This is a genomic window from Streptomyces sp. NPDC050422 (assembly GCF_044458665.1).
Lineage (GTDB): Bacteria > Actinomycetota > Actinomycetes > Streptomycetales > Streptomycetaceae > Streptomyces.
Genome location: NZ_JBITIE010000024.1, coordinates 55,947 through 111,640, shown reverse-complemented (window position 1 = coordinate 111,640; position 55,694 = coordinate 55,947). Strand labels below are relative to the sequence as shown.

52 protein-coding genes and 1 pseudogene (1 of these 53 only partly in view) are annotated in these 55,694 nt (G+C 71.0%); 21 read left to right on the top strand and 32 right to left on the bottom strand.

Annotation, left to right across the window (positions count from 1 at the left end; translation table 11 throughout):
• Positions 1–2,379 carry the 5' portion of a glycosyltransferase gene (locus ACIBJG_RS32535; protein WP_399313023.1) on the bottom strand. It extends 1,551 nt beyond the left edge of the window, so only the first 2,379 of its 3,930 coding nucleotides appear in the window; the start codon lies at positions 2,377–2,379; the stop codon falls past the left edge of the window.
• 369 nt (positions 2,380–2,748) lie between these two features.
• Positions 2,749–3,012 carry a WhiB family transcriptional regulator gene (locus ACIBJG_RS32530; protein ID WP_018103995.1) on the bottom strand — a complete coding sequence of 88 codons (264 nt, stop codon included), beginning with the start codon at positions 3,010–3,012 and terminating at the stop codon, positions 2,749–2,751.
• A 706-nt stretch (positions 3,013–3,718) separates the two neighbouring features.
• On the opposite strand from ACIBJG_RS32530, the gene ACIBJG_RS32525 reads away from it, so the two are divergent.
• The 3 genes from ACIBJG_RS32525 to ACIBJG_RS32515 all read left to right on the top strand — a co-directional run bounded on the left by ACIBJG_RS32525 (position 3,719) and on the right by ACIBJG_RS32515 (position 6,584).
• On the top strand, positions 3,719–4,210 hold the full coding sequence (locus ACIBJG_RS32525) for a cysteine dioxygenase (RefSeq protein ID WP_399313021.1): 492 nt from the start codon (positions 3,719–3,721) through the stop codon (positions 4,208–4,210).
• Positions 4,211–4,314: 104 nt separating this feature from the next.
• On the top strand, positions 4,315–5,271 hold the full coding sequence (cofD, locus tag ACIBJG_RS32520) for a 2-phospho-L-lactate transferase (RefSeq protein ID WP_399313019.1): 957 nt from the start codon (positions 4,315–4,317) through the stop codon (positions 5,269–5,271).
• A complete protein-coding gene (locus ACIBJG_RS32515) occupies positions 5,268–6,584 on the top strand; it encodes a coenzyme F420-0:L-glutamate ligase (protein WP_399313017.1) in 1,317 nt (438 codons plus the stop codon). The genes cofD and ACIBJG_RS32515 overlap by 4 nt, the downstream gene beginning before the upstream one ends.
• A gap of 251 nt (positions 6,585–6,835) precedes the next feature.
• Here ACIBJG_RS32515 and ACIBJG_RS32510 read toward each other — a convergent pair whose 3' ends face one another.
• From ACIBJG_RS32510 to ACIBJG_RS32500, 3 genes are all read right to left on the bottom strand, one after another.
• Positions 6,836–7,819, bottom strand: coding sequence for a DNA-3-methyladenine glycosylase family protein (locus ACIBJG_RS32510; protein ID WP_399313015.1), 984 nt, complete (start codon positions 7,817–7,819; stop codon positions 6,836–6,838).
• 89 nt (positions 7,820–7,908) lie between these two features.
• Complete coding sequence (locus ACIBJG_RS32505) at positions 7,909–9,000, bottom strand: sugar phosphate nucleotidyltransferase (protein WP_399313013.1); 1,092 nt, start codon at positions 8,998–9,000, stop codon at positions 7,909–7,911.
• A gap of 153 nt (positions 9,001–9,153) precedes the next feature.
• Positions 9,154–10,503 (bottom strand): peptidoglycan recognition protein, encoded by a 1,350-nt coding sequence (locus ACIBJG_RS32500; RefSeq protein ID WP_399313012.1) that lies wholly within the window; start codon positions 10,501–10,503, stop codon positions 9,154–9,156.
• Between the two features lie 138 nt (positions 10,504–10,641).
• On the opposite strand from ACIBJG_RS32500, the gene ACIBJG_RS32495 reads away from it, so the two are divergent.
• The 4 genes from ACIBJG_RS32495 (at position 10,642) to ACIBJG_RS32480 (ending at position 16,712) form a co-directional block, all read left to right on the top strand.
• Entirely contained in the window at positions 10,642–11,391 is a 750-nt protein-coding gene (locus ACIBJG_RS32495; protein ID WP_399313010.1) for a TIGR03089 family protein, read from the top strand.
• 225 nt (positions 11,392–11,616) lie between these two features.
• Entirely contained in the window at positions 11,617–12,948 is a 1,332-nt protein-coding gene (locus ACIBJG_RS32490; RefSeq protein ID WP_399313008.1) for an LCP family protein, read from the top strand.
• A gap of 223 nt (positions 12,949–13,171) precedes the next feature.
• Entirely contained in the window at positions 13,172–14,959 is a 1,788-nt protein-coding gene (locus ACIBJG_RS32485; RefSeq protein WP_399313007.1) for an LCP family protein, read from the top strand.
• A 49-nt stretch (positions 14,960–15,008) separates the two neighbouring features.
• Complete coding sequence (locus ACIBJG_RS32480) at positions 15,009–16,712, top strand: LCP family protein (protein WP_399313006.1); 1,704 nt, start codon at positions 15,009–15,011, stop codon at positions 16,710–16,712.
• 84 nt (positions 16,713–16,796) lie between these two features.
• On the opposite strand, the gene ACIBJG_RS32475 is transcribed toward ACIBJG_RS32480, so the two are convergent.
• Positions 16,797–17,828 (bottom strand): glycosyltransferase family 2 protein, encoded by a 1,032-nt coding sequence (locus ACIBJG_RS32475; protein WP_399313004.1) that lies wholly within the window; start codon positions 17,826–17,828, stop codon positions 16,797–16,799.
• 279 nt (positions 17,829–18,107) lie between these two features.
• Between ACIBJG_RS32475 and ACIBJG_RS32470 the strand changes: the two genes are divergently transcribed.
• Positions 18,108–19,472, top strand: coding sequence for an LCP family protein (locus ACIBJG_RS32470; protein WP_399313041.1), 1,365 nt, complete (start codon positions 18,108–18,110; stop codon positions 19,470–19,472).
• A gap of 21 nt (positions 19,473–19,493) precedes the next feature.
• Here the strand turns inward: ACIBJG_RS32470 and ACIBJG_RS32465 are convergent, their stop codons facing one another.
• On the bottom strand, positions 19,494–20,042 hold the full coding sequence (locus ACIBJG_RS32465; RefSeq protein ID WP_326661549.1) for an acyl-CoA thioesterase: 549 nt from the start codon (positions 20,040–20,042) through the stop codon (positions 19,494–19,496).
• A 140-nt stretch (positions 20,043–20,182) separates the two neighbouring features.
• On the opposite strand from ACIBJG_RS32465, the gene ACIBJG_RS32460 reads away from it, so the two are divergent.
• A complete protein-coding gene (locus ACIBJG_RS32460) occupies positions 20,183–21,484 on the top strand; it encodes an LCP family protein (RefSeq protein ID WP_399313002.1) in 1,302 nt (433 codons plus the stop codon).
• Positions 21,485–21,542: 58 nt separating this feature from the next.
• On the opposite strand, the pseudogene ACIBJG_RS32455 reads toward ACIBJG_RS32460, so the two are convergent.
• The 7 genes and pseudogenes from ACIBJG_RS32455 to ACIBJG_RS32425 form a co-directional block, all read right to left on the bottom strand.
• Positions 21,543–22,348 (bottom strand): annotated as a pseudogene (locus ACIBJG_RS32455) (class I SAM-dependent methyltransferase).
• Positions 22,349–22,406: 58 nt separating this feature from the next.
• On the bottom strand, positions 22,407–22,883 hold the full coding sequence (locus tag ACIBJG_RS32450; RefSeq protein WP_399313000.1) for a hypothetical protein: 477 nt from the start codon (positions 22,881–22,883) through the stop codon (positions 22,407–22,409).
• A 77-nt stretch (positions 22,884–22,960) separates the two neighbouring features.
• Positions 22,961–23,569, bottom strand: a complete 609-nt coding sequence (locus ACIBJG_RS32445) for a hypothetical protein (protein WP_399312999.1) — start codon at positions 23,567–23,569, stop codon at positions 22,961–22,963.
• A 125-nt stretch (positions 23,570–23,694) separates the two neighbouring features.
• Positions 23,695–24,366 carry an enoyl-CoA hydratase-related protein gene (locus ACIBJG_RS32440; protein ID WP_399312998.1) on the bottom strand — a complete coding sequence of 224 codons (672 nt, stop codon included), beginning with the start codon at positions 24,364–24,366 and terminating at the stop codon, positions 23,695–23,697.
• 193 nt (positions 24,367–24,559) lie between these two features.
• Complete coding sequence (locus ACIBJG_RS32435; protein WP_399312996.1) at positions 24,560–25,015, bottom strand: hypothetical protein; 456 nt, start codon at positions 25,013–25,015, stop codon at positions 24,560–24,562.
• Positions 25,016–25,022: 7 nt separating this feature from the next.
• A complete protein-coding gene (locus ACIBJG_RS32430) occupies positions 25,023–25,232 on the bottom strand; it encodes a DUF397 domain-containing protein (RefSeq protein WP_399312994.1) in 210 nt (69 codons plus the stop codon).
• Complete coding sequence (locus ACIBJG_RS32425; RefSeq protein ID WP_399312992.1) at positions 25,229–26,107, bottom strand: helix-turn-helix domain-containing protein; 879 nt, start codon at positions 26,105–26,107, stop codon at positions 25,229–25,231. Before ACIBJG_RS32425 ends, ACIBJG_RS32430 begins: the two co-directional genes overlap by 4 nt.
• Positions 26,108–26,271: 164 nt before the next feature.
• Here ACIBJG_RS32425 and ACIBJG_RS32420 point away from each other — a divergent pair, with 164 nt between their 5' ends.
• From ACIBJG_RS32420 to ACIBJG_RS32410, 3 genes are all read left to right on the top strand, one after another.
• Positions 26,272–26,697, top strand: a complete 426-nt coding sequence (locus ACIBJG_RS32420; protein ID WP_399312990.1) for an ATP-binding protein — start codon at positions 26,272–26,274, stop codon at positions 26,695–26,697.
• A 298-nt stretch (positions 26,698–26,995) separates the two neighbouring features.
• Positions 26,996–28,039 (top strand): helix-turn-helix domain-containing protein, encoded by a 1,044-nt coding sequence (locus ACIBJG_RS32415; RefSeq protein ID WP_399312989.1) that lies wholly within the window; start codon positions 26,996–26,998, stop codon positions 28,037–28,039.
• Positions 28,040–28,091: 52 nt separating this feature from the next.
• Entirely contained in the window at positions 28,092–28,679 is a 588-nt protein-coding gene (locus ACIBJG_RS32410; RefSeq protein WP_399312987.1) for a Uma2 family endonuclease, read from the top strand.
• 16 nt (positions 28,680–28,695) lie between these two features.
• Here ACIBJG_RS32410 and ACIBJG_RS32405 read toward each other — a convergent pair whose 3' ends face one another.
• Both ACIBJG_RS32405 and ACIBJG_RS32400 read right to left on the bottom strand, forming a co-directional pair.
• Positions 28,696–29,133, bottom strand: coding sequence for a hypothetical protein (locus tag ACIBJG_RS32405; protein WP_399312986.1), 438 nt, complete (start codon positions 29,131–29,133; stop codon positions 28,696–28,698).
• 202 nt (positions 29,134–29,335) lie between these two features.
• Positions 29,336–30,493 carry an acyl-CoA dehydrogenase gene (locus tag ACIBJG_RS32400; protein ID WP_399313039.1) on the bottom strand — a complete coding sequence of 386 codons (1,158 nt, stop codon included), beginning with the start codon at positions 30,491–30,493 and terminating at the stop codon, positions 29,336–29,338.
• A gap of 174 nt (positions 30,494–30,667) precedes the next feature.
• Here ACIBJG_RS32400 and ACIBJG_RS32395 point away from each other — a divergent pair, with 174 nt between their 5' ends.
• Positions 30,668–32,011: a UDP-glucose dehydrogenase family protein gene (locus tag ACIBJG_RS32395; protein ID WP_399312984.1), complete on the top strand. Its 1,344-nt coding sequence runs from the start codon at positions 30,668–30,670 to the stop codon at positions 32,009–32,011.
• A 10-nt stretch (positions 32,012–32,021) separates the two neighbouring features.
• On the opposite strand, the gene ACIBJG_RS32390 is transcribed toward ACIBJG_RS32395, so the two are convergent.
• Positions 32,022–32,534, bottom strand: coding sequence for a CGNR zinc finger domain-containing protein (locus ACIBJG_RS32390; protein WP_399312982.1), 513 nt, complete (start codon positions 32,532–32,534; stop codon positions 32,022–32,024).
• Between the two features lie 102 nt (positions 32,535–32,636).
• On the opposite strand from ACIBJG_RS32390, the gene ACIBJG_RS32385 reads away from it, so the two are divergent.
• Positions 32,637–32,996: a VOC family protein gene (locus ACIBJG_RS32385; RefSeq protein WP_399312980.1), complete on the top strand. Its 360-nt coding sequence runs from the start codon at positions 32,637–32,639 to the stop codon at positions 32,994–32,996.
• 18 nt (positions 32,997–33,014) lie between these two features.
• Here ACIBJG_RS32385 and ACIBJG_RS32380 read toward each other — a convergent pair whose 3' ends face one another.
• From ACIBJG_RS32380 to ACIBJG_RS32370, 3 genes are read right to left on the bottom strand one after another with little or no spacing between them, the layout of a single operon-like run.
• Entirely contained in the window at positions 33,015–34,211 is a 1,197-nt protein-coding gene (locus ACIBJG_RS32380; protein WP_399312978.1) for a dipeptidase, read from the bottom strand.
• Positions 34,212–34,216: 5 nt separating this feature from the next.
• Positions 34,217–34,753, bottom strand: coding sequence for a 5-(carboxyamino)imidazole ribonucleotide mutase (purE, locus tag ACIBJG_RS32375; protein ID WP_399312976.1), 537 nt, complete (start codon positions 34,751–34,753; stop codon positions 34,217–34,219).
• The gene (locus ACIBJG_RS32370) at positions 34,750–35,889 is read right to left on the bottom strand and encodes a 5-(carboxyamino)imidazole ribonucleotide synthase (protein WP_399312975.1); all 1,140 of its coding nucleotides are present in this window, start codon (positions 35,887–35,889) and stop codon (positions 34,750–34,752) included. Before ACIBJG_RS32370 ends, purE begins: the two co-directional genes overlap by 4 nt.
• A 202-nt stretch (positions 35,890–36,091) precedes the next feature.
• Between ACIBJG_RS32370 and ACIBJG_RS32365 the strand changes: the two genes are divergently transcribed.
• On the top strand, positions 36,092–36,715 hold the full coding sequence (locus ACIBJG_RS32365) for a GtrA family protein (protein WP_399312973.1): 624 nt from the start codon (positions 36,092–36,094) through the stop codon (positions 36,713–36,715).
• Positions 36,716–36,719: 4 nt separating this feature from the next.
• On the opposite strand, the gene ACIBJG_RS32360 is transcribed toward ACIBJG_RS32365, so the two are convergent.
• Both ACIBJG_RS32360 and ACIBJG_RS32355 read right to left on the bottom strand, forming a co-directional pair.
• Entirely contained in the window at positions 36,720–37,985 is a 1,266-nt protein-coding gene (locus tag ACIBJG_RS32360) for an ATP-binding protein (RefSeq protein ID WP_399312971.1), read from the bottom strand.
• A gap of 15 nt (positions 37,986–38,000) precedes the next feature.
• Positions 38,001–38,678, bottom strand: coding sequence for a response regulator transcription factor (locus ACIBJG_RS32355; protein ID WP_018524728.1), 678 nt, complete (start codon positions 38,676–38,678; stop codon positions 38,001–38,003).
• A 422-nt stretch (positions 38,679–39,100) separates the two neighbouring features.
• Here ACIBJG_RS32355 and ACIBJG_RS32350 point away from each other — a divergent pair, with 422 nt between their 5' ends.
• Positions 39,101–40,597 (top strand): peptide MFS transporter, encoded by a 1,497-nt coding sequence (locus tag ACIBJG_RS32350; protein WP_399312969.1) that lies wholly within the window; start codon positions 39,101–39,103, stop codon positions 40,595–40,597.
• 94 nt (positions 40,598–40,691) lie between these two features.
• Here the strand turns inward: ACIBJG_RS32350 and ACIBJG_RS32345 are convergent, their stop codons facing one another.
• From ACIBJG_RS32345 to ACIBJG_RS32320, 6 genes are all read right to left on the bottom strand, one after another.
• Positions 40,692–42,059 (bottom strand): hypothetical protein, encoded by a 1,368-nt coding sequence (locus ACIBJG_RS32345; protein WP_399313038.1) that lies wholly within the window; start codon positions 42,057–42,059, stop codon positions 40,692–40,694.
• A gap of 38 nt (positions 42,060–42,097) precedes the next feature.
• On the bottom strand, positions 42,098–43,216 hold the full coding sequence (locus ACIBJG_RS32340) for a hypothetical protein (protein WP_399312967.1): 1,119 nt from the start codon (positions 43,214–43,216) through the stop codon (positions 42,098–42,100).
• Entirely contained in the window at positions 43,213–44,259 is a 1,047-nt protein-coding gene (locus ACIBJG_RS32335) for a hypothetical protein (RefSeq protein WP_399312964.1), read from the bottom strand. The genes ACIBJG_RS32340 and ACIBJG_RS32335 overlap by 4 nt, the downstream gene beginning before the upstream one ends.
• A gap of 45 nt (positions 44,260–44,304) precedes the next feature.
• Complete coding sequence (locus ACIBJG_RS32330) at positions 44,305–44,985, bottom strand: LPXTG cell wall anchor domain-containing protein (protein WP_399312962.1); 681 nt, start codon at positions 44,983–44,985, stop codon at positions 44,305–44,307.
• A gap of 193 nt (positions 44,986–45,178) precedes the next feature.
• Positions 45,179–45,727, bottom strand: coding sequence for an ATP-binding protein (locus tag ACIBJG_RS32325; RefSeq protein ID WP_399312960.1), 549 nt, complete (start codon positions 45,725–45,727; stop codon positions 45,179–45,181).
• A gap of 227 nt (positions 45,728–45,954) precedes the next feature.
• On the bottom strand, positions 45,955–46,323 hold the full coding sequence (locus ACIBJG_RS32320; RefSeq protein ID WP_399312958.1) for an STAS domain-containing protein: 369 nt from the start codon (positions 46,321–46,323) through the stop codon (positions 45,955–45,957).
• A gap of 280 nt (positions 46,324–46,603) precedes the next feature.
• Between ACIBJG_RS32320 and ACIBJG_RS32315 the strand changes: the two genes are divergently transcribed.
• Positions 46,604–47,587: an RNA polymerase sigma factor SigF gene (locus ACIBJG_RS32315; RefSeq protein ID WP_399313036.1), complete on the top strand. Its 984-nt coding sequence runs from the start codon at positions 46,604–46,606 to the stop codon at positions 47,585–47,587.
• A 90-nt stretch (positions 47,588–47,677) separates the two neighbouring features.
• Here the strand turns inward: ACIBJG_RS32315 and hutI are convergent, their stop codons facing one another.
• Genes hutI through hutU form a run of 4 tightly spaced genes read right to left on the bottom strand, consistent with a single transcriptional unit; the run spans position 47,678 to position 53,227 of the window.
• A complete protein-coding gene (gene hutI / locus ACIBJG_RS32310) occupies positions 47,678–48,865 on the bottom strand; it encodes an imidazolonepropionase (RefSeq protein WP_399312956.1) in 1,188 nt (395 codons plus the stop codon).
• 53 nt (positions 48,866–48,918) lie between these two features.
• Positions 48,919–50,319, bottom strand: coding sequence for a formimidoylglutamate deiminase (locus ACIBJG_RS32305; protein ID WP_399312954.1), 1,401 nt, complete (start codon positions 50,317–50,319; stop codon positions 48,919–48,921).
• Positions 50,310–51,524 (bottom strand): allantoate amidohydrolase, encoded by a 1,215-nt coding sequence (locus tag ACIBJG_RS32300; protein WP_399313034.1) that lies wholly within the window; start codon positions 51,522–51,524, stop codon positions 50,310–50,312. The genes ACIBJG_RS32305 and ACIBJG_RS32300 overlap by 10 nt, the downstream gene beginning before the upstream one ends.
• 17 nt (positions 51,525–51,541) lie before the next feature.
• The gene (gene hutU / locus ACIBJG_RS32295) at positions 51,542–53,227 is read right to left on the bottom strand and encodes a urocanate hydratase (protein WP_399312952.1); all 1,686 of its coding nucleotides are present in this window, start codon (positions 53,225–53,227) and stop codon (positions 51,542–51,544) included.
• 232 nt (positions 53,228–53,459) lie between these two features.
• Here hutU and ACIBJG_RS32290 point away from each other — a divergent pair, with 232 nt between their 5' ends.
• From ACIBJG_RS32290 to ACIBJG_RS32275, 4 genes are all read left to right on the top strand, one after another.
• Positions 53,460–53,882, top strand: coding sequence for a hypothetical protein (locus ACIBJG_RS32290; protein ID WP_399312950.1), 423 nt, complete (start codon positions 53,460–53,462; stop codon positions 53,880–53,882).
• On the top strand, positions 53,879–54,652 hold the full coding sequence (locus ACIBJG_RS32285; protein WP_399312948.1) for a transcriptional regulator: 774 nt from the start codon (positions 53,879–53,881) through the stop codon (positions 54,650–54,652). Before ACIBJG_RS32290 ends, ACIBJG_RS32285 begins: the two co-directional genes overlap by 4 nt.
• A 38-nt stretch (positions 54,653–54,690) precedes the next feature.
• Positions 54,691–55,161 (top strand): roadblock/LC7 domain-containing protein, encoded by a 471-nt coding sequence (locus ACIBJG_RS32280; RefSeq protein ID WP_399312946.1) that lies wholly within the window; start codon positions 54,691–54,693, stop codon positions 55,159–55,161.
• An 86-nt stretch (positions 55,162–55,247) separates the two neighbouring features.
• A complete protein-coding gene (locus ACIBJG_RS32275; protein WP_399312944.1) occupies positions 55,248–55,622 on the top strand; it encodes a hypothetical protein in 375 nt (124 codons plus the stop codon).
• Positions 55,623–55,694: the final 72 nt, after the last annotated feature.

Genomic DNA, 55,694 nt, shown 5'->3' with positions numbered 1-55,694 from the left:
CGCGATCAGGACGGCGACCGGCTGGCGCCAGCCGAAGCTGAGCTCGGCGACGCGGATCCGGGCACCGTCCGCGCCGATCAGCGCGGCGGCGATGAGCGCGGCACCGTAGACGAGGGTGGCGGGCCCCGCCCAGGCGGAGCCGTTGGCCACCCCGGCGAAGGCCAGGGCCACCAGCGCGGCGACCCAGGCGGTCCGGGTGGCGAACTGCCGCTCCCCGCGCAGCAGCGCGGCCAGCGCCGCGAGCACGATGCCGAGGAGCAGGATGCCTCCGGCAGCCTTGGGGCCGCCGGGGCTGATGCCGAGGAGGTCCAGTGCGGAGGCCGAGCCCGAACCGGTCTCCAGGCCCGCTTCCTCCAGGAAGGACGTGGGGCTCGTCAGGAGCGAGAGCGACCACGGGGCGAGGACCAGCAGCGGGGTGCCGATCGCGGCGATGAAACGGAGGCCGTAGGCCGTGATGTCGTTGCGGCGCAGCGCCAGCACACCGATGCCCAGCACCACGGCGAGCGGCCAGACGATGGGGGTGAACGCCATCGCGAGGGTGAGCAGCAGGGTGTACGCCCAGGTGGCGCGCCAGCTGCCGCGGCTGTCGCCGCCGCCCCGCATGCCGTGTGCGGACACGGCCGTGCGGGCGATCAGCGGGAGCAGGACGGCGAGGACGGCGGTGCCGAGGCGGCCGGTCGCCAGGGCGCCGGTCGCGGCGGGCAGGAAGGCGTACGCGACGCTCGCCCAGGCCCGCAGCAGCCGGGAGGGGAGCAGCGGGCGGGTGACGAAGTACGCGGTGAGTCCGGCGAGCGGGACCGAGCAGACCAGCAGCAGGGTGAGCGCGAAGCCGGTGGAGCCGAGGAACAGCGCGGACAGGGCCGAGAGCACGGCCAGGTAGGGCGGTGCGGTCTGGGTGCCGCCGGTGCCGACGGTGTGCCAGCCGTCCGCGTAACGGCCCCACAGGTCGGAGACGTCGCCGGGGGCGGGCAGCAGGGCGCCGCCGGCCAGGGCGCCGCCGCCGAGGAGGCCGCGGCAGGCGACGAGGGAGACCAGGAGCAGGAGGCCGAAGAGCACCGGGCCCGGCTTGCGCCCGACGCGCTTCAGCTTGGCGAACTGGTCGATCTCCAGGAAGTCGGCGTCGTCGCCGCCCGGACCGGACTCGACGGCGCCGTGGCGCGAGCCGCCGGCGTCGGCCTCCGAGCTGCCGCCGAAGTTGCCGGCGACCTGTTCGACGGTCGCGCGGACGGTCGCGCCGGGTGCGGGGAAGAGACCGCGCATCTCGGCCGGGTCGACGACCCCCTTGCCGCGGCTGCGCCGGGCTCCGAGGATCCGGCCGGGGCGCAGCAGGGTGCCGAGGAGGCCGGTGACCTCGTCGAGTGCCTGGCCCGGCACCTTGCCGACGAGGTAGGCGAGCGTACGCAGCAGTGTGCCGAGCAGGAGCCGGAGCAGTACCCATGGCAGCCGTTTGCCGGGGGCGTTGACGAGCATCGTGTAGACGGCGCCGGCCTTGTCGACGCGGTGCGGGCTGGAGACGGAACGCCCGGCGCAGTCGATGGGGCGGCGTTCGCGGGCGGACGCCTCGGCGTGCCGCAGGACGGCGTCGGGGGCGACCAGCACGCGGTGTCCGGCCATGTGGGCGCGCCAGCACAGGTCGACGTCGTCCCGCATCAGGGGCAGTCGGCGGTCGAAGCCGCCGAGCTCCTCCCAGACGTCCCGGCGGATCAGCATGCCGGCGGTGGAGACGGACAGGACGGTGCGGACCTGGTCGTGCTGGCCCTGGTCCTGCTCGCGCCGGTCCAGTCCGGTCCAGCGGCGGCCGCTGTTGGCGATCGAGACGCCGACTTCGAGGAGCTGGCGGCGGTCGTACCAGCCGCGGAGCTTGGGTCCGACGATCGCGGCGTGCTGGTCGCCGTCGACGACGCGCAGCATCTCGGCGAGGGCGTCGGGTTCGGGGGCACAGTCGTCGTGGAGCAGCCAGAGCCACTGCACGGGTTCGCCGTGGGGCAGGTCCGGGAGGTCGTAGGCGTCGTCGCGCCAGGACCTGGTGACGGGGTCCCAGCCACTGGGGCGCTTCAGATACGGCAGGTCGTCCGGGGTGAGGACGCCCGCGGTGCGGCTCGCCTCGTCGACGGCGGTGCCGAAGCTCGTACGCCGTGCGAGATGCAGGACGCGGTCGGCGCCGAGCGCCTCGGTGACCAGTCGCGCGGAGTCGTCGGCGCTGCCGGTGTCGGCGGCGACGACGTTCTGTACGGGACGTTCCTGCCCGAGCAGTCCGGCGAGCGCGTCGGGCAGCCAGCGTGCGCCGTCGTGGGAGACGAGCACGGCGGTGACGACGTGCCGGGGGAACTCTGGGGCGGCGGCCGCGTACGGCGCCGTCGGTTGGCTGTGCACGGACATCGAGGTACGGGCCCTCCGGCCGGGTCCGGGGGACGTCCCCCCGGGGGCTGCATCGGTGTACACGCGCGCCCTGTCGGGTCGTTGGCGCGTCTCGGACGGGGCCCCACACTAACGGTACGGATAACCGCGGCGGCGCGGAGCGGTTGAACGAGGACCGCGACACAGCGGCACAGGCCGGTCGACGCCCGGTTTCGGCGCTCCCCCGGGGCGGGCCTCACCCCGGGGAGCCCGGGCACGGCAATGGCCCGCCGCCTGCGGGCAGGGTGCAGGCGGCGGGCCATGGGCTGCCGGTCCGGGGAGCGGCACGCGGCGGCTCGTTAGGGCCGGGGCGTTCTCGTCAGGGTCCGGGTCGGACCGCGGCCGGCCGGGTCAGACCGCGGCCTTCTTGAGCCGCCGTCGCTCCCGTTCGGAAAGGCCGCCCCAGATACCGAATCGCTCGTCCTTGGAGAGGGCGTACTCAAGGCATTCGGACCGGACTTCACAGGCGAGGCAGACCTTCTTGGCCTCGCGGGTGGATCCGCCCTTCTCGGGGAAGAAGGACTCGGGATCGGTCTGGGCGCACAGTGCGCGCTCCTGCCAGCCGAGTTCCTCGTCCGCGTCCTCGACCAGCAGTTGCTGGAACAGCTCGGTCATGTGCGCCCCTCGTCTGTCTCTTGCGTCCCCGTGATGCGGCCGTTATCGAATCGGCCGAACGACACGAGTGAAATTACAAGTGTGTAGCTACAGGCCAGTCAAGCTCAGATCTGCTATTGGGCCCGGTATTCACTCTGCGGAACCAAGCGTATGCGTAAAGTGTGCATATCACCAAAAACCTGACATATGCCACGGGCTTCATTGCTCCCTCACCTGCCACAGGGAAGAACTCCCGGGAGGGCGGACACGTTGCGATTCGATCACTGAAGCGATCAAGATCACAGTCGGGTCACAGGGCTGCGACCGCGTTTGCCACGACGGTTGTTGCGCCACATCTCCGGTGCGGGGGCTGCATAAACCTTTCTCCGCATGGAGTAACCGGATGAGGTGAAACATTACCCCCAAATCGGGCATCAGGTTGACAGTCGAGGGTTCACCGGCTCTCCTTGATGTCATGCCAGTGACCTCAGCGATGCACGCCACCCACATCCGTGGGTTCCGTAGCGCTGTTCAGGCTCGCTGTTGCTGTTCCAGCTGTCTCAGCTGTTGAAGCCCTCGCGCTCCAGCTCGACACGGCTCATCCCGGACCCCCGGACCTCCCCCACACGGCCTCCCGGCCTCAGCCGTCACCCGGTCCCACAGGTCCTGCGACACCCCTGCATCCGCACTGCACGACTTGCACCCCTGCCGAGGAACCACCGCACCCATGAACAGCGACAGCGACCTCCAGATCGCCGGCGACCTCCTTGAGGTCCAGCACCTCCTCCGCCCCGCCCGCGAGCACCCCGCCACGGTGGCGGAATTCGTCGGGCTCGCCCGTACCATCGCCGCCGACCGCTCCCAGTGGGCCCCGCTCGTCCGGTACGACACCACCACCCGCTGGTACCACCGGCTCCGCACCGGACCCGGCTACGAGGTCTGGCTGCTCAGCTGGGTCCCCGGCCAGGGCAGCGGCCTCCACGACCACGGCGCCTCCTCCGGCGTACTGACCGTGCTGGACGGCGAACTGACCGAGCGTACGGAGCGCGGGAAGCAGACGCTGGGCGCCGGCGCGCAGCGCGTCTTCGCCCCCGGCTACGTCCACGAGGTGGTCAACGACTCCCTCGAACCGGCCGTCAGCCTGCACGTCTACTACCCGGGCCTGACCGACATGCCGATGCACACCGCGCAGTGCGCCACGGCCGTCGCCACCGCCTGACGGCCCGCCACCTCCCCGACACCGACCGGGCTTCGTCTGACAGCCCCACCCGTCACCCACCACCACCCCGACACCGACCGGGCTTCGCCTGACAGACTGCTTGCATGCGCATTGTGGTTCTGGCCGGCGGTATCGGTGGTGCTCGTTTTCTGCGTGGCCTCAAGGAGGCCGCGCCCGACGCGGACATCACGGTGATCGGCAACACCGGTGACGACATCCATCTGTTCGGCCTCAAGGTCTGCCCCGACCTCGACACCGTGATGTACACCCTCGGCGGTGGCATCAACGAGGAGCAGGGCTGGGGCCGTACCGACGAGAGTTTCCACGTCAAGGAGGAACTCGCGGCGTACGGCGTCGGCCCCGAGTGGTTCGGGCTCGGCGACCGTGACTTCGCCACCCACATCGTCCGTACGCAGATGCTCGGTGCGGGCTATCCGCTGAGCGCCGTCACCGAGGCGCTCTGCGCCCGCTGGAAGCCTGGGGTCCGGCTGCTGCCGATGTCCGACGACCGCATCGAGACGCATGTCGCGGTCGACGTCGACGGCGAGAGCAGGGCCATCCACTTCCAGGAGTACTGGGTGAAGCTGCGCGCCTCCGTCCCGGCGCAGGCGATCGTGCCCGTCGGCGCGGAGCAGGCCAAGCCGGCTCCGGGCGTCCTGGAGGCCATCGCCGGTGCCGACGTCATCCTGTTCCCGCCGTCGAACCCCGTGGTGTCCGTCGGGACGATCCTCGCCGTGCCCGGCATCCGGGAAGCCATCGCCGAGGCCGGGGTGCCGGTCGTCGGCCTCTCCCCCATCGTCGGTGACGCACCGGTGCGCGGAATGGCCGACAAGGTCCTCGCCGCGGTGGGCGTCGAGTCGACGGCCGCCGCGGTCGCGCAGCACTACGGTTCCGGGCTGCTCGACGGCTGGCTCGTCGACACCGTGGACGCGGGCGCGGTGGACGAGGTGGAGTCCGCGGGCATCCGCTGCCGGTCCGTACCGCTGATGATGACCGATGTCGCGGCCACCGCCGAGATGGCGCGACAGGCGCTGGTCCTTGCCGAGGAGGTACGGGCATGAGCGCGGCCCCCGACGTCGCGCCCTCGTACCGGGTGTGGGCGCTGCCCGGGATGCCCGAGGTGCGGGCCGGGGACGACCTCGCGAAGCTGATCGCCGCCACCGAGCCCGGCCTGGTGGACGGTGACGTGCTGCTCGTCACCTCGAAGATCGTCTCCAAGGCGGAGGGCCGGATCGTCGAGGCCACCGACCGGGAGGCGGCGATCGACGCCGAGACGGTACGGGTGGTGGCGCGACGCGGCACGCTGCGGATCGTGGAGAACCGGCAGGGGCTGGTCATGGCCGCCGCCGGTGTCGACGCGTCGAACACCCCAGCCGGGACCGTCCTGCTGCTGCCCGAGGACCCGGACGCCTCGGCGCGGGCGATCAGGGAGGGACTGCGGGACACCCTCGGAGTCGAGGTCGGCGTCGTCGTCACGGACACCTTCGGGCGGCCGTGGCGCAACGGGCTGACCGATGTCGCGATCGGCGCGGCCGGGGTGCGGGTGCTGGACGATCTGCGGGGCGGCAGCGACGCGTACGGCAATCCGCTGAGCGCGACCGTGGTCGCGACCGCGGACGAGCTGGCCTCGGCCGGCGACCTGGTCAAGGGCAAGGCGGAGGGGCTGCCCGTCGCGGTCGTGCGGGGGCTCGGCCACGTTCTGGACCCCGAGGATGCCGCAGGGGCCCGCGCGATGGTGCGGGTCGCGGCCGACGACATGTTCCGGCTGGGGACGTCCGAGGCGGTACGGGAGGCGGTGACCCAGCGGCGTACGGTCCGCGAGTTCACCGACGAACCGGTGGACCCGGGGGCGGTACGGCGTGCCGTGGCCGCGGCGGTGACGGCCCCGGCGCCGCACCACACGACGCCGTGGCGGTTCGTGCTGCTGGAGTCGCCGGAGTCCCGGACCCGGCTGCTGGACGCGATGCGGGACGCGTGGATCGCGGACCTGCGGCGTGACGGCAAGAGCGAGGAGTCGATCGCGCGACGGGTGAAGCGGGGCGATGTGCTGCGCCGGGCGCCGTATCTGGTGGTGCCGTGCATGGTGATGGACGGCTCCCATACGTACGGGGACGCGCGGCGGGACGGGGCGGAGCGGGAGATGTTCGTGGTCGCCGCGGGCGCCGGGATCCAGAACTTCCTCGTGGCGCTGGCGGGCGAGCGGCTCGGCTCGGCGTGGGTGTCCTCGACGATGTTCTGCCGGGACGTCGTGCGGGAGGTGCTGGCGCTGCCCGCGACGTGGGATCCGTTGGGGGCGGTGGCCGTGGGGCGGGCGGCGGTGTCGCCTCCGGCGCGGGGGGAGCGGGGGGCGGAGGGGTTTGTCGCTGTGCGGTGAGGGTGGCTGGGGTGGTTCTTCCCCTGGCCCGCCCCTTCCCGTAACCGGAGGCTCTGCCCCCGGGCCCCCGGGCCACTGTGCCTCAAGCGCCGGCAGGGCTGGGTTTCGGGGCTCCGCCCCGGACCTCGCTCCTCAAACGCCGGAGGGGCTGGGATTGCCCGGCCCCGTGCGCGAAGGAACCGGACGGGCTTGAAGTGCCCGGCCCCGTGCGCGAGCGGACCGTAGGGACCTGCGTTGCCCGGCCCTCGTTGCTACAGCCGCGCGATGTTGCGCGGCTGCATCCGGGGTGCGCGGCGGGACGGGGTGTTGTCCGAGAGCATGATCAGGCGGGTCGCCCGGTGGCGTTGGCCCTCGTACGGGGTGAGGAGGGACAGCATCTCCTCGTCGTCCGCGTTCCGGTTGCCGGCCAGCGCGTGGCCGACGATGCCGGGCAGGTGGAGGTCGCCGACCGTGACCGCGTCCGCCGCGCCGTTCGCCCGTTGCAGGGTCTCCGCGGCTGTCCACGGGCCGATGCCGGGGATCGCCTGGAGGCGGGTCATGGCCTCGGGCAGGTCCATGGCGGCCGCCTCCTCCATGCGGCGGGCCACCCGGACCGCGCGCAGGATCGTCGCCGAGCGCTTGCTGTCCACGCCCGCGCGGTGCCACTCCCAGGACGGGATCAGCGACCAGGTGCGGGCGTCCGGCATGACGTAGAGGCCGTACTCCTGCGGTCCGGGCGCCGGCTCCCCGTACGTACGCACCAGGAGCCGCCAGGCGCGGTACGCCTCGTCCGTGGTGACCTTCTGCTCCAGGACCGACGGGATCAGCGACTCCAGCACCAGGCCGGTGCGCAGCAGCCGCAGGCCCGGGCGGCGGTGGTGGGTCACGGCGAGCAGGCGGTGGCGCGGGGTGAAGGCTTCTGGATCGTCCGATGTGCCGAGCAGGGTCGGCAGCTGGTCGAGCAGCCAGGACGCGCCCGGCCCCCAGGCCGCCGCCTCGATCCGGCCCTCGCGGGCGACGACATGGAGCGTGCCGGGGCCCGCGGGGGTGCGGCTGGCCCGGCGGACGGAGCCGTCGGCGGACATCCGGAACGTGGGGTCGGCGGGTCCGCGGCGCAGCGGGCCGAGGACGAGCCGCAGGTCGAGCGGGCCCGGCGGGGTCCAGGTGCGGGTCAGCGGCGCCGGTACGGGCGTTGCCGCCGCCTGGTGCGGGACGGCCGCGCGCGGGGCGCTGCGGGGAGCAAATCGTCCTGCCACGGATGAGGTCCTCGGTAGTCGGGGGTGCCTGTCGAGGGTACGGCGGATTCCGGCCACTCGGGGAGTCCACGGCGGAGTGGCCGGGCCGGTCATTCGTCCGAGGAGAACCGCACCGAAGCCGCGGGCAGGTGGGCCCCGCACCAGATGCGGACGCCGTCGAGCAGTTCGTTGTCGGCCCCGACCTTGGCCCCGTCGCCGACGACCGCGCCCACGAGGACCGTACGGCTGCCGATCCTGGCACCCGCTCCGACCAGGGAGTCCGTGATCACGGCGCCCGGTTCGACGATGGCGCCCGCGAGCACGGTGGAGCCGTCGATCCTGGCACCCGCGCCGATGACGGCGTCGGCGCCGATGACCGTACCGCCGGAGAGTTTGGCGTCGGGGGCGACGGAGGCGGTGGGCAGGACGAGGCGGTCGCCGCAGCGGCCGGGGACGGCCGGGGAGGGGGCGCGGCCGAGGACCAGGTCGGCGGAGCCGCGTATGAAGGCCTGCGGGGTGCCGAGATCCAGCCAGTACGTGGAGTCGACCATGCCCTGGAGGTGCGCGCCGTCGGCGAGGAGTCCGGGGAAGGTCTCGCGTTCGACGGAGACCGGGCGGCCTGCCGGGATGGTGTCGATGACCGACCTGCGGAAGATGTACGCGCCCGCGTTGATCTGGTCGGTGACGATCTCCTCGGGCGTCTGCGGCTTCTCCAGGAACGCGGTGACGCGGCCGGTGTCGTCCGTCGGTACGAGGCCGAAGGCGCGTGGGTCGTCGACCCGGGTGAGGTGGAGCGAGACATCCGCGCCGGAGTCGGCGTGCGTGGTGACCAGGGCCCGGATGTCGAGGCCGGTGAGGATGTCGCCGTTGAAGATGAGGACCGGTTCGTCCGGACCGGAGGTGAGCCGCTGGGCGACGTTGCGGATGGCGCCGCCGGTGCCGAGCGGTTCGCGCTCGGTGACGTACTCGATGTGGAGGCCGAGCGACGAACCGTCACCGAAGTACGGCTCGAAGACCTCCGCCAGGTACGACGTCGCGAGGACGATGTGCTCGACCCCGGCGGCCCGGGCACGCGCCAGCTGGTGCGTGAGGAAGGGGACGCCCGCTGCCGGAACCATGGGTTTCGGGGTGTGCACCGTGAGCGGGCGCAGCCGGGTTCCCTTGCCGCCGACCAGGAGGATCGCTTCTTTTGCCTCTGTCACAGCACTGTCTCTGCTTCCTGCTGGGGCCGGGCCTGGATCGGACAACCGCTTCTTCGGCTGGCCAGTGTATGCAGTCCGGTGGAGGGGTCCCTCGGTCAGCAGCCCGCAGCAGGTCTCCGGCGCGACCGGCGCCGGTTCACGGCTCCTTTCGCGTCAGCGGCCCTGCAGCTTGGCCGAACTGGTCCGGGCCGTGCCGAGCTTCTTGTAGAGACGCGCTCCGGGGCATTCGGTTGCGAATCCGTCCCGGTGACCCGAGATGACGTTAAGTTTGACCTTCTTGCCCTTCTTGTACTTGTTGCTGCCGCCCGAGGTCAGGGTCACCTTGCCCTTGGGGTTGGCGCCGAACAGGCCGAGCTTCCAGGCGGTGAGCTTGGAGACGGCGTTGACCGCGGCGGCCGGCGGGTTCGACGAGGTGAAGGTCCCGAGCACGGCGATGCCCATGGTGTTGGTGTTGAAGCCGAGTGTGTGCGCGCCCATGACGGCCTTCGTCACGCCTCCGGCGCGGCCCTCGTAGATGTTTCCGCACTTGTCGACGGCGAAGTTGTAGCCGATGTCGCGCCAGCCGCTGCTCTTGACGTGGTAGCGGTAGATGCCGCGCAGGACCGAGGGTGCCTGGGAGCACGTGTAGTTGTTGCCGGTGGCGCTGTGGTGGATGAAGGCGGCCTTGACGGACTTCGTGTACGCGAAGCCGCTTTCGCGGAGCTTCTCGTCGGCGCCCCAGCCCTTGCGGGTGATGATGCGCGGCCGGGGCCCGATGTAGGGCTTGGCAGCGGGTGCGAGGCCGGCGTCCTCCTCGGTCTCGGCCCTGTTCAGGGCTGGGAGCACGGCGGCGGAGAGCGAGGTGGTGCGGTCGGCGCCCGCCGCGCCGGTGGCCGGGTCCGCCGGGTCCGTTCCGGGGAGCTGCTGCGGGTCCTTGCCCGGGTCGACGAGTTCGAGGTGCAGCCCGGCGGGCAGCGGTACGGGGGCCTCGGCGCTCTCGCCCGGGCCGGGGGTCTCGGGGCGGACCCGGACCTCGACGCCGTCGGAGTCGCCGACCCAGAGGGGGGCGGTGGAGCCACGGGTGGCACCCGAGTCGCGCTCGGTGGTCCCGGCGTCGGCGGAGTGCTCGGCGTTGTGCGTCTCCAGGTCCTGCCAGTCGGACCAGCGGTCGGTGCCGGTGGCGCGGGTGCGGACCTGGGCGGTGCCGTGGAGTTCGGCGTCCACGTCGTTCCAGACGACGCCGACCATGGAGAACGGCTGGACGTCACGCTCGGGCAGTCCTTGTTCGGCGGCCGCGGCGGCGGGTGCGCCGGTGGCCCGTACGGAGGGGGAGGACACGGGGTTCAGGGCCAGGGACTGCGTCGAGCCGGGCACTCCGGCCGGTTCGGACGCCTCGGCGGGAACGGATCCCGCGGTGGCCGGGTGGGCGGGGGTGTCGGGGGCGGCGCCCGCGGGCGCGGCGAGCGGCAGTACGAGAGCTGCCGCGCAGGTGACACCGATGGAGGATGCAAGGAAGGCACGCATACACATGATCCTTGGCACAAGCGCGCCACTCCGGCGACCCGGAATTTTCCCGTCACTTGACGGCTCGTCTGCCGAACCGGTGTACCCGGCCCCTGCCGCACCCGGCCCCTCCCGGCATCGCCGCGTACCCTTCTGCGAATGAACGCCAGCGACCGCACCCCTGCCGACCTGCTGCGTTCCGCGCTCGCCGCGGACCCGGCCCGCCCCATGGTCACCTTCTACGACGACGCCACCGGAGAGCGCGTCGAACTGTCGGTGGCCACCTTCGCCAATTGGGTGGCCAAGACGGCGAACCTGCTGCAGGGCGACCTCGCCGCCGAGCCCGGTGACCGGCTCGCGCTGCTGCTGCCCGCGCACTGGCAGTCAGCGGTCTGGCTGCTGGCCTGCGCCTCGGTCGGTGTGGTCGCCGATGTGCAGGGAGAGCCCGCCACCGCCGACCTCGTCGTCTCCGGGCCGGACAGTCTGGACGCCGCACGGGCCTGCCGCGGTGAGCGGATCGCGCTGGCGCTGCGCCCGATGGGCGGCAGGTTCCCGCAGGCGCCCGAGGGCTTCGCGGACTACGCGGTCGAGGTGCCGGGCCAGGGCGACCGGTTCGCCCCGTTCGCGCCCGTCGACCCGGATGCCCCGGCTCTGACGGTGGGCGGTGTCGGGTTCACCGGTGCGGAGCTGGTCGCGCGGGCCCGCGAGGACGGTGCCGGGTGGGGCCTGGGCGCCGGATCGCGGCTGTTGTCGGGGCGTACGTACGACACCTGGGAGGGGCTCAGCGCCGGACTGTTCGCGCCGCTCGCCACCGGGGGGTCCGTGGTGCTGTGCCGGCATCTCGGGGAACTGGGCGAGGACGGGCTGGCCCAGCGGATCGAGAGCGAGCGGGTCACGCGGACCGTGTGACGGCCGACGGGGCGGCCGCTTCCACCGTCAACACTGCGGTATGACAAGCGGTCTGAGGGCCACCCGTCCGGCCCAGTGTGGGCCGAGCCCTCCCGTCGATGCGTCAACTCCGGTACATGATCTGCGGTACGGACCACTCAAGGCACAACCAAGCGTGAGGTTCAGCCGTCTACTTGTGCGACCGGCGGCCACGCGTGCTGCCGAACGTGAAGGATGGACGCAGACGTGACCGAAAGCGGCGGCACGCCGGCCGATCCCGACGACTCGGCCGGGGGCGAGGACCGGGCACCGGACGGCTCGCCCGGTGCGGAGCCCGGCGGGACGAGCGCCCCGGCGGACGCCCCGGGCGGTGAGACGCGCAGCGGGTCCGGCAGCGGACCGTCGCACGGAACGCCACCGGCAGGTTCCGGCGGACCGGATCCGGCCCTCGACATCATCGTCAAGCGCAAGCGTCACTGGCTGCGTTGGACCGCCCTCGGCGCCTCGTTCGTCGTGCTCGTCGCCGCGGGCGCCGGCTGGTGGCTGTACAAGAAGCTGGACGGCAACATCAGGACGGACACCTCCGCGGCCGCCGAACTCAAGGCGTACGAGAAGGAGCGGCCCTCCTCCGTCGTCCACGACGCGCAGAACATCCTGCTCATCGGCTCGGACAGCCGGGCCGGGGACAACAGCAAGTACGGCCGCGACGACGGCGGCAGTCAGCGGTCGGACACGACGATCCTGTTGCACCTGGCCGCGAACCGGAAGAGCGCCACGGCGATGTCGCTCCCGCGCGATCTGATGGTGAACATCCCGGAGTGCCACAAGCCGGACAAAACCGTGAGCAAGCCGCAGTTCGCGCAGTTCAACTGGGCCTTCGAGTTCGGCGGAACCGCCTGCACCATCCGCACGGTCGAGAAGATGACCGGCATCCGCATCGACCACCACATGGTCGTCGACTTCGACGGCTTCAAGAACATGGTCGACGCGGTGAACGGGGTCGAGATCTGCCTCAAGAAGCCGATCGACGACAGCGCCGCCCACCTCAAGCTCCCGGCGGGCCGCCAGAAGCTCAACGGTGAGCAGGCCCTCGGGTACGTACGGGCCCGCAAGTCGATCGGCAACGGCAGCGACACCGAGCGGATGGACCGCCAGCAGCAGTTCCTGGGCGCCCTGGTGAACAAGGTGCAGAGCAACGGGGTGCTGCTCAACCCCACCCGGCTCTACCCGGTGCTGGACGCGGCCACCAAGGCACTGACCACCGACCCGGGGCTGGACAGCCTGAAGGACCTCTACGACCTGGTGCGCGGCATGCGCAACGTACCGACGGACAAGGTGCAGTTCCTGACCGTGCCCCGGCAGTCGTACCACCTCGACGCGAACCGGGACGAACTGGTGCAGCCCGACGCGGACAAGCTCTTCAGGCAACTGCGCGACGACAAGCCCGTCGCCGTTGTGCCCGCGGACCAGCTGAAGAGTGACGACGGAAAGAGCGCTGACGCCGCGGAGGCCGCCGGCCCGACTCCCACACCCACCTACTCGGGGAACAATGCGGCAACCGACCTGTGTAAGCAGTAAAGCAATGGCCAAGCCGACATCAATGTTCGGCGTGCAATGGGAAGAATGCCCGGTTGTAAGGGCCGTGGAATATGTCACGCCCGTCGCTCGACAGCGAACGGGACGGATAGTGTGACGCGATCCGGTGCTTCCGGCCTTCCGGCCGCGCACTTCCGGAGCGAAAGACTGAGCGCCTTATCGGGGGAGGCGCCTCGCGTGGCACCGACGGAGGACTCAAACGACCGTGGATGCACAAGGCCGTGGGCGGGCGGAAGAAATCGATCCCGCAGACCAATGGGTTCTCAACCCGGACACCGGCGACTACGAACTGCGACTGAACAATTCCGGAGGGGATTCATCCGGAGGGGACTCAGGCAGGGCGTCGAGGGTTTCGGCTCCTCGGAGTTCCGGGCGCAGAGGTGCTGCCCGTGAGGACGACGGTGAGCGTCGCGGTGCGGCGGGCGAGGGATCGCGCCGTGGCCGTGAGGTGCCGCGACAGGGCGGCCGCCGTTCGGCCTCCGGCTCCGGCCCGCGTGGCCAGGAGGCCGCCGCTTCCGCCGAGAGCAGCACGGGCCGGCGCAAGCGCAAGGCTGCCAAGCCCCGGCGCAAGAAGGCGCTGCTCTGGACCGGCGGTGTGATGGCCTTCCTGCTCGTCGCGGTGTCGGCCGGCGGATACTGGCTGTACCAGCACTTCAACGGCAACCTGAGCTCCGTGGACATCGGCGACCGCGGCAACAAGGACGTCGTCACGGCCAACGCCCCCCTCAACATATTGGTCATCGGTACGGACAAGCGCACCGGCAAGGGCAACGAGGGCTACGGCGACTCGGGCAGCGTCGGCCACGCGGACACGAACATCCTGTTCCACGTATCCAAGGACCGCACCAACGCCACGGCGATGAGCATCCCCCGCGACCTCATCACCAACATCCCGGAGTGCAGGACCAAGCAGTCCGACGGCTCGGAGAAGGCCATCCCGGGCACGCAGAACGTCCGGTTCAACACCAGCCTCGGCCAGGACGACCGCGACCCGGGCTGCACGATGGACACCGTCAAGGAGCTCACCGGCCTGACCGTCGACCACTTCATGATGGTCGACTTCAACGCGGTGAAGGAACTGTCCACGGCGGTCGGCGGCGTCAAGATCTGCCTGGCCCACGCGGTCAAGGACGACAAGTCGCACCTCGACCTTCCGGCGGGCCCCAACACCGTCCAGGGCGAGCAGGCGCTGGCGTTCGTACGGACCCGGCACGCCTACGCCAACGGGAGCGACCTCGACCGGATCAAGGGCCAGCAGCAGTTCATCGGCTCGATGATCCGCGAGATGAAGTCGAACGACACGCTGACGAGCCCGACGAAGCTGTTCAAGCTGGCGGACGCGGCGACCAAGGCGCTGACGGTCGACTCGGCCATCGACTCGGTGCCGAAGCTGACCACGCTGGCCAAGGAACTCACCAAGATCGACACGAAGAACATCACGTTCGTCACCCTGCCGGTCATCGACAACCCGGCCGAGCCCAAGCCGATCACGGTGGTCGTGGACCCGGTCAAGGCGCCTCAACTGCTGTCGATGATGCAGGAGGACACCTCGCTGACCGAGGTGGCCGCGCAGAAGAAGGCCGCCAAGAGCAAGCAGGACGCGCTCCTCAAGGGGACGAAGGCGGCAGCGGCCGATGTGCGCGTCGACGTCTACAACGGCGGCGAACTCGCCGGCGCGGCGCAGCAGACCGTGACCTGGCTCCAGAACGACAAGGGCGTCCTGAAGTCCACGAACAAGGCCAACGCCCCGGCGAAGGCAGCCAAGACGACACTCGAGTACGCGCCGAACCAGGCGGACCAGGCCCGGGCGCTCGCCGAGATGATGGGGCTTCCCGCTACGGCGATGAAGCCGGGCACCAAGGATGCCGTGGGCCTGCAGGCGATGGTGCTGACGCTGGGGGCGGACTTCAAGGGCGCGGGCACCCCCATCACCGGGCCGGCGAAGATCGACATTCCGAAGTCCAGCGCCGACAAGGAAGTGTGCGCCAAGTGACATCGGGTCACTGCGCGATATCGCGAGTCTGAACAGCAGGGGGGTCCTGGTGGGACGGAGCAGTACGCCCGGGGAGGGGACGCGACCACGCGTCCGGCATTCCGGCCAACTCGGCCGGGACGACGTCCTCCACGAGGCCGGTGACGGGGACAGCGGCAAGGGCGCCCCGAAACCGGAGACCGGTGAGAGCGGGGGCGGCGGCCGTCGCGCCGCGAGCCACGGCGGACGCCGTGGCCGGCCCCGCCGCGCCCCCAAGCGGAAGAAGCGCCGCGTACTGCGCTGGATAGCGTTCTCCCTCGCGTTCCTCATACTCGGCACCGGCGCGGCCGGTTATCTCTGGTACGAGCACCTGAACAGCAACCTCCGCAAGGGCGAGCGGAGTGCGGGCAACAGCGCGGCGGAGAAGACCGCGCCGAACGCGGCGGGCCAGACCCCGCTGAACCTCCTGCTGATCGGCTCCGACAGCCGCAACAGCAAGGAGAACCTCAAGCTCGGCGGGTCGAAGGAGAGCGTGGGCGGGACGCCGCTGGCTGATGTGCAGATGCTGCTGCACGTGTCGGCCGACCGGAAGAACGCGTCGGTCGTGAGCATCCCCCGGGACACCCGCGTGGACATTCCGGACTGCGAGGACCCGGTCACGCACAAGAAGTACCCCGCCAGCAACGGCATCATCAACGAGACGCTGCGTGGCGGCGCCGGCTGCACCCTGGACACCTGGGAGAAGCTCACCGGCGTCTACATCGACCACTGGATGATGGTCGACTTCGCGGGTGTGGTGGACATGGCGGACGCCGTGGGCGGCGCCTGGGTGTGTGTGAAACAGGACGTCAACGACGTGCCCAAGCCCAATGTGCCCGGTGGCTCTCACCTGCGGCTGACGGCGGGCAAGCACAAGATCAAGGGCGAGGACGCCCTGAAGTGGCTGCGCACCCGGCACGCCTTCGAGAGCGACATCGGCCGGTCGAAGGCCCAGCACATGTATCTGAACTCCGTCATGCGTGAGCTGAAGAGCCAGAACGCCTTCACCGACACCGGACGGCTGATGAACCTCGCCGAGACCGCGACCGAGTCGCTCCAGGTCTCGGAGGAGATCGGCACGGTGAAGAAGCTGTTCGATCTCGGCATGCAGCTGAAGAACGTGCCGCTGGACAAGATGACCATGCTGACGATGCCGCGGATCGCCGACCCCCAGGATCCCGAGGCCCACGTCCTGCCGAAGCCGGGAGCCGCCGACAAGCTCTGGGCGCTGCTGCGCGACGACCAGTCGCTCGACCCCAAGGACCGCGCCAAGGCGGCGACGAAGGCGGCGGCCGGCCCGAAGGCCGGTGCTCCCGCCTCGCTCGGGGTGACCGTCGTCAACGGCACCGCCGCCGACGGCACCGCCGCCACCGAAGGCCGCGCCGGGTTCGTCCGTGACCTGCTGAAGGCCAAGGGCTTCACCGAGGCGGACACCTCGGTCGATCCCGGATCGGCGCTGACCACCGAGGTGACGTACCCGCGGAGCGCCGGCGCCCAGGGCAAGTCGGACGCGCTGTCGGTCGCCAAGGCGCTGGGGCTCGCGACCAGCGCCGTGAAGGAGACGCCGGACGGTGCCGGGCTGACGCTCACGGTCGGCTCGGACTGGCGGACCGGCTCCACGGTCCCGAAGGCCGCCGCCGAAGACGACAGCGACCCGCTGGAGGGCACCGAGGCCGTCAGCAGCGCCAAGACGGACGACTGCATGGACGTCTACTGGCCGTACCGCCAGATGTAGCGGACGCGCGGAGTACAGGAGAGGGGGCGCCCGGTGAGAACCGGGCACCCCCTCTCGTACGTCTGTGTGCGGTGTGCCGGGCGGTCAGCCCACCGGTGCGTCCGGCTCACGGACCGCCGGGCGGCGGCTGGCGATGACGCGCTTCGCCAGTGAGCGCGGGCTGGTGAGGTAGCCGTAGCCCCACGACATGTGCATGGTCGCCAGCGCCACCGGGATCTGCGCCCGCGCCTTCAACGGCAGTCCCTTGCCCGCCGGGAAGGACCCGGCGACGATCGCCGCGACGTAACCGGCCGGGACGAGAAGCGCCCACGGGGTGACGGCGGCGCCCACCACGAGACCGGCCGCGATCGCGACGACGGCGGTCGGCGGGGCCAGGTAGCGCAGGTTGATCGAGCCGGCGTGGTAGCGGGCGACGACGTGGCGCCAGCGGCCGTAGTTCTTGTACTGCTTGGCGAGCTCGCGGACGGATGGGCGCGGGCGGTACTGCACGCGCAGCTCGGGCGAGAACCAGATCAGGCCGCCGGACTCGCGGATGCGGTAGTTCAGCTCCCAGTCCTGGGCGCGGATGAACTCGATGTTGTAGCCGTCCGCCCTCTCCAGCGCCTCGCGGCGGAAGACCCCGAGATAGACGGTCTCGGCCGGTCCGGCCTGACCGCCCGTGTGGAAGGCCGCGTTACCGACGCCGATCTTCGACGTCATGGCCGCGGCGACGGCGTCCTCCCAGGCGTTCTCGCCCTCGGCGTGCATGATGCCGCCCACGTTCTGCGCGCCCGTCTCCTCCAGGAGCCGGACGGCGGTCGTGATGTAGTTCGGCGACAGCATGCCGTGACCGTCGACGCGTACGACCACGGGGTGGCGGGAGGCCTTGATCGCGGCGTTGAGCGCGGCGGGGGTGCGGCCGGTGGGATTCGGCACGGTCTGGACCCGGGAGTCCTCCGCGACCAGCTCGGCGGCGATCTCGTCCGTACGGTCCGTGGACGGGCCGAGCGCGATCACCACCTCCATCTCACCGGCGTACTCCTGTTCCAGGATGTGCCGGACGGAGTTCCGGAGATGCCGCTCCTCGTTGAGTACCGGCATGATCACGGAGACGGCGGGGTGCTGCGCGGCAGACATGTGATCCTCGGGGGGTCCTCGGGGCGCCGGGGGTCTCGCACCCCACCAGGCGGGCGTATTCGGCCGCCACGTTACCGCGAATGGGGGACAGCGGCGCGCGCCGCCGGCCTGCTGCCCGGGATGCAGATCGTATGTGCCTACTGTGCGAACGATCCCCCTTGCACCGCGGAGGTGTCCCCCGTGCCCACGCCGCACCGCTCCCCCCGTCCGCCGAGGCCCCGCGCCGCTCCCCCGCAGCGCAGACGGCCCAGGAAGCAGGACGAGAGACCGCGCTGGGGCATGCGGGCGGCGACCACCCTCTCCGTGCTGGTACTCGGCGCGGGCGGCATCGGCCACGCCGTGGTGACCGATCTGGAGTCCGGGATCGACCGGATCGACCCGTTCAAGGACATGAAGAACCGGCCCGCGGGCGGCGACGGCATGAATCTGCTGCTGGTCGGCACCGACGGCCGCGACAAGATCACCAAGGACGAGAAGAAGAAGTACCGGCTGGGCGGCGCACCCTGTCACTGCACCGACACGATCATGCTGGTGCACCTGTCCGCGGACAAGCAGCGCGCCAGCGTCGTCAGCCTGCCGCGCGACAGCTACGCGGAGATCCCCGAGCACCGGGACGCGACGACGGGCAAGGAGCACGCGGCCCACCCGGTGAAGCTGAACGCCGCGTATGCCGAAGGCGGGCCGAATCTGACCGTACGGACCGTCGAGCACATGACGGGCGTCAAGGTCGACCACTATCTGGAGGTCGACTTCACCAGCTTCATGACGACGGTCGACACCCTGGGCGGGGTGAAGATCTGCACCGCCCGGCCGATGAAGGACTCCTACACCGGTCTCGACCTCGCGGCCGGCACCCATGAGCTGAACGGCGGCCAGGCGCTCCAGTACGTACGCTCCCGGCACATCGACGGCGCCGCCGACCTGGGCCGGATGCAGCGCCAGCAGAAGTTCATGGCCTCGCTGATCAAGCAGGCGACGAGCAGCGGAGTACTGCTGAACCCGGTGAAGTTCCGCGAGGTCGCCTCGACGATGCTGAAGTCGGTACGGGCCGACAAGGGCTTCGGTACGGAGCAGATGCTGGAGCTCGGCCAGGCGATGCGGGGCTTCTCCGCCTCCTCCTCCGAGTTCACCTCGGTGCCGATGGGCGATGTCGCGTACCAGGTCAAGGGCATCGGCTCGACGGTCAAATGGGATCCGAAGAAGTCGAAGGAGCTGTTCCGGGCGCTACGCGAGGACAAGCCGCTCACCGCCGCGCGGCCCAAGCAGGCACCGGCGAAGAAGGTCGACGTCCCGCCGAAGCAGATCCGGGTCCAGGTCTACAACGGGACCCCGAAGGACGGCCTCGGCTCCACGGTCGACACCGCGCTGCACGCCACGGGCTTCGACACCACCCGCGCCCCGCTCACCGCGCCGCAGCGCGATCTCCAGCACACCCTGGTCACGTACGACCCGCGCTGGGACCGGTCGGCGAAGTCCCTGGCGGCGGCGCTGCCCGGGGCCGAGCTGATGGCCGTGAAGGGGCAGGGCGCCACGATGAAGGTGACCGCGGGCGCGGACTACCGCACGGTGGAGCGGGTCCGGGCCGAGGAGCCCGATCCGGGCAGGTTCGGCGCGGTGAAGGGCGACGAGGTGGTCTGCCCGTAGGGGGGCCGCGCGGACCGGGGCTCAGTCCTCGATGCCGTCGGCCGCGCGCTTCTCGCGCAGTTCCTTGATCGCGCGGCGCCGGGCGAGGCGGTGGGTGCGCCGGATCTGCGCCTCCTGGTAGCGCCGGTTGTCGCGCTCGGTCTCCGGGATCACGGGCGGTACGCGGCGCGGTCTGCCGTCCGCGTCGACCGCCGCGAAGACCAGGTACGCGCTGCCGACCTGCGAGGCGGGGGTCGACTCGTTCCAGCGCTCGGCCATGACGCGGACGCCGACCTCCATGGAGGAGCGGCCGGTCCAGTTCACCTGGGCGCGGACGTGAACAAGGTCACCGACGCGGACCGGCTCCAGGAAGACCATCTCGTCCATGGAGGCCGTCACGGCGGGCCCGCCCGAGTGCCGTCCGGCCACCGCGCCCGCCGCGTCGTCGACCAGTTTCATGATCACGCCGCCGTGCACCGTACCCAGCAGATTGGTGTCGCTGCCGGTCATGATGTGGCTGAGGGTGGTCCGGGAGGCTGCGGTGGGCTTGCCCGGAATGTCGCCCTCCGGGCGCAGGGCCTGATCTGTCATGCCCTCCACCTTATGCGGGGGCTCGGGGGCGTTCTGCGGGGGCCGGGAGCGCGTCGCAATGCATCAGCTTCGCAACAGCCCTGGTCCGATTTCCCTCACACCCTGTAATAGCAGTGGCCCGGACCTGCACACTGGGTCGCATGAACGATTGGCCCGAGGGTTGGACCGGCGACAACCGCAGCGGAAACGGCTACGGGCAGGGCAGCGCGAGCGGCCGGCCCGAGAGCCCCCGCTCGATGCCGCACGTCCAGCGCCGCCCCGCCCCGCCCCAGCAGCGCCCCGCGCCGCCGAGACAGCGGCAGATGCCTCAGCAGCCCGGCGGCTACGGCGACGCCCCCGAGTACGACAGTGGCTACAACACGGGCCATGTCTACGGCGGCGGCCAGGGCGGCCGCGGCGGTGGCGGTGGCGGTCACGGCGGCGGGCCCGGCGACGACGGATACGTCCAGGGCCGCCCGGCGGCAGCGCCCGACTGGCGCCGCCGGATCAAGATCGGCGTACTGAGCCTCGTGGTCGTGGTGCTCGCCGTCTCGGTCGGTACGTACTTCTGGGCCGACTCCAAGCTGAAGCGCGAGGTCGACCTCTCCAAGGTCATCGAGCGGCCGAAGGCGGGCGACGGCACGAACTACCTGATCGTCGGGTCGGACAGCCGCGAGGGCATGACGTCCGAGGACAAGAAGAGGCTCCACACCGGCTCCGCCGAGGGCAAGCGGACCGACTCGATGATGATCCTGCACGACGGCTCCAACGGCCCGACGCTGGTCTCCCTGCCCCGTGACTCGAACGTCGAGATCCCCTCGTTCGTCGGCTCCGAGTCCGGCAAGAAGTTCGAGGGCCAGGGCCGTACGACGAAGCTGAACGCCGCGTACGCCACGGACGGCCCCGAGCTCCTCGTCCGTACCGTCGAGTTCAACACCGGGTTGCACATCGACCACTACGTCGAGATCGGCTTCGGCGGCTTCGCCAAGATCGTGGACGCGATCGGCGGCGTGGAGCTCGACATCCCCAAGGCGTTCAAGGACAAGTACTCCGGCGCCGACTTCCAGGCCGGCAAGCAGTCGCTGGACGGCCAGCAGGCGCTCGCCTTCGTCCGCACCCGGCACGCCTTCACCTCCGACCTGGACCGTACGAAGAACCAGCAGAAGTTCCTCGCGGCGCTGGCGAGCCAGACGGCGACGCCGTCGACGATCCTCAACCCGTTCAAGCTTTACCCGACGCTGGGCGCCGGTCTCGACACCCTCATCGTGGACAAGGACATGTCGCTCTGGTCCCTGAGCCAGATGTTCTTCGCCATGAAGGGCGTCACGGGCGGCGACGGCGCGTCGCTGAACATCCCGATCTCCGGCTCCTCGGGCGGCAACCTGGTCTGGGACAAGGCCAAGGTCAAGCAGCTGGTCGAGCAGCTCAACAACGACGAGAAGGTCACGGTCACCGGCAGCTGACCGTCCGCATCGCACGGCGAAGGGCCCGGACGCTTCGTCCGGGCCCTTCGCCGTGCGCCTACACCTTCCCGTGAGCGAGCACCGCCACGTGCGGCAGCGCCAGCAGTCCGTCCTCGCCCTCGAACTCCCTGCACAGCACGTCGTACTCGCGCTTGGCCCCGGCCACACCCTCGGGCCCGCGGCTGTTGACGAGCTGTCCGATCGCGGCGACCCCGGCCGCGGGACCGGCCCACCAGTCCTCGGCATCCGCCCGGTGGTCCCACGACAGCGACTCGCTGTGTACGTCCCCGAGTCCGGCCGCCGTCAGCAGGGCGCCCAGCCCCTCCCGGGTGCGCGGGAAGTCGTGCTCCTCGTCGACCGTGGCCAGCCAGCCGGGCCGGGTCAGACCGGCGGCCCCGGCGGCCCGGCCGATCAGCGCCTGGCCGGGGCGCCCGGTACCTGCCAGATCGTGACGGCGATCCGGCCTCCGGAGCGGGTGATCCGGCGCAGTTCGACGAGGGCGTCCAGCGGCCGGCCGACGTGGTTCAGCACGAAGTTCGCCACGACGGCGTCGAACTCGCCGTCGGAGTAGGGCAGCTGGGGCAGCGAGCCGATGCGTACGTCGACCCCGGGCACCGCCCGCCGGGTGGCCGCGACCATGCCCGGTTCGGCGTCCACTGCCCGTACGACGGCACCGCGCCCGACGGCGGCCACCGCCACGCTGCCGCTGCCGCACCCCACGTCGAGCAGGCGCGTCCCGGCGGCGGTGGACGCCGCGTCCAGCAGGGCGGGCACCGTGTGCGCGCAGAGGCGGCCGAAGGTGCGGGCGTAGCTCTCGGCGCGCCCGTCCCAGATCCGCCGCTCACTCACGTCGAACGCGGTCATACGACACCTCCGGACGGGCCCTGCGGCTCCACCTCGTCCAGGTCCTCGTAGAGCGCGGTCATACGACACCTCCGGACGGGCCCTGCGGCTCCGCTTCGTCCAGGTCCTCGTAGAGCGCGTCCAGAATCCGCCCCGTCGGCTCGCCCTCCGGCGACAGTTCGGCCAGACACCAGCCGGGCAACTGCGCCTCGACCTGGGGCGGAAGATCGCCGTCCGCCGGATCGGCCAGCGTGTAGAGAAGACCGAACGCGGTCTCCTTCGCCACCTCCCGGGCTATCTCGCCCAGTTCCGCGGGCGACAGTCCGAGCCGCACCGCCCGCTCCACGGCCCCGCCCGCCAGGCCTTCCTTCCGGTAGGCCGCGATCCAGTCGGGGGCCGCCGAACTCCATGCGTCGATGTCCTGCCAGACCGTGCGCAGGAACCGGTACCGGGCCAGCTGAGGGATGTTCTCCTCGGCCTCCGACTCGGCCCAGCCCGATGCGTCGTCGGCTCCCAGCGCCTCGAACAGGCCGGTGAGCGTGTCGATGTCCGTCATGGAGAGGGAAGGTACGCCATCGGGCCAGGGAACCCCCGTCCGGGCCGGGCACCCGTCCATGCCGACCGTCACCCGGTTCAGCCGAGCATCGAGGCGGCGATCAGCCCGACAACGGCGACGGCGGCGGCACACACCAGGACGGTCGCGCCGCGTCCGCGCCTGCCCTTCCGAGAACCTTGCCGCGGCCGGCCCCGCGTCGGCGAGGGTGCCGGTGCCTCCTCTTCCCTCGCTCCGGCCGTCTCGGCCAACAGGCCCCGGCAGCAGGCCGCGAGACGGGCGATGTCGCCGTCGAGCGGGACGGTGGTCTCGGCGCGCGCCGGGGCGGTGGTGCCGCCGTCCAGGATGCGCCCGGCCCGGATCCTCACCCGGCCGGACCCGTGGGAGGCGAGGCTGATCCACCTGCCGGCGTCCTCGCCCCGGATCACCACGGTGCCGCCGCGTTCGCGGTAGACGGTGTGCTGCCGCCAGAGCAGTTTCGCCAGCGGTGCGGGGAGGTCGGCCACCGTCGCCGCCTGCCGTCTGTCGTCGCTCAGCGACATGGGACCGCCCGTCGGGTGTGCCGCGTATGCCTTCTCCGGGCGTCCGCGGGCACGTGAGCGGGTCTGTGAGCCGGCCGGGGTCTGCACCCCGGTATGTACGTGGTCAACTCGCCGGTCCTTTCGGGCCACGCCGGTCGGCGTGATCACCGCAGGATTGTAGAGGCAAGGCAACCATGCTGCCCTACACGGGAGTTGACTGACAGCCGGGGCCCGCGCCCTCGGGAGGGAAGCATCCGGGGGCGCGGGACGGCCCGCTTGGGGGCGACGCCGGCTCAGCCGAGCGGGTTGCTGGTGTCGCGCAGGGTGGCCAGGGCCGGCGCGTACATCCGGGCCTTGATCGTCCCGAGGGTGTCACCGGCCTTGTTCACCTGCGCCTGGGCGATCTCGATCGCGGTGGAGCGCACGGCGTCCTCGCTGACCGCCTGGTCGACGATGCCGGCGGCCGCGGCATCGGACCCGCCGTAGCGGTGGGCGGTGAGCATGGCCTTGTGCGCGGTCTGCGGGGCCAGCCGGGACTGGACGAGGGCGGCCATGCCGGGGGTGAAGGGAATGTTGATGTCCGCCTCGGGCAGGCACCAGTAGCCGCGGTCGGCACGCATGACGCGGAAGTCGTGGGCGAGGGAGAACATCGCACCGGCGGCGAAGGTGTGCCCCTGCAGCGCGGCCACCGTGACAATCGGCAGCGACAGCACCCGCGCGAACAGCTCGTGGACGGAGTTGACGTAGTCCTGGTGCTGGTCGGCGTGGGCGAACAGCCAGTCCAGGTCGAGCCCGTTGGAGTAGAACTTGCCGGTGGCGGCGGTGACCAGGGCGCGGGGGCCCTCCGCCTTCTCGACCTCGTCGAGCGCGGCACCGACGGCCGTGAGCCAGTCGGGGTGGAAGCGGTTCTCTCCGTCTCCGAGGTCGAGAACGAAGACGTTGTCGTGGCGGTCGAGCGAGGGCACGGGGACTCCTTCGAGCTGAACTGACGGGCTGGAGTCCGCCGCGTACGAGCACCCGGTCGACGCTGGTCGCACCCGCCCGTACTCCACCAGCGGGCTACCTGCCAGTAACTTATGAGGTCCGGCATGGAACAGGCAAGAGGGTCCGCCGTGATCATCCCCCGGGCCGCCTCCGGAAGCCCTTGCTGCGCCACGCTCACGTACGGAAGTTGCGGGCCAGCCAAGGACTGAGCATCGTGCGCGGGACGAGTTCCTTGTACGTCTCGTCACCGGGCAGCGGGACGACGAGCCACTGGCCGGGTGGGAAGAACCTGCCCTTCACGTACGCCATGCCGCTGTACACGGAACGGAGGAACGCGGGCACGGAGTCGCGGGGGACGTCCTCGAACTCCACCCCGTCGACAGTGATCTTCGCGTCGTCCTCGGGGAACACCTGGAGGGTGACGGCGGGCGCCCCGCCCAACTCGATGAACGCCTCGTGCGGCAGCGACCCGTCCGCGTCGACCACGGTGAAGGCGCCCGCGGAGGTGCGACGGGAGGTCTGGTCCGCCCCGATGTCATCGGTGACGGTCATCTCCAGGTCGTACGCGCCCGCCACCTCACGGACTGCGGTGACGGCGGTCTCGGTGCTCGGCAGATGAGGATGCCCCATGCGCCGCTCAGCCCTGCGCCGCGTACGCGACGAAGGCCGCCCAGGCGGCGGGGTCGCAGGCGAGGCGGGGGCCTTGGACGCGCTTGGAGTCGCGGATGTGGACGGTGTGGGGGGCGGCGGCGACCTCGACGCAGTCGTTGCCGTCGCCGCTGCTGCTGTAGCTGCTCCTGAACCACGCCAGCTCGGCAGCATCCCGGGCAGAGGGCTTGTCAATCATGACTCTCCCAGCAGTTGCTCGATGAAGGCCAGTGACTCCCTGGGCGAGAGGGCCTGGGCCCGGATCATCCCATAGCGCAATTCAAGGATCCTGAGCTGCTTCGGATCGGAGACCGGGCGTCCACTGAACGCACCCTCGGAACGGCCCACCGCACTGCCGTCGGGGAACTTCAGTACCTCGATCAGCCCGCCCGTGCCCGGATGCTCCTCGCGCTGGGTCGGCATCACCTGGATCGACACGTTCCGCAACCGCCCCACTTCCAGCAGGCGTTCGAGCTGTCGGCGCAACACCGTCGCGCCACCGACGGGACGGCGCAGCGTCACCTCCTCCTGTACGAAACTCAGCGCCGGAAGCGGGTCGCGGTCGAAAATGGACCGCCGGGCCATGCGCGCGGCCATCACACGCTCCATCTCATCCAATGTGTACGCCGGTAGCCACGACGCGAACAGGGCCCGCATATGGTCCTCGGTCTGCAGGAGCCCGTTGATGTTGTGGTGGTGATAGGCCTCCACCTGAACGGCTTTGGCTTCCATCTTCGCCAGATCCCGCACCCTCTTCGGGTACCGGACCTCCGCCACATCCCGCTTCATCGCGGACAGCTTGCCGCCCGCGCCGCACACCTCGTCCACCCCGTCCAGGAACTCCGGGCGCGGGATCCGCCGCCCGCCCTCCACCTTGTAGACCAGGTCCTCCCCGTAACCGAGCGCGGCCCCGAGCTCACAGGCCCGCATGCCCGCCGCCTCCCGCCACGCCTTGATCTGGCGCCCCACCGCAGCAACCACCGCCACGCCGGACTCGTCATCGGGATCGACCTCCCAACCGGGCTCGTCCGCCCTGCCGTCGCCCTGCTCCGCACCGACCCCGTCCACACTCATCCGTGCCCCACTTCCGACGTGCGTGCCGTTCGTCCCTCAACCGCATCCGTTCCCCGCACGTCACTCCGGACAGCCGGGACAGCGCTGGACAAGCCCCGGACAATCACCGTACGCAAGGGCTCGATCACTGGGCACGGTACGCAGGCGCGGCCACGCTGAGTGACGTGAACCGAGACATCACCAGCCCCCAACAACCCACCGTCAGCCGCACCTTCACCGTGCTGCTCTCCCCCACGCGCCGAGGCGCCCGGCTCGCACGCCTCCTCACCGTGGCCCATCTCGACCTGTGGGGGCTGCCGTCCGAGTCGGCCGCGCACATCGTCGCGGAGCTCGCCACGAACGCCGCCGTGCACGGTCGGGTGCAGGGACGGGACTTCCGGCTGGGCCTCACCGTCCACCGGGAGAAGCTGCTGCGGATCGAACTGACGGACACCCGGGGCGACGCCCTGCCCGTCGTATCAGCCCCCGATCCGCATGCGGAAAGCGGACGGGGCCTGCTCATCGTCGAGGCCTTCGCGGACCGTTGGGGCATCGTTCCGGGCCCGGTCCCACGCAAGACGGTGTGGGCGGAACTCGACCTCGTACCGTGACCGACTCCACCGGGTCGTGGATGCCCACGACCCCCAGGACCACGACCCGGTGACCCGCGGCGCGGTCACCCACGACGTCTAAAGGCTTTTAAAGAACTCAGGGAAATAACCCTGCCCAAACCCCACCCCACCCCGTCCTGACCTGCGTCACTCGCGCGAGTGAACCTGGGCAACTGGGCTAGATCGGAGGCGGGTTGGCTGGCATATGCTCGCCGCGACAACCACAGAACGAGACGGCCCCCGGTGAGACTGAGAATCTCAACCGAGGGCCTGACCACGAGGAAGAAGAAGCTTCCTGATGGATACCCCGCAGGTTATCGCGCCCCCGTGCGCCCAGCCCGGCTCCCCCGGCTCCTCCGGCGCCCTTCCCGACGTCACGCCGACATCCGGCGTCATCCACGTCAACACCCGCCACGTCTCCGGCTTCGTGATCATCGGCAACCACCTCGCCCAGAACCGCGAGCTCTCCCTCATCGCGATCGGGCTCGCCGTCCACATCCAGTCCATGCCCGCCGGGGCCAAGGTCGGCATCAAGGTCCTCACCGACCGCTTCCCCGAAAGCGAAGCCCGCATCACCGCCGCACTCCACGAACTCGAAGCCGAGGGCTACCTCCACCACAGCCGCGTACGGCTCCCCAACGGCCGCTTCGTCACCCGCACCCTCTCGTACAACCAGCCGGGCGCCACCGCACTACCGGTCGCCGCACCTCAGCAGAAGCCACGGCGGCAGGCCGGGCAGCTCAACCCGTCTCCAGCCCCGGAGTTGAGAGCGATGTGGGCGCCCACCGCACCCGAATCAGGCCCGAAACCCGCCCACATCACTCCCAACTCGCCCACACCCGAACCGGAAACGGCTGAGGCCCCGAACGACGCACCGGCACCCGCCACCGTTTGCGTACCCGCGCCGACCGCCCCCAGGAAGCAACCCCCACCGCTCCCTCAACCCCACGCACCCACCCCGGAACTACTCCGGGCCGCCACAGCCGTCCTCACCGACCTCCGCCGCCACGCACCCCAACTCACCCTCCCCGAGGACGACATCCCCGCCCTCGTCCCCGGCGTCGCCGCCTGGCTCGAACGCGACGCCCACCCCGACACCATCCGCCACGCCCTCACCAGCGAACTCCCCACCCCCGTCAAACACCCGGCCAAGTTCGTCCGCCACCGCATCACCACCCTCCTACCACCCCCACTCCCCGGCACCGCAGACCTCGCAGCCCCACCCCGGCCCAGGGCCATCGTCATCCCCCTCCAGAACTGCGACACCTGCGACCGCGCCTTCCGCGCCACCCACCCCGGCCACTGCCGCGACTGCCACACCGATCGCATGGGGGCCGCTTAGCATGAACGTGACGACCCCCCTTGCCTCCGGGCACAGACGAGGAGCGCACGCCATGGGCATCGCCTCAGACGGTGTACAGCGGGATTCGGCCCGCTACAGGGCCATGCGCGAGATCGTCGAGCAGATGCAGGACAGCGTTCCCGGAAAGCTTGAGATCACCAAGGAAGGGATCGTGCACGACATGATGGCCCCGGGGCGTCCCCACGAGCTGACCACGGCCCGGGTGAGTCGTCGCCTGGAGAAGCTCATGCCGGACGACGTCCTGGCGCACACGGGAACCCCTGACGTCGAGGAGGAACCGGCAGGCATCATGCGCCACCCGGACGTCATGGTGATCGCCGAGGCCGACATGGAGGGGCAGGGGTCCTTCGATCCCCGCACGCTCATCGCCGCCGTCGAGGTCGTCTCGCAGTCGAACCCGGACAACGACTGGGTGGGCAAGATGCGTGACTATCCACTGCTCGGCATCCCCGTCTACGCCATCTTCGACCCGCGCTCGGGTACGGGCGCCGTCCTGTCCGACATCCACCCGACGCCGGAGGGTCCTCGTTACGCCACCCGCAAGGACTTCGTGTACGGCGAGGACGTCACCATCGCCGAGTGGACCATCCCGACGACCGGCCTGCCCCGTTACGCCTGAGGCCGCCCGACACCCGTCAAGCGGACTGACCGGCTCGGGATCCGAGCTCCCGGATGAACGGGGCGCGCACCACCCCTGTGCCGGAAACGCCCATGCCGAGAACACCCACCGCCACCAGGGCGGCAGGCAGCGACGGCCGTATCAGGAGCAGCATCGCGATCGGACTGACCGTCCCGGCGGACATCGCTGCGGTGAGTGAGACCGCCCAACGCACGACGCGCGGGACAGTGCGGGTGAACACGATGAAGGCTCCTGCTACCGCGGCGATCACCAGCGCTGCCACCAGCAGAGCACCCCAGGAGGCAACGGGGATCCCGGGCCCGAACGTGTCCTCACGTGTCGCGCCGCTGCTGACGGCCCATATCCACAACGCGGCGGCCAGGGCTGATTCACCGACCACCCAGTAGGCGAGGTAGTACGCCTTCGTGTGGCGGACTGCGGTGTTTTTCCCCATGGTTGGCCGGTCCTCGGTTCGGTTCGTGGCGGGCCGCGAGGACCCGTGCCAGGGCGCTCACACGGTACGGCGTGCGGCGCGCACGAGCAGGTCGCCCGCTGGGCTGAGGGTGCCGGCAGGTCAAGAGCTCAACGGCACCGCCCCGCCCCCAAGGACGATCCGGGTGCGGGGCGGCTGGAGCTGCGCGGGGGCGTGGGTGCCGTTACGGCAGGTTGCGGGCCATCACGATCCGCTGGACCTGGTTCGTACCCTCGTAGATCTGGGTGATCTTCGCGTCCCGCATCATCCGCTCCACCGGGTAGTCCCGCGTGTAGCCGTAGCCGCCGAGGAGCTGGACCGCGTCCGTGGTGACCTCCATCGCGACGTCGGAGGCGAAGCACTTGGCCGCGGCGCCGAAGAACGTGAGGTCGGCGTCGAGGCGTTCGGACTTGGCGGCGGCCGAGTAGGTGAGCTGGCGGGCCGCCTCCAGCTTCATGGCCATGTCGGCGAGCATGAACTGGACGCCCTGGAAGTCGCCGATCGGCTTGCCGAACTGCTTGCGCTCCTGGACGTAGCCCTTGGCGTAGTCGAGGGCGCCCTGCGCGACGCCGAGGGCCTGGGCCGCGATCGTGATGCGGGTGTGGTCCAGGGTCTTCATCGCGGTGGCGAAGCCGGTGCCCTCCTCGCCGATCATGCGGTCGGCGGGGATGCGGACGTTGTCGAAGTAGACCTCGCGGGTCGGGGAGCCCTTGATGCCGAGCTTCTTCTCCGGGGCGCCGAAGGAGACGCCCTCGTCCGACTTCTCGACGACGAAGGCCGAGATGCCCTTGGAGCGCTTGGTCGGGTCGGTGACGGCCATGACCGTGTAGTACTCGGAGACGCCCGCGTTGGTGATCCAGCGCTTCACGCCGTTGAGGACCCAGAAGTCGCCGTCGCGGACGGCCTTGGTCTTCATGCCCGCCGCGTCGGAGCCGGCGTCCGGCTCGGAGAGGGCGTACGAGAACATCGCGTCGCCCTTGGCGAGCGGGCCCAGGTACTTCTTCTTCAGGTCCTCGGAGCCGGACAGGATCACCGGGAGCGAGCCGAGCTTGTTCACGGCGGGGATGAGGGAGGAGGAGACGCAGGCGCGGGCCACCTCCTCGATCACGATGACCGTGGCGAGCGCGTCGGCGCCGGCGCCGCCGTACTCCTCCGGTACGTGGACCGCGTGCAGGTCGGCGGCGGTGAGGGCGTCCAGCGCCTCCTGCGGGAAGCGGGCCTCCTCGTCGACCGCGGCCGCGTGAGGGGCGATCTTCGCCTCGGCGAGCGCACGCACCGTCTCACGGAGCATGTCGTGCTCCTCGGCCGGACGGTACAGGTCGAAATCGGTCGAACCCGCCAAGACGCTCACTCCCCAAGATGCTAACTACCGTTAAGTAACCCAATTTTAGGCGCCCGCCCCGGGAAAGGCATACGCGTGCGGGCCGTGAGCTTCACGACAGCCGGAATGGGACGTTTCAAGGGCAGGACTATGCTCGTTCACCGCACGTCTGTCCGCATCTCACTGGAGCACTACATGGCCCTCAGGATCACTGTGATCGGCACCGGCTACCTCGGCGCCACCCACGCCGCGGCCATGGCGGAACTGGGCTTCGAGGTCCTGGGGCTCGACGTCGTGCCCGAGAAGATCGAGCTGCTGTCCGCCGGCCGGGTCCCGATGTACGAGCCGGGGCTGGAAGAGATCCTGAAGAAGCACGTCGCCGGTATCGCGGGCTCCACCGGGCGGCTGCGGTTCACCACCTCGTGGGAAGAGGTGGCGGAGTTCGGGGATGTGCACTTCGTCTGCGTGAACACCCCGCAGAAGCACGGCGAGTACGCCTGCGACATGAGTTACGTGGACAGCGCCTTCGACTCGCTCGCCCCGCATCTGACCCGGCCCGCCCTGGTCGTCGGCAAGTCCACCGTGCCGGTCGGCTCCGCTTCCCGGCTCGCGGCCCGGCTCGTCGAGCTCGCGCCGGTGGGCGAGGGAGCCGAGCTGGCCTGGAACCCGGAGTTCCTGCGCGAGGGCTTCGCCGTCAACGACACCCTGCACCCGGACCGGATCGTCGTCGGCGTGGAGAGCGAGCGGGCCGAGAAGCTGCTGCGCGAGGTGTACGCCGTGCCGGTCGCGGAGGGGTCGCCGTTCGTCGTGACGGACTTCCCGACCGCCGAGCTGGTGAAGACCTCCGCCAACTCCTTCCTCGCCACCAAGATCTCGTTCATCAACGCCATGGCGGAGGTCTGCGAGGCCGCCGACGGTGACGTGGTGAAGCTGGCCGAGGCGATCGGCCACGACGAGCGCATCGGGAAGAAGTTCCTGCGCGCCGGCATCGGCTTCGGCGGCGGGTGTCTCCCCAAGGACATCCGCGCCTTCATGGCGCGCGCCGGTGAGCTGGGCGCCGACCAGGCGCTGACCTTCCTCCGCGAGGTCGACTCCATCAACATGCGCCGTCGCGGCCACATGGTGGAGCTGGCCCGGGAGGCCGTCGGCGGCGACTCGTTCCTCGGCAAGCGGGTCGCCGTGCTGGGCGCCACGTTCAAGCCTGACTCGGACGACGTACGCGATTCGCCTGCTCTGAACGTCGCCGGGCAGATCCACCTCCAGGGCGGCCAGGTCACGGTCTTCGACCCGAAGGGCATGGACAACGCCCGGCGGCTCTTCCCCACCCTCGGTTACGCCGACACCGCCCTGGACGCCGTGCGCGGCGCGGACGTGGTGCTGCACCTCACCGAGTGGCGCGAGTTCCGTGAGCTGGACCCGGAGGCGCTGGGCGGGGTCGCCGGACGGCGCATCATCCTGGACGGGCGCAACGCCCTTGACCCGGCGGTGTGGCGCGAGGCCGGGTGGACGTACCGGGCGATGGGGCGGCCGAAGGCCTGAGGCCCGCCGCTCAGCCGCGCTTCGCGCGGTACGTACGCATCTTCGCGCGGGCGCCGCACACCGACATCGAGCACCACCGGCGGCGCCCCGCCGGGCTGCGGTCGTAGTACGCCCAGCGGCAGTCCGCCGCCTCGCACACCTTGAGCCGGGCCCAGGTGCCGTCGGCCGACGCGCCGGCGACGGCCACGGCGACCCGGGCGGTCAGGCCTGGCGGCTCCTCCGTGGGGCGCAGGGAGGCCGCGCCCTCCTCGTCCACGGTGACGCGCAGCGGCACGTCGGCGAGCAGCCGGTCGAGCTCGGCCACCGGGCCGGGACCGGGCGGGCGGTGGCCCGCATGGGCGAGGCAGACGGCGCGCAGGGCCTCGCGGAGGGCGCGGGCGGCCGGGACGTCCGGTTCGGCGATCGCGAGCGCGGCGCACCCGTCGGCCGTGGCGAGGGTGTCCGCACCGGTCTCGACGTCCAGGGTGTTGACCAGGGCTTCGACCAGCGCGAGTCCGCCGGGTGCGGAGTCCCTCTCATTCATGGTTGCGACGTTACCTCCGTTGCGGGAGCATGCAGTAACGGTGACCGGTTGCACTGTTTCTCCGGTAACCACCTGTCCGCATCTGCCCGAGGAGAAGACGTCATGGCTGTTGCCACGCTGGGTGCTGTCGTCCTGGACTGCCCGGATCCCGTCGCCCTTGCCGGTTTCTACGCCGAGCTGCTCGGCGGAAAGATCGAGCAGCAGGAGGACTGGGTGGACCTCACCGGAGTGACCGGCGCGCCGCTCGCATTCCAGGCCGCGCCCGGTTTCGTACCTCCTCAGTGGCCGCGTCCGGACCGCTCGCAGCAGGTTCATCTGGACCTGCGGGTGCCGGATCTGGACGCGGCGGAGAAGGAGGTGCTGGCGCTGGGCGCGACGGTGCTCGAAGCGGAGGACCGGCAGCGGTCCTTCCGCGTGTACGCCGATCCGGCGGGGCACCCGTTCTGTCTCTGCGCCTGCTGAACGCGGGGCGCCCGGGGCTCAGAGGGCCGGGGCGTCCAGCTGCTCGATCGTGGCGTGGGACGGGGCGCGGCGGGTGCGCAGGTCCCGGGCCACGTCCTCGGCGGCGCGCAGCACCCGTACCGCGTTCTGCCAGGTGAGCTTGGCGAGGTCGGCGGTGGACCAGCCGCGGTCCAGGAGCTCGGCGATCAGGTTCGGGTAGCCGGAGACGTCTTCGAGGCCCTGCGGGAGGAACGCGGTGCCGTCGTAGTCGCCGCCGATGCCGACGTGATCGATCCCGGCGACCTCGCGCATGTGGTCGAGGTGGTCGGCGATCGTGGCCACGGTCGCCAGCGGGCGGGGGTTCGCCGCCTCGAACGCGGCGTGGACCTTCATAGCCCGCTCGGTGGTGTCCAGGTGGTGCAGCCCCTGGGCGCGCAGGTTCTCGTCGGCGGCCTTCGTCCAGGCGACGGCCGCCGGGAGCACGAACTTCGGCACGAAGGTCGCCATGGCGATGCCTCCGTTGGCCGGGAGCTGGGCGAGGACGTCGTCGGGGATGTTGCGCGGGTGGTCGCAGATCGCCCGCGACGAGGAGTGCGAGAACATCACCGGCGCGGTCGTGGTGGCGAGCGCGTCGTGCATCGTCGTCGTCGCGACGTGCGAGAGGTCCACCAGCATGCCGGTGCGGTTCATCTCCCGTACGACCTCGTGGCCGAACGGGGAGAGGCCGTCGACGCCCGGGGCGTCCGTCGCCGAGTCCGCCCAGGCGTTGTTGTCGTTGTGGGTGAGCGTCATGTAGCGGACGCCGAGGGTGTGCAGGGCGCGCAGGGTGCCCAGCGAGTTGTGGATGGAGTGGCCGCCCTCGGCCCCCATCAGGGAGGCGATCCGGCCCTCGGAGCGGGCCGCCTCCATGTCGTCGGCCGTGAGTGCGCGGCGCAGGTCCGCGGGGTGGCGCTCCAGCAGTTCGGCGACCGCGTCGATCTGTTCCAGGGTGGCGCCGACGGCGGTGCCGCCCGGCATGTCGGACCGTACGTAGACGGACCAGAACTGGGCTCCGACGCCCCCGGCGCGCAGCCGGGGGATGTCGGTGTGCAGGTGGGCCGACTGGTCGGTGGCGATGTCGCGGGCGTCCAGGTCGTAGTTGACCTGTTCCCGCAGTGCCCACGGCAGGTCGTTGTGGCCGTCGACGACGGGGTACTCGGCGAGGAGTTCCCGGGCCTGGTCCAGTCGGTCCGTCACAGTTCCTACTTTCCGAAGCCGAAGGTGTCGGGGTTCCCGACCTTGCTGCGCAGGCGCTTGCCCTTCTCGGTGGCCTGGTCGTTCAGGTCCGAGAGGAACTCCGTCATGCGGGTCCGCAGCTCGGCGTCGTGGGCGGCGAGGATGCGGACGGCCAGCAGGCCCGCGTTGCGCGCGCCCGCGATGGAGACGGTGGCGACCGGGATGCCGGCGGGCATCTGCACGATGGACATGAGGCTGTCCATGCCGTCCAGGTACTTCAGCGGCACCGGTACGCCGATGACGGGCAGCGGGGTGACCGAGGCGAGCATGCCGGGCAGGTGGGCGGCGCCGCCCGCACCGGCGATGACCGCCTGAAGGCCGCGGCCCGCGGCCTCCTCGCCGTACGCGATCATCTCGCGCGGCATGCGGTGGGCGGAGACGACGTCGACCTCGTAGGGGATCTCGAACTCGTCGAGGGCCTTGGCCGCCGCTTCCATGACGGGCCAGTCGGAGTCCGAGCCCATGACGATGCCGACGACGGGAGCGGAACCTTGTGCGGTCATTCGGTGATCGTTCCTCGCAGGTAGTCGGCCGCGTGCCGGGCGCGCTCCCGCACGTCCGCCAGGTCGTCGCCGTAGGTGTTGACGTGGCCGACCTTGCGGCCGGGCTTCACGTCCTTGCCGTACATGTGGATCTTGAGCTGCGGGTCGCGGGCCATGCAGTGCAGGTACGCCTGGTACATGTCCGGGAAGTCACCGCCCAGCACGTTGGACATGACCGTCCAGGTGGCGCGGGGGCGCGGGTCGCCGAGTGGCAGGTCGAGGACGGCCCGGACGTGGTTGGCGAACTGCGAGGTGATCGCACCGTCCTGCGTCCAGTGCCCGGAGTTGTGCGGGCGCATCGCCAGTTCGTTGACGAGGATGTGCCCGTCGCGCGTCTCGAAGAGCTCGACGGCGAGGTGGCCGACGACACCGAGCTCGGCGGCGATACGGAGGGCGAGCTGCTGGGCCTCGCCGGCGAGCTTCTCGCTCAGCTCGGGGGCCGGGGCGATGACCGTGTCGCAGACGCCGTCGACCTGGATCGACTCGACGACCGGGTAGGCGACGGCCTGGCCGTGCGGCGAGCGGACGATGTTGGCCGCCAGTTCCCGTACGAAGTCGACCTTCTCCTCGGCGAGGACGGGGACGCCGGCCCGGAAGGGCTCGGCCGCGTCCGCCTCGGAGCGGACCACCCAGACGCCCTTGCCGTCGTAGCCGCCGCGCACGGTCTTGAGGACGACCGGGAAGCCACCGACCTCTTCGGCGAAGGCCGCGGCGTCGGCCGGGTCCTTCACGATGCGGTGGCGGGGGCAGGGCGCGCCGATCTCGGTGAGCTTCGCGCGCATCACCCCCTTGTCCTGGGCGTGCACCAGCGCGTCGGGGCCGGGGCGCACGGGGATGCCGTCCGCCTCCAGGGCCCGCAGGTGCTCGGTGGGCACGTGCTCGTGATCGAAGGTGATCACGTCACAGCCGCGCGCGAAGGCGCGCAGCGTGTCCAGGTCGCGATAGTCGCCCACGACGACTTCGCTCACCACCTGGGCCGCCGAGTCCTGAGCGGTGTCACTGAGGAGCTTGAACTTGATGCCGAGGGGGATGCCCGCCTCGTGGGTCATACGGGCGAGCTGACCGCCACCGACCATGCCGACTACCGGGAACGTCACTCTCCCAGGGTATCCGCACCGTCCGGGGCCGCCGGACGACGCCCTCCGCGGCGCCCTGCGGGCGGACCGGGTAGAGGGATCCGGTCGTCACGGCCCCGCCACACCTGTCCCGGTACTCACAGGCAGCCGACGGGCCGCCTGGTTAGCATGGCTGGGTTGACGGAACCTGAAGCCGAACCGACAGACGGGCTGAGCGATCACCATGAGCGAACGGGGCGCACCAGATCCTGTCCGGAGTTCCAGCGCGGGAGAAGGAGCGGCGTTCGGTGCCGTCGGGGACTCCGGTGCCGTCGGGGACTCCGGACCCGGCCTGCGGGCCCGGCTGGATCTGCTGGCCCGGGAGGTCGCCAAGTTCGGCGTGGTCGGCGCGGTCGGCCTGGTCGTCAACATCGCCGTATCCAACCTGCTGTGGCGCTACACGGACATCCCTACGGTCCGCGCGGGCCTGATGGCGACGTTCGTCGCGATCCTCTTCAACTACGTCGGCTTCCGCTACTGGACGTACCGGGACCGCGACAAGAGCGGCCGGACCCGGGAGCTGACGCTGTTCCTGCTGTTCAGCGCGGTGGGTGCGGTCATCGAGACCGGTGTGCTGTACGCGGCGACGTACGGGTTCGGCTGGAACACCCCGGTCCAGAGCAATGTCTTCAAGATCCTCGGAATCGGCATCGCGACGATGTTCCGCTTCTGGTCCTACCGGACGTGGGTCTTCCGGGCGCTGCCTGCCAAAGACGTGGTCGTGAGCGCGGAGGACGTCGCGCAGGCCGTTTCCGTACCGGCTCCGGCCGCCGCCGTACGGGTCGAGGTGGACTCGGCCCGGGGCTGACCGCTCACCTCACCGGGCGTTCCGGTTCGTCCCTGTTCAGGGCCACCTGGCTGAGGAAGAGCGCGAAGACCGGGGGCTGCTGCTGGAGCAGTTCGAGGCGGCCGCCGTCCGCTTCCGCGAGGTCACGGGCCACCGCCAGGCCGATGCCCGTGGAGTTGCGGCCGCTGATGGTCCGCTCGAAGATCCGCGCCCCGAGGTCGGCGGGGACTCCCGGTCCCTCGTCCGTCACCTCGATCACCGCCTGATTGCCTGTGACGCGGGTGCGCAGCGCGACCGTACCGCCGCCGTGCATGAGTGAGTTCTCGATCAGTGCGGCGAGCACCTGCGCCACGGCGCCCGGTGTGCCGACGGCCCGCAGCCCCTGCTTTCCGGAGCGGACGACGGCGCGGCCCTCGCTCCGGTAGGCCGGGCGCCACTCCTCGATCTGCTGCTTGACGATCTCGTCGAGGTCGAAGACGACGGCGGAGCCGGTCCGCGGGTCCCGGGCGTTGGTCAGCAGCCGCTGGACCACGTCCGTGAGCCGCTCGACCTGGGTGAGGGCGATGTTCGCCTCCTCCTTCACCGTGTCGGGGTCGTCCGTGACGGAGATCTCCTCGATCCGCATGGAGAGTGCGGTGAGCGGGGTACGGAGCTGGTGGGAGGCGTCGGCGGCGAGCCGGCGCTCCGCGGTGAGCATCCGGGCGATGCGTTCGGCGGAGGAGTCCAGGACGTCGGCGACGCGGTCCAGCTCCGGCACGCCGTACCGCTTGTGGCGCGGGCGCGGGTCGCCCGAGCCCAGGCGTTCCGCGGTCTCGGCGAGGTCGGTGAGCGGCGAGGCCAGCTTGTTGGCCTGGCGCACGGCGAGGAGCACGGCGGAGACGATGGCCAGCAGCGCCACCGCGCCGATGATCATCAGGGTGCGGCCGACCTCGCGGGTGACGGAGGAGCGGGACTCCTCGACGGTGACATTCTCGCCGTGTTCGCCCTCCTCCGTGGCGGTGATCACGCTGCCGCTGGGGCGTTCGCCCACTTCGATGGGGGCGCGGCCAGGCATCTTCACCAGGGCGTAGCGCTTGTCGTCGATCTGCTCGGCCAGCACGCCGGGGTTGATCCGCTCGGCGCCCAGGAGCCGGCTCTCGATCACGCTGATGAGCCGCAGCGCCTCGGAGTCGACGCTCTCCTGGGCGCTGCTGCTGATGGTGCGGGTCTCGACGATGACGAGGGAGACGCCGAAGACGGCGATCACCACGAGCACCACGGCGAGGGTGGAGTTGATCAGTCTTCGACGCATGAGTGTTTCTGTACGTCAGCTCTTCTCGAAGCGGAAGCCGACGCCCCGGACGGTGGCGATGTAGCGGGGATTGGCGGCGTCGTCGCCGAGCTTCTTGCGGAGCCAGGAGATGTGCATGTCGAGGGTCTTGGTGGAAGACCACCAGGTGGTGTCCCAGACCTCGCGCATCAGCTGGTCGCGCGTGACGACCCGGCCGGCGTCCCGGACCAGGACCCGCAGCAGGTCGAACTCCTTGGCGGTGAGCTGGAGTTCCTCGTCGCCCATCCAGGCCCGGTGCGACTCGACGTCGATCCTGACGCCGTGAGTGGCGGGCTGCGGGGCGGGCTCGGTGGCGCCGCGGCGCAGCAGGGCCCGGACGCGGGCCAGGAGCTCGGCGAGCCGGAAGGGCTTGGTGACGTAGTCGTCGGCGCCGGCGTCGAGGCCGACGACCGTGTCCACCTCGTCGGCGCGGGCGGTGAGCACCAGGACCGGCACGGTGTGGCCCTCGGCACGGAGCCGGCGGGCGACTTCGAGGCCGTCCATCCCGGGCAGCCCCAGGTCGAGGACGACCAGGTCGATGCCGCCCTGGAGGCCGGCGTCGAGAGCGGTCGGGCCGTCTTCGCGGACCTCGACCTCGTAACCCTCCCGACGCAGGGCGCGGGCCAGGGGCTCCGAGATGGATGCGTCGTCCTCGGCGAGCAGTACACGGGTCATGCAGTGATGGTAGTCCGCGCGGACGACAAGGAGTGAGGTGATCCGGAAGCCCTGCGGGTCAGCGGCCCGTTCATGTCCAGACCTTCGAATGTGGGAGTGTGGTTACACCTGGGCCTGTGATCCATGTCTCAAGTCCTTCCATATGCTACTCAGTCGTGTCGTATGGTGTTTGAACGCCTGTTGCACTACTCAAGGACCTTTGGGCAGCTATGAGCGCCTGGGGTCCTTCTGCATGTGCGGGGCTGGTACCCGCCAGTCCGGAAATCTTCAGTGAATGACCTGTGGGCCGGGCCCGGTACGCCGATGAAGGCGTTCCGGGCGTGGATCCCGACGTGGTGGGCGTACCCGCGTCGGTGCCGGCCTCCCCCCACCGGGCGCGTACCGCTCACGAGCCACGCGTCCCGAGCAAGCAAGGATCGATCATGGCGTCCAGCCTGACGAAGGACCCGGCGAGCACCGCGGGTGGTGAGAAGACCTTCTTCGGCCACCCCCGCGGCCTGGCCACGCTCTTCATGACCGAGATGTGGGAGCGCTACAGCTTCTACGGCATGAAGGCACTGCTCCCGCTGTACCTGATCGCGCCCGGCGGCATGCACATGAGCGCCACCACGGCGACGGCGATCTACTCCGTCTACATGGCGATGGTCTACCTGCTCGCCATGCCCGGCGGCTGGATGGCCGACCGCTTCTGGGGGCCGCGCAAGACGGTCGCCATCGGCGGCGGTGTCGTCATCCTCGGCCACATCACGCTTGCCGTACCCAACTCGGCGACCTTCTTCGCGGGTCTCGTGCTCGTCGCGCTCGGCTCCGGGCTGCTGAAGGCGAACATCTCCACGATGGTCGGCCACCTCTACAAGGGCCCGGACGATCCGCGCCGTGACGGTGGCTTCACGCTCTTCTACATCGGCATCAACATCGGCGCCTTCCTCGCCCCGCTGACCATCGGCACCGTCGGCGAGAGCGTCAACTGGCACTTCGGCTTCGCGCTCGCCGCGATCGGCATGGCCCTGGGTCTCGCCCAGTTCATGCTCGGCACCCGCCACCTGAGCCCGGAGAGCGACGTCGTCTCCACCCCGGCGACGGAGCAGGAGAAGCGCTCGGTCCTGCGCAAGGGCCTGGTCTGGCTGATCGTCGCGGCGGTCTTCTACAGCCTGCTCGCCATCACCGGCAACTTCGCCGACTGGGCGCTGCTGCCGATCACCATCGCCGGGCTGATCATTCCGGTCGCCGTCCTGGTCCGCATGAAGCGCGACAAGGAACTGACGAACACCGAGCAGTCCAAGCTGTCGGGTTACATCTGGTTCTTCGTGGTCGCCGCCGTCTTCTGGATGATCTACGACCAGAACGGCTCGACCCTGTCGATCTTCGGTGAGAACTCGACGACGAACAGCGTGTTCGGCATCGACTTCCCGACGTCCTGGTACCAGTCGCTGAACCCGATCTTCATCATGGCGATCGCCCCCGTGGTCGCCTCGGGCTGGCTGTGGCTGAACAAGCGCGGCAAGGAGCCGAGCACCGCCGTCAAGTTCGCCTCCAGCCTCGTGCTGATCGGCATCTCCTTCGTCGTCTTCATGATCCCGCTGATCGACACCGCGGCCAACGGCGGCAGGGTCAGCCCGATGTGGCTGGTGGCGATCTACTTCATCCAGACCGTCGCCGAGCTCTGCCTCTCCCCGGTCGGCCTGTCGGTCACCACGAAGATGGCCCCGGCGAAGTACAGCTCCCAGATGATGGGTGTCTGGTTCCTCGCGGTCACCGCGGGCGACTCCGTGACCGGTCTCCTGACGTCCCCGCAGCTCGGGGTCGATCTGAACACCTCGGGGGCCGTCGCCTTCGAGGCGGTCCTCGCGGTCATCGCCGGTGTCGGCATCTGGATGTACCGCAAGAAGGTCACGCAGCACATGAGCGACGCGAGCTGACCTCGCTGCTCCACGACGCAGGGGGCCGCCGCACCGTTTCCACGGTGCGGCGGCCCCTTCCGTATGCGTACGGGGTACGGAGTCCCGGTTCAGCTCACCTGCCGGCGCGCAGCCGGCGCCACGGGGTGAACGTGAACACGGCGCCGCCCAGCAGGATCGCCGTGCCGGCGACCAGGCCGAGTGCGCGCAGGGAGCCGTTGTCCTCGGCACCGGTGGCCGCGAGCCCGCCGCCGGAGGCCGTGCCGCCGCCCGCCGCCGCGGCTCCGCCGGAGCCCGTGGTGTCACCTCCGGAGGCACCGCCTTCCTGGGCGGTGGTGTCGAGTTCGAGGGACGCCTGCGGGGTGCCCTTGACCGTGCACGGGATGTTGATCTTCTGACCGCCGAGCATGACGTCGATCGTCAGGGCGCCGGGGGTGAGGGTGGACTTGCCGGAGGCACCCGGCTTGTACGTGCCGGTCATGTCGGGCAGGTTGACCGGCTTGCCCGTCTCCAGGGGATCGGGGTTGCCCGGCCCGGTCGCGGTGACGGATCCCTTGTCGGCTCCGCCGATGACGATCTTCATGGACGGCTTGAGCGCTCCGGCGGGCAGCGGGGCGGGGCTGTTCATCACGTTCTTGGCGGTCTTGACGGTGAGTGCGTAACTCCCGCCGTTCTTCTTGGCGTTGATCGTCACCTTGGTGGCGATGCCCTCCTGCGGACCCGGCGACTTGCAGGCGTAGTTCACGACGACTTCCTTACCCGGGAAGTCGGTCGCACCGCCGCTGCCGCCGGAGGTACCGCCCGCGGTCGTCGTTCCGCCGCTGTCGGTGCCGCCGGAGGTCGTACCGCCGGTGGTCGTCGTGCCGCCGCTCGTGGTGCCGCCCGCCGTCGTGCCCCCGGCGGTCGTCGTGCCACCGGCGGTCGTCGTGCCACCCGCCGTCGTGCCTCCGGCCGTCGTACCGCCGGTGGTGGATCCGCCGCCGTCCGTGACCTTGATCGTCGCGCCCGGCTGGACCGTCTCCTTCGGGGTGCACTTGGTGTCCGTGGAGATCGGCTTGGAGACGTTGAGGGCGTACGCGTCCGGCGTCAGCGTCAGATCACCCGCCTTCTCCAGCTTCAGGGTGCCCTTCATGTCCGACACGACCATCGGGCTCTTCTTGGGGATCGGCGGATTCTGCCGCGGCCCCTCCATCTTCAGATCTCCGGTCGCGGCGCCACCGAGCTTGATGGTTCCGGTCGGCTTGATGGTGTCCTTTTCGAGATCGAGGACGTCGGGGTTGTCCGAGGCGCCCTGGACCGTCTTCCACACGACCTCGACGGTGTCCCCGACCTTCGCCGTGGCGGGCGCGGTCAGCTGCACCTTGGTGGTGCCCTCGACGGGCGGCAGTCCGGAGATGGCCGGGGGTATGCACTCCGTCTTGTACGAGATGTCGGCGGCCTGGGCCGGGCTCGCGGCCAGCAGCATGCCCGCCCCGCCGATCATCATCGCGACTCCCGCCGCGACCGTCCTGCGTTGCGTACTCACGAATGTCCCTTCGTCGTCGGTCTGTGCTCTGACGGTGCGGAATCAGGGGTGAACCACGGCAGCGCGGCCGTGGTCGTGCTCGTGGGCGGCGCGGGGCCCGCGGCCGGAGCCGGGGCACGCCGCAGCTTGGGGAACCTCACGGTCGCGCCGGTGCGCGGGGACGCACGACGGCCCGCCGCGTGCCCGGGGCGCGGCCGCACCTTGTCGACGACCGCCATGCCGATACGGAACACGGCCGCGGGCACGACGAGGCAGAGCAGGATCCAGAAGAGCGTCACGCCCCACGGGCGGCCGACCCCCCACGGTTGCTCGGCCAGCACCTTCGTGCCGTACTTCAGCGAGATCTGGTAGTCGCCGTGGGCTCCGGCCGTCAGCTCGACAGGCAGCTCGATACGGGCCTTGCGGCCGGGCTCGACGGTCCCGCGCCACTGCCGCTCCTCCCACTGCGCGGCATAGACGCCGTGCGCGGTGCCGACCCGGAAGACCGGGTCCTTGACCGGCGCGGAGCCCAGGTTGCCGACGGTGAACACGAGCCGGCGCGACGGCGGGGCACCGAACCAGGTCAGAAGCCCGCTGTCGCCCTCGAGGCGGGTGGCCGCGAGGACGGCGAGCTTCCCGTTGCCGGTCTCCTTCGGGAGCGCGGCGACGGGGTGGCCCGCGACCACGAACGCCGCGTCCGCCAGGGCCTGTTCGCCGGTGACCGTGGCGACATGGACCACGCAGGGGCAGGGTACGGGCGGCTCGGCGATCGGCAGCTTCTTACTGAAGGCACCCTTCTTGTCCGTGGTGACGGCGCGGCCGTCCGCGTTGGCGCAGGAGTTGGTGCCGCCGATCACGCCCCGGGCGGGGGTGGACTGCCCGCAGATCAGCATCATGAGCAGGGTGTCGGACCGCCAGGCCTTGCCCTTGACAGTGATCTCACCCCCCTTGCCCGCCTGCTTCTCCGAGAGGGTGACCACGGGTTTCGGGTCCGCCGCGCTGCGCCCTTCGGCCCCGGCCCCGGTCGCGGTCAGCAGCAGGGCGGGCAGTATCGCGGCCAGCAGTACGGCGAGCAGCGCGGCTGCCCGCCCGCGGCCGTCGCTCCGGAATGCCGCCGGTCCGGTCCGTCCAGTCACGATTCCGCTCCCGCCTTCACCAAGTACCTCTCGTCGGAGTTCTGTCGATGGTCCGGGGCCGGTGCGATCCCGGCGTCGTCGTCCGCGCCCCGCCGCGCCGCCCTCCGGCGCCGGAAGGCGTACACACCGGCGGCGACGGCGGCCAGGAGGAGGAGCGCGCCGCCGGTCACCGGCACCCAGGGCACGAAGGCCGCCGAGGCGGTCGCCTCGCCGTGCGCCCCGCCCGCCGCCGTGACGCGCAGCCGTACGGTGACGGAGTCGAGCGCGGGGGCGTCCCGCCACGGTTCGGTGAGCCGCACCCGCCGGCCGGGCAGCAGTTCGACGGGCAGGGTGCGGGCGCCGCGCCGAAGCAAGGTCCCGAACACTCCGTCCGCGCTGACGGACAGGCGCGGTACGAGGACCGCGTTGCCCCGGTTGACCAGCGTGTAGTGGATGGTCCCGCCGGTCAGCTTCACGTCCTCCACCGTGAGCGCGGCCAGTGTCGGCCCGCCGACCCGCAGCTGGACCCGTACGCCCACCGCGCGGCCGCCGCTCTCCGCGACGATCGCGCCCGGGTGGTCGCCGGGCCGCGCGTCCTCGGGCACGGTGAAGGTGACCGGCACGTCGGCCCTGGTCCGGCCGGGCACCGTCACCTCGGAGCTCGCCGTCCGCAGCCATGCCCCGGTCCCGGTGGAACCGGTCGCGCCGCGCACCGCGAACCCGCCGTCGTCCGTGTTGTACGCGTCGGCACCGCGCAGCCGTACGGTGACCGGCTCCGGCCCGGGGTTGGTGACCGAGAGCCGGTCCTGAAGGACACTGCCGGGCAGGCCCTCCAGGTAGAAGTACGGTCTGCCCTCACCCCTCCCGGGGCCGCTCACCGAGGGTTGCGCCGTCCACACGGGTCCGACCGGCTGCTCGGTGGCACCGGCCACCGGCACCGTGGCGAGGGTGCACCACAGGGCGGCGAGCAGCGGCAGGGCACGGGCCAGCCGCCGCGCGGCGGACAACGGTCCGACGGCGTGCGCGGGGGCGGGGCGGGTGGCGTGACCGGTCAACGGCGGCATGGGCGGCTCCCTGGTGCGTGACGGCGGCGGCGGTTCGCGCGGGGGTCAGCCCGTGGCCCGCTGCCCGCGCCTGGTCAGCCACAGCACCCCGGCCGCGCCGGCCAGCAGCACCGTGCCGCCGAGGGTGCCGAGCGCCACCGCCGAGTCCATCGGTCCGGTCTTGGGCAGCGACGTGTCGGTGTCGGGCGTGGTCGCGCCGCCGCTGGTACCGCCGCCGCCCGCCGCCGTTACGTCGAGGGAGAGCGAGGGGCCCGGGTTGTTCGACGGGGTGCAGGTCGTCGTCGTACCGAGCGCCTTGATGGTGAGCACACCGGCGGTGAAGTCGACCTTGCCGCTCTTCTTCGGGGTGTACGTCCCCGTCAGGTCGCTGATCTTGATGGGGCTGTTGGCGGGGATGGCCGCGGAGTTGGCCGGGCCGGAGACCTGGACCTGTCCCGGGTCGGCGCCGCCCACCTTGATCACGGCGCTGGGGTTCATCGCCCCCTTGCCCAGTTCGACCGGGCTGGAGGACACGCCCTTCGACCAGGACATGGTCAGCTTGTAGCCGCTGCCGCTCTTGACGCTCTTGATGTCGATCGGCGAGATGGCCGCCTTGTCACCGATCGGGGTCTTGCACTTGTAGTTGACGTCGACGGCGGTCGCGTGGGCGGCGGGCGCGGCCAGCATCACCACCGCGCTCGCCAGCCCGGACGCCAGCGCGAGAGCTGTTCGCTTCTGGTACGACACCTCGAGTTCCCCTCATGCCGGGAGTCGCCGCGCGCCGCTTCACTGCGGCACAAATAACTGACGACACATCAGATTGGGCGCTCAAGGTACGCCCGGGGCCTTGTGGAGGGAAGACAAAGAGCGCGCCGATCCGGCGCGCTCTTCGAGGGGCGTACGAGCCCGGGGGGACGAGCAGGGAAAACCCGCTCAGGGGCTATGCGGGGGCGGCCAGCTCCGCCCAGACGGTCTTGCCGGGTTCGCCCGGCACCCGTACGACTCCCCAGTCCAGGCAGAGCCGCTGCACGATGAACATGCCGTGGCCGCCGGGCCGTCCCGCCCGGTGCGGGGTGCGGGGCGCGGGCTGTCCGGCGCCGCCGTCGGCGACCTCCACCCGCAGGGCCTTCGACGTGCAGGCGATGCGGAGCTCGTCGGGGCCGTCCGCGTGCAGGCAGGCGTTGGTGACCAGCTCGGAGACAACGAGCAGGACGTCCTCTGCGGCGGCACGGCGGTCGGCGGTCGAGGCGGGGAGCCAGCCCCAGTCATGGAGCGCCTGGCGGGCGAAATCCCGGGCCGTCGGCACGATGCCGCTGACCTGCCGCAACGACAGCGTGCGCCACTGCCGCTCCGCAGGCTCGACGTGCGCGGCGGAGGGAACGTCGGAACGCACGTCCGCACGCCCACCCGCGTCGGCGCGTGCACCCACGCCTGCGTCCTCCGGCTCGCGGCCGAGGTCGCCCGGCGGATGCTGCCGGGTGGTGCTCATCAGCGCTTCACCTCACCGATTCACCATGTCGCCATCGAACAGATACAGAAACGCATATTGATACGGACACTGATACAGGTACCGCACGGACACGAAGCGTGCAGGTCTCCCACCGCTCGCCGAGGTGTCTTCTGCCCGGCCGTATCGTGACAACACCCACTTCACTTACGCGGAACGCGTGAGGCGGGCGACAGAAGGATCGCCCGGGGCGTCGAAACGCGCCACGATCAGGTGTCCAGGGCCTCTTCGAGGGAGGCGTGGACGGTGAATACCGCCTCCGCCCCGGTGATCTCGAACACCCGTGCCACCACCGGCAGCATTCCGGCCAAATGGACCCCTCCCCCGGCCGCCTCCGCCTTGAGGCGGGCACCGAGCAGCACGTTCAGCCCGGTGGAATCACAGAACTCGAGTTGTGAGCAGTCGACCACCAGGCGCACGCGCCCCTGCTCGACCGCGTGCTCCAAGGGCTCACGCAGCAGGTCCGCCGTGTGGTGATCGAGCTCACCCACCGGCGTGACAACCTCACTGCGGCCCTCGGTCCGGGCCTCGACCTGAAGCCGACCCCGGTTCGCGCTGCCGACCGTCCCGCGGTCCATGCCCGTCCCTCTTCGTCTCGTCACTGTCTGCATCAACACGCATGCAGATGAGTTGCAGCTGTCGCTGACGTTCTTAAAACAGTACGCGTTTCGTGCGCCACGCGGTAGCCGAAGACCTCAACAAACCGGACATATGGCGTCAATTGGAGGTTGTAACGACCCGCAAGGACCGGGTAAGGGTAGGGGGACACCCAAAACACGGCCGGCTTGGAGGCGCCGCTTCACCGCAGGAACACGTATGGGCATCGGCAGCCATATGCCGAGAACGATGGAGGAGACCATGTCACCCCGGCTCGACGAACCGCGTACCCACAACGCGACGTCAGCATGTCCTCAGGGACTGACCGAATCAGACTCCCCTGCTGCGGCCGTCCTGGACGGCACGCGCAACCGCACCACCAGCAGTGGCAGTGACACCCGCAGTACCGAAGACAGCCTCGGCACCGAAGAGGTGACCGGTCTCGAAGGACTTCCCGAGATCCCGCCCTACTCCGAAGTGGGGCCGCTGGACGCCAGGGCCCTGTCGAAGACGCTCTTCGCCCGGCTGGAATCCCTCGAAGAGGGCACGCACGAGTACTCCTACGTACGCAACACGCTCGTCGAACTGAATCTGGCCCTGGTCAAGTTCGCCGCCTCCCGGTTCCGCTCACGCAGCGAACCGATGGAGGACATCATCCAGGTCGGCACCATAGGCCTGATCAAGGCGATCGACCGGTTCGAACTCAGCCGGGGCGTCGAGTTCCCGACCTTCGCGATGCCGACCATCATCGGCGAGATCAAGCGCTTCTTCCGCGACACCAGCTGGTCCGTGCGCGTACCGCGCCGCCTGCAGGAGCTGCGGCTCGACCTGGCCAAGGCGGGCGACGAGCTCGCCCAGCAGCTGGACCGGTCGCCCACCGTGGGCGAGCTCGCCGCCCGCCTCGGCATCACCCATGACGAGGTCCTCGAGGGCATGGCCGCGAGCAACGCGTACACCGCGAGCTCGCTGGACGCCAAGCCCGAGGAGGACGAGAACGAGGGCGCGCTGGCCGACCGGCTCGGCTACGAGGACCACGGGCTCGAAGGCATCGAGTACGTCGAGTCCCTGAAGCCGCTGATCGCCTCCCTGCCGGGCCGCGACCGGACGATCCTCTCGCTCCGGTTCGTCGCCAACATGACGCAGTCGGAGATCGGCGAGGAGCTCGGCATCTCGCAGATGCACGTGTCGCGACTGCTCTCCCGCACCCTGGTCAAGCTCCGCAAGGGACTGACCCTGGAGGAATGAGCGAGCACCCCGCAACGCGCTTGCGGGGACTGCCGGATCAAGGACCTGCCCCGCCGAGGGGCAGGTCCTTCCGCGTTTCCGGCTGCCCGGTCAGCCGCGGTGGGGTGCCACGACCCGCTCGCCGCTCCGCCAGACCTCGTGGACGAGGGGGACGCCGGGGCGATAGGCGAGGTGGACGTGACTGGGGGCGTCCAGGACCACCAGGTCGGCGCGGGCGCCGGGGGTGATCCGGCCGACGTCGTCGCGGCGCAGGGCGGCCGCGCCACCGGCGGTGGCGGACCAGAGCGCCTCGTCGGGGGTCATGCCCATGTCTCGGACGGCGAGGGCGATGCAGAACGGCACGGACGAGGTGAACGAGGAGCCCGGGTTGCAGTCCGTGGAGAGCGCGACGGTGGCGCCCGCGTCCAGGAGGCGGCGGGCGTCGGGCCAGGCGGCCCGGGTGGAGAACTCGGCGCCGGGAAGCAGCGTGGCGACGGTCGCCGACTGGGCCAGGGCGTCGACGTCGGCGCCGCTGAGGTGGGTGCAGTGGTCGGCGGACGCGGCATCGAGCTCGACGGCGAGCTGGACGCCGGGGCCGTGCCCGAGCTGGTTGGCGTGGATCCGGGGGTGGAGGCCCCTGGCGCGGCCCGCGGTCAGGATCGCCCGGGCCTGGTCCCCGTCGAACGCGCCCTTCTCGCAGAAGACGTCGATCCAGCGCGCGTGGGGCGCGCAGGCGTCGAGCATCGGGCCGGTGACCAGGTCGACGTAACCGGCCGGGTCGTCCGCGTAGTCCGGGGAGACGATGTGGGCGCCGAGGAAGGTGACCTCGTCGGTGTGGCGGGCCGCGATGCGCAGGGCACGGGCCTCGTCCTCGACGGTGAGGCCGTACCCGGACTTGGTCTCGAACGTCGTGGTGCCCTGACGCAGCGCCTCGGCGAGGTAGCGGGCGACGTTGGCGGAGAGCTCCTCGTCGGTGGCGGCGCGGGTGGCGGCGACGGTGGTCCTGATCCCGCCCGCGCTGTAGGCGCGGCCGGACATCCGGGCGTTGAACTCCTGGGTGCGGTCGCCCGCGAAGACGAGGTGGGAGTGGGAGTCGACAAAGCCGGGGATCACGGCCCGGCCGCCCGCGTCGACGGCGTTGTCAGTGGCAGGTGCTTTGCTGGATTCACCGGTCCAGACGACCCGGTCGCCCTCGATGACGACGGTCGCGTCCTGGATCAGTCCGAGGGGGGAACTGTCGCCGAGGGAGGGGTCGTTGGTGACCAGTGCGGAGATGTGGGTGATGGCGGTCGTCGTCATCGGGGGACTGCTCTCCTTACGCGAGGGCGGTGGAGGGGTCACCGCCTGGGTGCTCAGTGGTGCAGGGCCGCGATGGCTTTCGCCAGCGCTCCGGGCACGTCGTCGACCGACGCGTGATGGCCGTCGCGGACGATGTGCCGGCCCGCGACCACGGTGTGGCGCACATCGGCCGCGGAGGCGGCGAATACGGCTGTCTCGGCTGCCAGCCGTGGCACCGGCCCCGCCGTTCTGACGGAGTCGAGGGCGACGGTCACGAGGTCGGCGGGGGCGCCCGGTTCGAGGATGCCCGCGTCCGGCCGGCCGAGTGCGGCGTGGCCGTCGGCGGAGGCGGCGCGCAGCAGGGCGGCGGCCGTCCAGTGGCCGCGGGTGCGGGTGCGCAGGCGCTCGTTGAGCTCCATCGCGCGGGCCTCTTCGAAGAGGTCGATCACGGCGTGGCTGTCGCTGCCCAGGGAGAGCGGGGATCCGGCGCGCTGGAGGGCGACCGCGGGGCCGATGCCGTCGGCCAGGTCGCGTTCGGTGGTCGGGCACATGCAGGTGCCGGTGGCCGTCGAGCCGATGAGTTCGATGTCCTCGCCGGTGAGGTGGGTGTTGTGGACGCCGGTGGTGCGCGGTCCGAGGACCCCGTGGTCGGCGAGGAGGCGGGTGGGGGTGCGGCCGTGGGCGGCGAGGCAGGCGTCGTTCTCCGCGGTCTGCTCGGAGAGGTGGACGTGGAGCGGGGCGTTCCTCTCCTCGGCCCACCGGGCGACGGTGGAGAGCTGATCGGCGGGGACGGCCCGCACGGAGTGGACGGCGGCGCCGATCAGGGTGTTCTCGTCGCTCTTGAGCAGCGAGGCGCGCTCCGCCCAGGCGTCGGCTGTGGTGTCGGAGAAGCGCAGTTGGTGCTGGTCGGGCTTCTGGTACTGGGAGGGCCTGCGGCCGAATCCGGCGGCGAGATAGGCGGTGTCCAGCAGGGTGATCCGGATGCCGGCCTCGCGGGCGGCCGCGATCAGGGCCTCCCCCATCGCGTTCGGGTCGTCGTACGGGGTGCCGCCCGGCGCGTGGTGCAGATAGTGGAATTCGCCGACCGCCGTGATGCCGGCCAGGGCCATTTCCGCGTACACGGCACGGGCCAGGTCGTAGTACGTGTCGGGGGTGAGCCGGGCCGCGACCTGGTACATGGTCTCGCGCCAGGTCCAGAAGGTGCCGGAGCCGACCTGGACGGTGGAGCGCAGGGCGCGGTGGAAGGCGTGCGAATGGGCGTTGGCGAGACCCGGCAGGGTGAGGCCGCGCAGCACGGTCGCACCGGGCGGCGGGGCGTCGACGCCGGTCCGCACCCCGGCGATCCGCCCGTCGGACACCTCCAGGACGACGTCCGGTTCGACATGGGTACCGAGCCAGGCATGGGACAGCCAGTACGTCACGGTGGGAAGTCGGTGTTCGGCGGGCTTGCCCGTCACTTCCGTCGTCAGCGGCACGCGAGACCTTCCAGTACGTCGGCGAGTGCGATCACCCCGGCCAAGCAGTCGTCCTCGGCGGCGTACTCGGCCGGCGAGTGCGAGATCCCGGTGGGGTTCCGTACGAACAGCATGGCGGTAGGGACCGAAGCGGACAAAATACCTGCGTCGTGTCCGGCTCCGGTGCCGAGCACGGGCACGTCGCGCCCGGTGTCGCGGACGGCGGATCCCTTGAGGATCGCGCCCAGCTCGTCGCGCAGGGCGTGCTGGAACTCCACGACGGGCGTGAAGGACTCCCGCACGACGTCGAGGTCGATCCCGGCCCGTGCGGCGTGCTCCCGGGCGGCCCGCTCGATGCCGGCGACGACGGTGTCCAGGGCGTCCTGGTCGGCGGCGCGGGAGTCGAGCCAGCCGCGCACGAGGGAGGGGATGGCGTTGACACCGTTCGGCTCGACGGCGATCTTGCCGAAGGTGGCGAGGGCGCCGGCGAGTTCCGCCTCCCGGCGGGCCGCCAGCACGGTCTCGGCGTAGGTGAGCATCGGGTCGCGGCGGTCGGCGAGCCGGGTGGTGCCCGCGTGGTTGGCCTCGCCCCGGAAGTCGAAGCGCCAGCGGCCGTGCGGCCAGATCGCGGAGGCGATGCCGACCGGGTCGCCGGTGAGGTCGAGGGCGCGGCCCTGCTCGACGTGGAGTTCGACGAACGCGCCGATACGGGCGAGCCGTTCGGGGTCCGGGCCGATGGCGTCGGGGTCGTACCCGGCCGCCTCCATGGCCTGCGGCAGCGTGATGCCGTCGCCGTCGCGCAGCCGGTGCGCGGCCTCGACGGTCAGCTGCCCGGCGGCGAGCCGGGAGCCGACGCACGCGAGACCGAAGCGGGCCCCTTCCTCGTCACCGAAGTTGGTGATGGCCAGCGGCCGGGTGAACTCCACTCCCCTGCGGCGGAGTTCATCGAGCGCGGCGAAGGAGGAGACGACCCCGAGCGGCCCGTCGAAGGCTCCGCCGTCCGGCACGGAGTCGAGGTGCGAGCCGGTGACGACGGCGTCCCCCGCGAGGGGGTCGCCGAGCCAGGCCCACTGGTTGCCGTTGCGGTCCACCTCGCAGTCGAGGCCGCGGGCCTCGGCCTGCATCCGGAACCAGAGGCGGCAGTCGGCGTCGGCCCCGGTCCAGGCGTAGCGCCGGTAGCCGCCGGACTCGGCGTTGCGGCCGATGTTCCGCAACGACGCCCACATCGCGTGGAAGGTGGGGCTCACGCGGCGGTCCCGTCCGTGCCGGACGGGTCGCCCTCGCGCATCGGGATCCTGACCCCGCGCTCCGCGGCGACCGACTCCGCGATGTCGTACCCGGCGTCCACGTGCCGGATGACGCCCATGCCCGGGTCGTTGGTCAGCACCCGGCGGATCTTCTCGCCCGCCAGCTTCGTACCGTCGGCGACCGTGACCTGGCCCGCGTGGATGGAGCGCCCCATGCCCACGCCGCCACCGTGGTGGATGGAGACCCAGGAGGCACCGGACGCGACGTTGACCATCGCGTTCAGCAGCGGCCAGTCGGCGATCGCGTCGGAGCCGTCGAGCATGGCCTCGGTCTCGCGGTACGGGGAGGCGACGGAGCCGCAGTCCAGGTGGTCGCGGCCGATGGCCAGCGGTGCGACCAGTTCGCCACTGGCGACCATGTCGTTGAAACGCTCGCCGGCCTTGTCCCGCTCACCCTGGCCGAGCCAGCAGATGCGGGCGGGCAGGCCCTGGAACTGGACGCGTTCGCCGGCCATCTTGATCCAGCGGTGCAGCGACTCGTTCTCCGGGAAGAGCTCCAGCATCGCCTGGTCGGTCCTGTGGATGTCGGAGGCCTCACCGGAGAGCGCCGCCCAGCGGAAGGGGCCCTTGCCCTCGCAGAACAGCGGCCGGATGTAGGCGGGCACGAAGCCGGGGAAGTCGAAGGCCCGCGCGTATCCGGCGAGCTGGGCCTCGCCGCGGATCGAGTTGCCGTAGTCGAAGACCTCCGCACCGGCGTCCATGAAGCCGACCATCGCCTCGACGTGCCGGGCCATCGACTCCCGCGCGCGCTGGGTGAAGTCGGCGGGCTTCTCGGTGGCGTAATCGGCCATGTCGTCGAAGTCGACGCCGAGCGGGAGGTAGGCCAGCGGGTCGTGTGCGCTGGTCTGGTCGGTGACGATGTCGACGGGGGCGCCCTCGGCGAGCATCCGGGGCAGCAGCTCCGCCGCGTTGCCGAGCAGGCCGATGGAGAGCGGCTTGCGCGCGTCCCTCGCCTCGGTGGCCAGCTGGAGCGCGTGCTCCAGGTTGTCCGCCTCCACGTCCAGGAAGCGGTGCTCGATGCGGCGCTCGATGGCGCGCGGGTCGCAGTCGATACAGATCGCGACGCCGTCGTTCATCGTCACGGCCAGCGGCTGGGCGCCGCCCATTCCGCCGAGCCCGGCGGTCAGCGTGATCGTCCCGGCCAGCGTGCCGCCGAACTTCTTCGCGGCGACGGCGGCGAACGTCTCGTAGGTGCCCTGCAGGATGCCCTGCGTGCCGATGTAGATCCACGATCCGGCGGTCATCTGGCCGTACATGGTGAGTCCGAGCGCCTCCAGGCGGCGGAACTCCTCCCAGTTCGCCCAGTCGCCGACCAGGTTGGAGTTGGCGATCAGGACCCGCGGGGCCCACTCGTGCGTCTGCATGACACCGACCGGCCGCCCGGACTGGACGAGCATCGTCTCGTCCTGCTTGAGCGTCTGCAGGGTGCGGACCATCGCGTCGAACGAGCGCCAGTCGCGGGCCGCCTTGCCCGTGCCGCCGTAGACGACGAGCTTGTCGGGGTGCTCGGCGACCTCGGGGTCGAGGTTGTTCTGCAGCATGCGCAGCGCGGCTTCCTGCTGCCACCCCAGGGTGCTCAGTCCGGTACCGCGCGGTGCCCGTACGGGGCGGGGTCCTGACATGGCAATGCCTCCTCGCGACTGTGAATTTTCTATTCACATCTTGGGTGGCTGAATAGCTCCAGTCAACAGGGCGTGGCGGACAAGGGCGCGCGCACCCGTCCGCGGACCGTGGCGGGGCATTTTCCCGAACCGCGGGCATGTACCTGTGGAAAATGCCAGAACCTCCACCTGGAGCGAGCACGTTGCGTAACCTCGGGGTCACAGCCGCACGCAGCGTCGGAGGGGAGTCCGCGTGCCCGGAATCGACGAATGCCTGCTCGACGTCATGAGACTGCCCGGCGCCCGTGGCGCCGCCGTGGTCGACTGGACGAGCGGTCTCGCCCTCGGCACCATCGGCGACTCGCCCAACGGCGATCACGAGGCCACCGCCGCGGAGACGGCGGAAGTGGCGCGGATGGCGGCCGAACAGCCCGCCTTCGCGGCCGGCTTACCCGAGGCGTCAACCGACGGGGACGGCACGGGAGTTACGGGGAGCCCGCCGCCCGTCGAGGACGTCATCGTCACCACCCGCGCCAGCTACCACATCCTGCGGTTCGTCGAGACGGACTTCGACAGCAGCGTCTTCCTCCACCTGTGGCTGGACCGCGCCGAGGGCAATCTGGCCCTCGCCCGGATACGGCTGGGCGAGATGGCCGAGCGGCTGGTCCTCGCATGAGAGCCGCCTCCCCGGCGCCGGCCGCCGCCCCCTCGCCCATGCTCCAGCGCCTCGCCGCCGAACGGGCCACCGGCGCCCTGATGCGCGACCGCGGCACCCTCTACCTGGCCGACGGCAAGGTGGTGCACGCCGAGAGCCCGGCCACCCCCGGCATCGACGTCCTGCTCACCCGGGGCGGCGCGCTGCACCGCGAGGGCTGGTGGGACGCCGTCGCCCAGGCCGGTGCCGGACAGCGGGTGGGCCGCTACCTCGTGGACAGCGGCCGGGTGTCGGGCGGCGCCCTGGAGCTGTGCCACCTGGGCGCCCTGTACGACGCGGCGTTCTTCGCCCTCGCCCCGACCCGGACCCCGGCCCGCTTCCGTTACGGGGTCGCCCACTGGATCGGCCCCGTGCGCCCCGTCCCCGTGGACGCCCTGCAGCGCGAGACGCTGCGGCGCCGGGAGCTGCTGGACCGGATCTGGCCGGACGCGGTGACCGACAGCGCCCCGCTCGTGGCCACCGGCCGCCCGGCCGACTCCCCCGTGCCGCCGCGCCAGCGCCGCGTGCTGGAGCGCGTGGACGGGGTGCGTACGGCGACGGACATCGCGCAGGAACTGGGCAGGTCGGCGTTCCACACCCTGGTCGACCTGCGCCGGCTGGCCGCCGCCGGACTGGTCGCCGCGGTACGGCAGCCGGCCGACCCGGCCGCCCGCATCGCGCTGCCCGAGGTCACGGCCGACCCCGACGTCGCCCTGTTGCGCCGGCTCCGAGACGCATTGGAGGCCCTGTGATACGCGCGCTCAGACAGCGTGCCGGGAGGAGACAACTGATGGTGCCCGAGGCCGAAGTGCAGGATGTCCTGGCCGAGCTCCAGCGGTTACGGGCCCGGGTTCCGCTCCTCTCCGGGGCCCTGGCGGCCAGTACCGACGGCCTCGTCCTGGCCCATGACACCCCGGGGGTGGAGGCGGAAGGCGTGGCAGCGCTGACCGCGGCCGCGCTCGGCGTCTCGATCCGGATGACGGACGCGACCGGCCGGGGCGGCTTCCGCGAACTCCTCGTACGCGGCGAGACGGGGTACATCGCGACGTACGCCGCCGGCTCCTCGGCCGTACTGACCCTGCTCGCCGAGGACCGGATCAACGTCGGCCGGCTCCATCTGGAGGGCCGCAGGTCCGGCTCCCGGATCGGCGAGCTCGTCGACACCGCCCTGGAGCGCGCTCCGCAGCCCGCTCCCGGCCTCCGGGCCCCGGTGCCCCGCACCCCGCAGCAGCCCGGCCCCCTGCCGCACCGCACGACATGACCGCGCCGGTGCCCCCGCACAGGCCCGGCACGACCCAGAAACGGAACCGGTCGCCCCGACCGGTCAGGGAAAGGAAACGAGCACTCATGGCGAACACCGAAGCGTCACTGAAGGAAGCGATGTCGTCCATCGAGGGCACCGTCGGTGTCGCCCTCGTCGACTACACCAGCGGCATGGCGCTGGGCACCCTCGGCGGCGGCAAGGACTTCAACCTGGAGGTCGCGGCCGCGGGCAACACCGATGTCGTACGCGCCAAGCTCCGCACCATGGAGCACCTCGGCATCAAGGACGAGATCGAGGACATCCTGATCACGCTGGGAACCCAGTACCACCTGATCCGGCTGCTCAAGACCCGTGGGAACAACGGCCTGTTCCTCTACCTGGTGCTGGACACCGGCCGCGCCAACCTGGCCATGGCCCGCCACCAGCTGAAGAAGATCGAGACCGACCTGGAGGTCTGACCCCCGGGTCAGCGGGAGCGCCGCGCCCCACCGGGCGGCGGGGTTCCTTGGTGCGGGGTTCCTTGGTGCGGG

What these genes read in the sequence shown, in the direction of transcription:
- ACIBJG_RS32530 (WP_018103995.1), bottom strand. Translation starts at nt 3,012, where the DNA reads ATGACCGAGCTGTTCCAGCAACTGCTGGTCGAGGACGCGGACGAGGAA.
- ACIBJG_RS32525 (WP_399313021.1), top strand. Translation starts at nt 3,719, where the DNA reads ATGAACAGCGACAGCGACCTCCAGATCGCCGGCGACCTCCTTGAGGTC.
- cofD (WP_399313019.1), top strand. Translation starts at nt 4,315, where the DNA reads ATGCGCATTGTGGTTCTGGCCGGCGGTATCGGTGGTGCTCGTTTTCTG.
- ACIBJG_RS32515 (WP_399313017.1), top strand. Translation starts at nt 5,268, where the DNA reads ATGAGCGCGGCCCCCGACGTCGCGCCCTCGTACCGGGTGTGGGCGCTG.
- ACIBJG_RS32500 (WP_399313012.1), bottom strand. Translation starts at nt 10,503, where the DNA reads ATGCGTGCCTTCCTTGCATCCTCCATCGGTGTCACCTGCGCGGCAGCT.
- ACIBJG_RS32495 (WP_399313010.1), top strand. Translation starts at nt 10,642, where the DNA reads ATGAACGCCAGCGACCGCACCCCTGCCGACCTGCTGCGTTCCGCGCTC.
- ACIBJG_RS32475 (WP_399313004.1), bottom strand. Translation starts at nt 17,828, where the DNA reads ATGTCTGCCGCGCAGCACCCCGCCGTCTCCGTGATCATGCCGGTACTC.
- ACIBJG_RS32470 (WP_399313041.1), top strand. Translation starts at nt 18,108, where the DNA reads ATGCGGGCGGCGACCACCCTCTCCGTGCTGGTACTCGGCGCGGGCGGC.
- ACIBJG_RS32465 (WP_326661549.1), bottom strand. Translation starts at nt 20,042, where the DNA reads ATGACAGATCAGGCCCTGCGCCCGGAGGGCGACATTCCGGGCAAGCCC.
- ACIBJG_RS32460 (WP_399313002.1), top strand. Translation starts at nt 20,183, where the DNA reads ATGAACGATTGGCCCGAGGGTTGGACCGGCGACAACCGCAGCGGAAAC.
- ACIBJG_RS32450 (WP_399313000.1), bottom strand. Translation starts at nt 22,883, where the DNA reads ATGACGGACATCGACACGCTCACCGGCCTGTTCGAGGCGCTGGGAGCC.
- ACIBJG_RS32435 (WP_399312996.1), bottom strand. Translation starts at nt 25,015, where the DNA reads ATGGGGCATCCTCATCTGCCGAGCACCGAGACCGCCGTCACCGCAGTC.
- ACIBJG_RS32430 (WP_399312994.1), bottom strand. Translation starts at nt 25,232, where the DNA reads ATGATTGACAAGCCCTCTGCCCGGGATGCTGCCGAGCTGGCGTGGTTC.
- ACIBJG_RS32425 (WP_399312992.1), bottom strand. Translation starts at nt 26,107, where the DNA reads ATGAGTGTGGACGGGGTCGGTGCGGAGCAGGGCGACGGCAGGGCGGAC.
- ACIBJG_RS32415 (WP_399312989.1), top strand. Translation starts at nt 26,996, where the DNA reads ATGGATACCCCGCAGGTTATCGCGCCCCCGTGCGCCCAGCCCGGCTCC.
- ACIBJG_RS32410 (WP_399312987.1), top strand. Translation starts at nt 28,092, where the DNA reads ATGGGCATCGCCTCAGACGGTGTACAGCGGGATTCGGCCCGCTACAGG.
- ACIBJG_RS32405 (WP_399312986.1), bottom strand. Translation starts at nt 29,133, where the DNA reads ATGGGGAAAAACACCGCAGTCCGCCACACGAAGGCGTACTACCTCGCC.
- ACIBJG_RS32395 (WP_399312984.1), top strand. Translation starts at nt 30,668, where the DNA reads ATGGCCCTCAGGATCACTGTGATCGGCACCGGCTACCTCGGCGCCACC.
- ACIBJG_RS32390 (WP_399312982.1), bottom strand. Translation starts at nt 32,534, where the DNA reads ATGAATGAGAGGGACTCCGCACCCGGCGGACTCGCGCTGGTCGAAGCC.
- ACIBJG_RS32385 (WP_399312980.1), top strand. Translation starts at nt 32,637, where the DNA reads ATGGCTGTTGCCACGCTGGGTGCTGTCGTCCTGGACTGCCCGGATCCC.
- purE (WP_399312976.1), bottom strand. Translation starts at nt 34,753, where the DNA reads ATGACCGCACAAGGTTCCGCTCCCGTCGTCGGCATCGTCATGGGCTCG.
- ACIBJG_RS32365 (WP_399312973.1), top strand. Translation starts at nt 36,092, where the DNA reads ATGAGCGAACGGGGCGCACCAGATCCTGTCCGGAGTTCCAGCGCGGGA.
- ACIBJG_RS32360 (WP_399312971.1), bottom strand. Translation starts at nt 37,985, where the DNA reads ATGCGTCGAAGACTGATCAACTCCACCCTCGCCGTGGTGCTCGTGGTG.
- ACIBJG_RS32355 (WP_018524728.1), bottom strand. Translation starts at nt 38,678, where the DNA reads ATGACCCGTGTACTGCTCGCCGAGGACGACGCATCCATCTCGGAGCCC.
- ACIBJG_RS32350 (WP_399312969.1), top strand. Translation starts at nt 39,101, where the DNA reads ATGGCGTCCAGCCTGACGAAGGACCCGGCGAGCACCGCGGGTGGTGAG.
- ACIBJG_RS32345 (WP_399313038.1), bottom strand. Translation starts at nt 42,059, where the DNA reads ATGATCGGCGGGGCGGGCATGCTGCTGGCCGCGAGCCCGGCCCAGGCC.
- ACIBJG_RS32335 (WP_399312964.1), bottom strand. Translation starts at nt 44,259, where the DNA reads ATGCCGCCGTTGACCGGTCACGCCACCCGCCCCGCCCCCGCGCACGCC.
- ACIBJG_RS32325 (WP_399312960.1), bottom strand. Translation starts at nt 45,727, where the DNA reads ATGAGCACCACCCGGCAGCATCCGCCGGGCGACCTCGGCCGCGAGCCG.
- ACIBJG_RS32320 (WP_399312958.1), bottom strand. Translation starts at nt 46,323, where the DNA reads ATGGACCGCGGGACGGTCGGCAGCGCGAACCGGGGTCGGCTTCAGGTC.
- ACIBJG_RS32315 (WP_399313036.1), top strand. Translation starts at nt 46,604, where the DNA reads ATGTCACCCCGGCTCGACGAACCGCGTACCCACAACGCGACGTCAGCA.
- hutI (WP_399312956.1), bottom strand. Translation starts at nt 48,865, where the DNA reads ATGACGACGACCGCCATCACCCACATCTCCGCACTGGTCACCAACGAC.
- ACIBJG_RS32300 (WP_399313034.1), bottom strand. Translation starts at nt 51,524, where the DNA reads ATGTGGGCGTCGTTGCGGAACATCGGCCGCAACGCCGAGTCCGGCGGC.
- hutU (WP_399312952.1), bottom strand. Translation starts at nt 53,227, where the DNA reads ATGTCAGGACCCCGCCCCGTACGGGCACCGCGCGGTACCGGACTGAGC.
- ACIBJG_RS32285 (WP_399312948.1), top strand. Translation starts at nt 53,879, where the DNA reads ATGAGAGCCGCCTCCCCGGCGCCGGCCGCCGCCCCCTCGCCCATGCTC.
- ACIBJG_RS32280 (WP_399312946.1), top strand. Translation starts at nt 54,691, where the DNA reads ATGGTGCCCGAGGCCGAAGTGCAGGATGTCCTGGCCGAGCTCCAGCGG.
- ACIBJG_RS32275 (WP_399312944.1), top strand. Translation starts at nt 55,248, where the DNA reads ATGGCGAACACCGAAGCGTCACTGAAGGAAGCGATGTCGTCCATCGAG.